The sequence below is a fragment of the Microbacterium sp. C23T genome (assembly GCF_053345975.1).
Genome location: NZ_JBKFBD010000017.1, coordinates 55345 through 102900, shown reverse-complemented (window position 1 = coordinate 102900; position 47556 = coordinate 55345). Strand labels below are relative to the sequence as shown.

The 47556-nt window shown below is 70.1% G+C and carries 48 protein-coding genes, 1 tRNA gene and 1 riboswitch (1 of these 50 only partly in view); of the genes, 12 read left to right on the top strand and 37 right to left on the bottom strand.

Translation table 11 applies throughout. The annotated features are described in order from the left end of the window. On the bottom strand, positions 1–696 hold a 696-nt coding region (locus ACLBXX_RS11575; protein WP_447658125.1), incomplete at its 3' end, for a hypothetical protein. A gap of 185 nt (positions 697–881) precedes the next feature. On the opposite strand from ACLBXX_RS11575, the gene ACLBXX_RS11570 reads away from it, so the two are divergent. Next, positions 882–1334, top strand: a complete 453-nt coding sequence (locus ACLBXX_RS11570; RefSeq protein ID WP_387146504.1) for a DUF4282 domain-containing protein — start codon at positions 882–884, stop codon at positions 1332–1334. 80 nt (positions 1335–1414) lie between these two features. Then, on the top strand, positions 1415–2143 hold the full coding sequence (locus ACLBXX_RS11565; RefSeq protein ID WP_447658124.1) for a GNAT family N-acetyltransferase: 729 nt from the start codon (positions 1415–1417) through the stop codon (positions 2141–2143). A 4-nt stretch (positions 2144–2147) separates the two neighbouring features. On the opposite strand, the gene ACLBXX_RS11560 is transcribed toward ACLBXX_RS11565, so the two are convergent. The 13 genes from ACLBXX_RS11560 to prmC all read right to left on the bottom strand — a co-directional run bounded on the left by ACLBXX_RS11560 (position 2148) and on the right by prmC (position 13388). Then, a complete protein-coding gene (locus ACLBXX_RS11560; protein ID WP_447658123.1) occupies positions 2148–2897 on the bottom strand; it encodes a YaaA family protein in 750 nt (249 codons plus the stop codon). A 91-nt stretch (positions 2898–2988) separates the two neighbouring features. Next, positions 2989–3249 carry a F0F1 ATP synthase subunit epsilon gene (locus tag ACLBXX_RS11555; RefSeq protein ID WP_045297537.1) on the bottom strand — a complete coding sequence of 87 codons (261 nt, stop codon included), beginning with the start codon at positions 3247–3249 and terminating at the stop codon, positions 2989–2991. Between the two features lie 2 nt (positions 3250–3251). Further along, positions 3252–4700 carry a F0F1 ATP synthase subunit beta gene (atpD, locus tag ACLBXX_RS11550; RefSeq protein ID WP_376010439.1) on the bottom strand — a complete coding sequence of 483 codons (1449 nt, stop codon included), beginning with the start codon at positions 4698–4700 and terminating at the stop codon, positions 3252–3254. Positions 4701–4739: 39 nt separating this feature from the next. Continuing rightward, entirely contained in the window at positions 4740–5636 is an 897-nt protein-coding gene (locus ACLBXX_RS11545) for a F0F1 ATP synthase subunit gamma (protein WP_375872882.1), read from the bottom strand. A gap of 21 nt (positions 5637–5657) precedes the next feature. Then, positions 5658–7295, bottom strand: coding sequence for a F0F1 ATP synthase subunit alpha (gene atpA / locus ACLBXX_RS11540; protein WP_387146493.1), 1638 nt, complete (start codon positions 7293–7295; stop codon positions 5658–5660). A 60-nt stretch (positions 7296–7355) separates the two neighbouring features. Beyond that, the gene (locus ACLBXX_RS11535) at positions 7356–8147 is read right to left on the bottom strand and encodes a F0F1 ATP synthase subunit delta (protein ID WP_447658122.1); all 792 of its coding nucleotides are present in this window, start codon (positions 8145–8147) and stop codon (positions 7356–7358) included. After that, positions 8147–8704: a F0F1 ATP synthase subunit B gene (locus ACLBXX_RS11530; protein WP_375872884.1), complete on the bottom strand. Its 558-nt coding sequence runs from the start codon at positions 8702–8704 to the stop codon at positions 8147–8149. Before ACLBXX_RS11530 ends, ACLBXX_RS11535 begins: the two co-directional genes overlap by 1 nt. Before the next feature lie 29 nt (positions 8705–8733). Continuing rightward, complete coding sequence (atpE, locus tag ACLBXX_RS11525; RefSeq protein WP_159845304.1) at positions 8734–8970, bottom strand: ATP synthase F0 subunit C; 237 nt, start codon at positions 8968–8970, stop codon at positions 8734–8736. 62 nt (positions 8971–9032) lie between these two features. Then, positions 9033–9824, bottom strand: a complete 792-nt coding sequence (gene atpB, locus ACLBXX_RS11520; protein WP_235560275.1) for a F0F1 ATP synthase subunit A — start codon at positions 9822–9824, stop codon at positions 9033–9035. 167 nt (positions 9825–9991) lie between these two features. Then, on the bottom strand, positions 9992–10495 hold the full coding sequence (locus tag ACLBXX_RS11515) for a hypothetical protein (protein ID WP_387146486.1): 504 nt from the start codon (positions 10493–10495) through the stop codon (positions 9992–9994). Continuing rightward, entirely contained in the window at positions 10492–11700 is a 1209-nt protein-coding gene (locus tag ACLBXX_RS11510) for an MraY family glycosyltransferase (RefSeq protein WP_447658121.1), read from the bottom strand. Before ACLBXX_RS11510 ends, ACLBXX_RS11515 begins: the two co-directional genes overlap by 4 nt. Next, the gene (locus tag ACLBXX_RS11505) at positions 11697–12452 is read right to left on the bottom strand and encodes an L-threonylcarbamoyladenylate synthase (protein ID WP_447658120.1); all 756 of its coding nucleotides are present in this window, start codon (positions 12450–12452) and stop codon (positions 11697–11699) included. Before ACLBXX_RS11505 ends, ACLBXX_RS11510 begins: the two co-directional genes overlap by 4 nt. Before the next feature lie 57 nt (positions 12453–12509). Next, on the bottom strand, positions 12510–13388 hold the full coding sequence (gene prmC, locus ACLBXX_RS11500; RefSeq protein WP_447658119.1) for a peptide chain release factor N(5)-glutamine methyltransferase: 879 nt from the start codon (positions 13386–13388) through the stop codon (positions 12510–12512). A gap of 140 nt (positions 13389–13528) precedes the next feature. Here prmC and cysK (ACLBXX_RS11495) point away from each other — a divergent pair, with 140 nt between their 5' ends. The 3 genes from cysK (ACLBXX_RS11495) to epsC all read left to right on the top strand — a co-directional run bounded on the left by cysK (ACLBXX_RS11495) (position 13529) and on the right by epsC (position 16093). After that, positions 13529–14467 (top strand): cysteine synthase A, encoded by a 939-nt coding sequence (gene cysK, locus ACLBXX_RS11495; protein WP_310289633.1) that lies wholly within the window; start codon positions 13529–13531, stop codon positions 14465–14467. Between the two features lie 91 nt (positions 14468–14558). Beyond that, positions 14559–15512, top strand: a complete 954-nt coding sequence (cysK, locus tag ACLBXX_RS11490) for a cysteine synthase A (RefSeq protein WP_447658118.1) — start codon at positions 14559–14561, stop codon at positions 15510–15512. Beyond that, a complete protein-coding gene (epsC, locus tag ACLBXX_RS11485; protein WP_387146468.1) occupies positions 15509–16093 on the top strand; it encodes a serine O-acetyltransferase EpsC in 585 nt (194 codons plus the stop codon). Before cysK (ACLBXX_RS11490) ends, epsC begins: the two co-directional genes overlap by 4 nt. A 122-nt stretch (positions 16094–16215) precedes the next feature. Here the strand turns inward: epsC and ACLBXX_RS11480 are convergent, their stop codons facing one another. The 11 genes from ACLBXX_RS11480 to ACLBXX_RS11430 form a co-directional block, all read right to left on the bottom strand. Next, positions 16216–19005, bottom strand: a complete 2790-nt coding sequence (locus tag ACLBXX_RS11480; protein WP_447658117.1) for an ATP-binding protein — start codon at positions 19003–19005, stop codon at positions 16216–16218. Between the two features lie 72 nt (positions 19006–19077). Continuing rightward, on the bottom strand, positions 19078–19476 hold the full coding sequence (locus ACLBXX_RS11475; protein ID WP_310289626.1) for a phage holin family protein: 399 nt from the start codon (positions 19474–19476) through the stop codon (positions 19078–19080). A gap of 128 nt (positions 19477–19604) precedes the next feature. Then, entirely contained in the window at positions 19605–20684 is a 1080-nt protein-coding gene (gene prfA, locus ACLBXX_RS11470) for a peptide chain release factor 1 (protein WP_447658116.1), read from the bottom strand. Between the two features lie 6 nt (positions 20685–20690). Beyond that, the gene (gene rho / locus ACLBXX_RS11465) at positions 20691–22901 is read right to left on the bottom strand and encodes a transcription termination factor Rho (protein WP_447658115.1); all 2211 of its coding nucleotides are present in this window, start codon (positions 22899–22901) and stop codon (positions 20691–20693) included. Positions 22902–23104: 203 nt separating this feature from the next. Continuing rightward, on the bottom strand, positions 23105–24052 hold the full coding sequence (gene thrB, locus ACLBXX_RS11460; protein ID WP_310289620.1) for a homoserine kinase: 948 nt from the start codon (positions 24050–24052) through the stop codon (positions 23105–23107). Next, entirely contained in the window at positions 24049–25137 is a 1089-nt protein-coding gene (gene thrC / locus ACLBXX_RS11455; RefSeq protein ID WP_447658114.1) for a threonine synthase, read from the bottom strand. Before thrC ends, thrB begins: the two co-directional genes overlap by 4 nt. A 24-nt stretch (positions 25138–25161) precedes the next feature. After that, positions 25162–26475, bottom strand: a complete 1314-nt coding sequence (locus ACLBXX_RS11450) for a homoserine dehydrogenase (RefSeq protein WP_375872893.1) — start codon at positions 26473–26475, stop codon at positions 25162–25164. Continuing rightward, positions 26472–27920, bottom strand: a complete 1449-nt coding sequence (gene lysA, locus ACLBXX_RS11445) for a diaminopimelate decarboxylase (protein ID WP_447658113.1) — start codon at positions 27918–27920, stop codon at positions 26472–26474. Before lysA ends, ACLBXX_RS11450 begins: the two co-directional genes overlap by 4 nt. A gap of 149 nt (positions 27921–28069) precedes the next feature. Next, positions 28070–28888 (bottom strand): LmeA family phospholipid-binding protein, encoded by an 819-nt coding sequence (locus tag ACLBXX_RS11440; RefSeq protein WP_447658112.1) that lies wholly within the window; start codon positions 28886–28888, stop codon positions 28070–28072. A 2-nt stretch (positions 28889–28890) separates the two neighbouring features. Next, the gene (locus tag ACLBXX_RS11435; RefSeq protein ID WP_447658111.1) at positions 28891–30558 is read right to left on the bottom strand and encodes an arginine--tRNA ligase; all 1668 of its coding nucleotides are present in this window, start codon (positions 30556–30558) and stop codon (positions 28891–28893) included. A 45-nt stretch (positions 30559–30603) separates the two neighbouring features. After that, a complete protein-coding gene (locus ACLBXX_RS11430) occupies positions 30604–31458 on the bottom strand; it encodes a transglutaminase-like domain-containing protein (RefSeq protein WP_387146448.1) in 855 nt (284 codons plus the stop codon). Between the two features lie 161 nt (positions 31459–31619). Between ACLBXX_RS11430 and ACLBXX_RS11425 the strand changes: the two genes are divergently transcribed. The 3 genes from ACLBXX_RS11425 (at position 31620) to ACLBXX_RS11415 (ending at position 33227) form a co-directional block, all read left to right on the top strand. Continuing rightward, on the top strand, positions 31620–32444 hold the full coding sequence (locus ACLBXX_RS11425; RefSeq protein ID WP_447658110.1) for an SGNH/GDSL hydrolase family protein: 825 nt from the start codon (positions 31620–31622) through the stop codon (positions 32442–32444). A gap of 44 nt (positions 32445–32488) precedes the next feature. Then, positions 32489–32564 (top strand) — tRNA-Arg (locus ACLBXX_RS11420). Positions 32565–32645: 81 nt separating this feature from the next. Beyond that, positions 32646–33227 carry a VanZ family protein gene (locus tag ACLBXX_RS11415; protein WP_447658109.1) on the top strand — a complete coding sequence of 194 codons (582 nt, stop codon included), beginning with the start codon at positions 32646–32648 and terminating at the stop codon, positions 33225–33227. Positions 33228–33283: 56 nt separating this feature from the next. On the opposite strand, the gene ACLBXX_RS11410 is transcribed toward ACLBXX_RS11415, so the two are convergent. Both ACLBXX_RS11410 and ACLBXX_RS11405 read right to left on the bottom strand, forming a co-directional pair. Beyond that, positions 33284–34201, bottom strand: coding sequence for an NADP-dependent oxidoreductase (locus tag ACLBXX_RS11410; RefSeq protein WP_447658108.1), 918 nt, complete (start codon positions 34199–34201; stop codon positions 33284–33286). A 115-nt stretch (positions 34202–34316) separates the two neighbouring features. After that, positions 34317–34622, bottom strand: a complete 306-nt coding sequence (locus ACLBXX_RS11405) for an NIPSNAP family protein (protein WP_447658107.1) — start codon at positions 34620–34622, stop codon at positions 34317–34319. A 223-nt stretch (positions 34623–34845) separates the two neighbouring features. Between ACLBXX_RS11405 and ACLBXX_RS11400 the strand changes: the two genes are divergently transcribed. The 4 genes from ACLBXX_RS11400 to ACLBXX_RS11385 all read left to right on the top strand — a co-directional run bounded on the left by ACLBXX_RS11400 (position 34846) and on the right by ACLBXX_RS11385 (position 36539). Continuing rightward, positions 34846–34971: a hypothetical protein gene (locus tag ACLBXX_RS11400; RefSeq protein WP_447658106.1), complete on the top strand. Its 126-nt coding sequence runs from the start codon at positions 34846–34848 to the stop codon at positions 34969–34971. Then, positions 34968–35657, top strand: coding sequence for a DUF6766 family protein (locus ACLBXX_RS11395; protein WP_447658105.1), 690 nt, complete (start codon positions 34968–34970; stop codon positions 35655–35657). Before ACLBXX_RS11400 ends, ACLBXX_RS11395 begins: the two co-directional genes overlap by 4 nt. 159 nt (positions 35658–35816) lie before the next feature. Then, entirely contained in the window at positions 35817–36155 is a 339-nt protein-coding gene (locus ACLBXX_RS11390) for a DUF7882 family protein (protein ID WP_447658104.1), read from the top strand. A 123-nt stretch (positions 36156–36278) separates the two neighbouring features. Beyond that, positions 36279–36539, top strand: coding sequence for a hypothetical protein (locus ACLBXX_RS11385; RefSeq protein ID WP_447658103.1), 261 nt, complete (start codon positions 36279–36281; stop codon positions 36537–36539). Positions 36540–36561: 22 nt separating this feature from the next. Here the strand turns inward: ACLBXX_RS11385 and ACLBXX_RS11380 are convergent, their stop codons facing one another. The 10 genes from ACLBXX_RS11380 to trmB all read right to left on the bottom strand — a co-directional run. Continuing rightward, positions 36562–37551: a cation transporter gene (locus ACLBXX_RS11380; RefSeq protein WP_447658102.1), complete on the bottom strand. Its 990-nt coding sequence runs from the start codon at positions 37549–37551 to the stop codon at positions 36562–36564. Continuing rightward, complete coding sequence (locus ACLBXX_RS11375; RefSeq protein ID WP_447658101.1) at positions 37548–38018, bottom strand: hypothetical protein; 471 nt, start codon at positions 38016–38018, stop codon at positions 37548–37550. Before ACLBXX_RS11375 ends, ACLBXX_RS11380 begins: the two co-directional genes overlap by 4 nt. Before the next feature lie 136 nt (positions 38019–38154). After that, positions 38155–40026: an alkyl/aryl-sulfatase gene (locus ACLBXX_RS11370; protein ID WP_447658100.1), complete on the bottom strand. Its 1872-nt coding sequence runs from the start codon at positions 40024–40026 to the stop codon at positions 38155–38157. Positions 40027–40065: 39 nt separating this feature from the next. Beyond that, positions 40066–41718, bottom strand: a complete 1653-nt coding sequence (locus ACLBXX_RS11365; RefSeq protein ID WP_447658099.1) for a SulP family inorganic anion transporter — start codon at positions 41716–41718, stop codon at positions 40066–40068. 58 nt (positions 41719–41776) lie between these two features. Then, on the bottom strand, positions 41777–42610 hold the full coding sequence (locus tag ACLBXX_RS11360) for a mechanosensitive ion channel domain-containing protein (protein WP_447658098.1): 834 nt from the start codon (positions 42608–42610) through the stop codon (positions 41777–41779). Between the two features lie 318 nt (positions 42611–42928). Next, positions 42929–44365 carry a M20/M25/M40 family metallo-hydrolase gene (locus tag ACLBXX_RS11355; protein WP_447658097.1) on the bottom strand — a complete coding sequence of 479 codons (1437 nt, stop codon included), beginning with the start codon at positions 44363–44365 and terminating at the stop codon, positions 42929–42931. Between the two features lie 288 nt (positions 44366–44653). Then, positions 44654–44974 carry a DMT family transporter gene (locus ACLBXX_RS11350; protein ID WP_056370360.1) on the bottom strand — a complete coding sequence of 107 codons (321 nt, stop codon included), beginning with the start codon at positions 44972–44974 and terminating at the stop codon, positions 44654–44656. A gap of 9 nt (positions 44975–44983) precedes the next feature. After that, a riboswitch (guanidine-III (ykkC-III) riboswitch) is annotated at positions 44984–45048 on the bottom strand. Positions 45049–45105: 57 nt separating this feature from the next. Next, positions 45106–45987: a CPBP family glutamic-type intramembrane protease gene (locus ACLBXX_RS11345; protein ID WP_447658096.1), complete on the bottom strand. Its 882-nt coding sequence runs from the start codon at positions 45985–45987 to the stop codon at positions 45106–45108. A 35-nt stretch (positions 45988–46022) separates the two neighbouring features. After that, positions 46023–47396, bottom strand: coding sequence for an MFS transporter (locus tag ACLBXX_RS11340; RefSeq protein WP_447658095.1), 1374 nt, complete (start codon positions 47394–47396; stop codon positions 46023–46025). Further along, a protein-coding gene (gene trmB / locus ACLBXX_RS11335) for a tRNA (guanosine(46)-N7)-methyltransferase TrmB (protein ID WP_447658129.1) crosses the window boundary here: on the bottom strand, positions 47393–47556 show its end. Its footprint extends 502 nt past the window's final position; only the last 164 of its 666 coding nucleotides appear in the window; the start codon falls outside the window, past its right edge — the gene reads right to left on this strand; it ends in the stop codon at positions 47393–47395. Before trmB ends, ACLBXX_RS11340 begins: the two co-directional genes overlap by 4 nt.

Here is a 47556-nt window from a genome sequence, read left to right as displayed (position 1 = left end):
GACCGGCGGCTGGGCGGCCGGGGGCTGGGCGGCAGGCGGCGGCACCGGAGCGGCGGGCGCGGCCGAGGGCGCGGGCGGCGGCGTGTAGCCGGCGGGAGGCGCGGGCGGCGGGGTGTACCCCGCCGGCGGCTGGTAGCCCGTGGGGGCGCCGTACCCGGGAGCGGTCGCCGGGTTGGCGGGATAGCCGCCGGCCGGCGCCTGCGCGGGGATGCCCGACCACACGGTGTTGTCGGCGAGGAAGTTGCCCGCCCACGGTGCGGCGGGGATCGCCGTGTTCCAGCGCGAGCGGTCGAACGCGTTGATGCCGAGCCACACGATCGCGAGGAAGAAGTAGAGGATGAGCCAGACGGCCTCCTTCTGCAGCTTCAGGCCCACGCGCCAGGCAGCGAGGAGCGTGTAGATGAAGGTGGCGAGACCGATGAGGGTGCCGAGCACCGGAACCCACCCGAGCACGGCGGTGCCGCCCCAGAGGATCAACAGCCACCAGGGGTTGAGGTCGCCGAGCTTGACGAATATCAAGGTGTTGTAGACCGGCACCCACGCACGCCAACGGCCCTGCACGCCGGCCTTGTCGAAGACCTTCATGAGGAACCACGAGCCGATGACGTAGCCGGCGATCGCGAGCAGGAAGAAGAAAGGAGCGAGCACGAGCCAGGCGATGAGCGCCCCGGCCCCGCTGCCGTCGTTGTAATCCATGTGGAGCGACCTCCGAGAGAGTCGGTTCGGGGCGCGTCCCAGCGCGCCCACGGAGCGCCTGCTCCGCTCGACACATGCTAGCGAGGCTCTCAGCTGCCTGTCAGCATTGGCGGCCCATATCAAGGGGATGGCCCGGTGAGGCGGCGGTGGATACCCTGAGCAGAACTCCCGACCGAAGGGCTGCCATGACCGACCAGACTCCGTCCGCTTCGACTCCCCCGCCGCTGCCCCCGCAGTCCGCAGCCGACGCCGCGCGCGCGGCCGATCCTGACGACACCGGCGTTCCGACGGTCCGCGGCGAGGTCAACGAGGTCGGTCGAGGGTTCTTCTCGGCGCTGTTCGACCTGTCGTTCCGCACCTTCATCACGCGGCGACTGGCGAGCGTGTTCTACTTCGTCGGCCTGATCGCGATCGCCATCGGCTTCATCGTGTACTTCGTCGGCGGCATCATGAACGCGATCTCGCTGATGTGGCTCAACGTCGGCGCGGGGATCACCGGGCTCGTCGCGACCATCATCGTGGTGCCGGTGGTGACGTTCCTCGCGATCATCCTGCTCAGGTTCATCATCGAGGCGGTCGTCGCCCTCATCGCGATCGCCGAGAACACCGAACGCACGGCCGAGCACACCAAGCACTGACCGGGCGGCGTCCTCGCACGTATTGCGTGCGGTGACGCCGGGCATTTGCGGCGACGGGGACGCAGGCGCAGAGTGGGCGGGTGCCCGATGCCTCCCTCGCCCCCATCCTCGATGCCCCGCACGCCGACGCCACTGTGCTCGACAACGCCCCGTGGCACTCGCTCACCGGTCCGCACGCCTCGTTCGCGATCGGCGACGACCTCGTGCGCCGCTACCCGGAAGACGTCGCGCCGTTCGTCGCGGTGCGCTCGTGGGACGAGCCGGAGGTGTGGCGGGCCCTCGTCGACCTCGTCGGCCCCGGTGCCGAGATCGGGCTGTCGGGCTACGAGGGGGACGTGCCGGAGGGCTGGGAGTTCGTCGGCCAGGGCGAGGGGGTGCAGCTCGTCGAGACCGACGCACTGCGCCCGCAGCCGTACGCCGAGGCGGTCCTGCTGGGCGCCGCCGACGTTCCCGAGATGCTCGCGATCGTCGAGCGCAACCAGCCCGGTCCGTTCCGGCCGCGCACCTACGAACTCGGACGGTACATCGGCATCCGCCGCGACGGCCGCCTGGTCGCGATGGCGGGCGAGCGCCTGCACCCCGAGGGCTGGACCGAGATCAGCGCCGTCGCCGTCGACGCCGACCACCGTCGTCAGGGGCTCGCGTCGCGCCTCGTGCTCGACGTCGCGTTCCACATCCAGGAACGCGGCGATCGCGCACTTCTGCACGCGGCGGCGTCGAACGTCGGGGCCATCGCGGCGTACGAGCGGCTCGGCTTCGCGCTGCGCCGCCGCAATCGCTTCTCGGCGGTGCGCACGCCGACCGCGTAGCAGCTCAGGCGAAGAGCTCGAGTTCGCCGGCTCCGGTCTCGCGTACGCGGAGGCCCGCGGCATCCGCCCATGTCAGGAACCCCGCGGCAGACCCGATCCGTGGACGGTCCTCGGCGAGCCGGCGGACGAGCGCGCCCTTCGCGTGCTTGTTGAAGTGGTTCAGGGCGCGCACGGCGCCGTCGGCCCCCTCGCTCACGACGCGCACGTACCGGGAGGCGACGCCGGCCGGCACCGGGCCGAGGCCGACGTAGGCCTCGGAGCGGAGGTCGAGCACGAACCGCGGGGCGAGGGCAGCGAGGGCGGCGGTCACGTCGGCGCCCCAGTGGCGCCGCAGCGGCGGCACACCGGGAAGCGACGTGGCCGCGCCGAGACGATACGCCGGGATCGGATCCAGCGCGCCCACCGGCCCGAACGGCGCCGAGTGCACGAGGACATGGGCTCCCAGCCAGCGCCGTCCGGCGGCGGAGACGGATGCGGCATCCAGCGCGTCGAAGAGGACACCGGTGTAGCGATCGATCGCAGCCATGGTCGGGGCTTCGCGCAGCGCGGCGTTGACCGCGACCTCGCCGCGCTGCTGGGGGCCGAGCTTGAGGACGCGTGCGGCGTGCTCCTCATCGGCGGAGAGTGCGACCAGGGCCGCCACGACGGCGTCGCGCTGCGGTGCCAGCTCCGGCAGTGCCAGTCCTGCGGCATCCAGAGGTGCGCGCTTGCCACCGGTGCGCTTCGTCTCGGACGGGGGGAGCAGGATCAGCATGGCTCTCGGTGGCGGGGCTCGGGGCGACGTCGCCGGATGAAACGACTCGGCCGATCCCCGAGGGGACCGGCCGAGTGCGAATGATGGGTGATCAGGAGATCAGTGCGGCGTTTCCGGCCACGATCGTGAGGTCGTCGCCTTCCATCGACAGGAACCCGTCCTGCGCGTTGGCGATGATCTTCGTGCCGGAGGTCTCGGTGATGCGCACCTGACCCTCGGCGAGGATCGCGAGCACCGGCTCGTGACCGGTCATGAAGCCGATCTCGCCCTCGACGGTCTTGGCGACGACGAGCGACGCCTCCCCCGACCAGACCTCCGCGTCCGCGGAGACGAGGCTCACTTTGAGCGGCATGATCAGCCGTTCTCCTTCTGGATACGCGCCCACTGCTCTTCGACGTCGGAGATGCCGCCGACGTTGAAGAAGGCCTGCTCGGCCACGTGGTCGAACTCGCCCTTGACGATCGCGTCGAACGACTCGATGGTCTCCTTGATCGGGACCGTCGAACCCTCGACACCGGTGAACTTCTTCGCCATGTAGGTGTTCTGCGAGAGGAACTGCTGGATGCGGCGCGCGCGGGCGACGACGATCTTGTCCTCTTCCGAGAGCTCGTCGACACCGAGGATCGCGATTATCTCCTGCAGTTCCTTGTTCTTCTGCAGGATCTGCTTCACGGCGGTGGCCACGCGGTAGTGGTCCTCACCGATGTAGCGCGGGTCGAGGATGCGGCTCGTCGACGTCAGCGGGTCGATGGCCGGGTACAGACCCTTCGACGCGATCTCACGCGAGAGCTCGGTGGTGGCGTCGAGGTGCGCGAACGTGGTCGCCGGGGCCGGGTCGGTGTAGTCGTCGGCGGGGACGTAGATCGCCTGGAGCGACGTGATCGAGTGACCGCGCGTCGAGGTGATGCGCTCCTGGAGGATGCCCATCTCGTCGGCGAGGTTCGGCTGGTAGCCCACCGCGGAAGGCATGCGGCCGAGCAGCGTCGAGACCTCGGAACCGGCCTGCGTGAAGCGGAAGATGTTGTCGATGAAGAGCAGAACGTCCTGCTTCTGCACGTCGCGGAAGTACTCCGCCATCGTGAGGGCCGAGAGGGCCACGCGCAGACGCGTCCCCGGCGGCTCGTCCATCTGGCCGAAGACGAGGGCGGTCTTGTCGAAGACGCCCGCCTCCTCCATCTCGCCGATGAGGTCGTTGCCCTCACGGGTGCGCTCGCCGACACCGGCGAACACCGACACACCACCGTGGTCCTGCGCGACGCGCTGGATCATCTCCTGGATGAGGACCGTCTTGCCGACGCCGGCGCCGCCGAAGAGGCCGATCTTTCCACCCTGCACGTACGGGGTGAGAAGGTCGATCGACTTGATGCCGGTCTCGAACATCTCGGTCTTCGACTCGAGCTGGTCGAACGAGGGCGCCTGGCGGTGGATGCCCCAGCGCTCGGTGACCTCGACGGTCTCGCCCGGAGCGGCGTTCAGGACGTCACCCGTGACGTTGAACACCTTGCCCTTGGTGACGTCGCCGACGGGGACCGTGATGGGCCCGCCGGTGTCGCGCACCTCCTGGCCGCGGACCATGCCGTCGGTCGGCTTCAGCGAGATGGCGCGGACGAGGTCGTCACCGAGGTGCTGAGCGACCTCGAGCGTGATCTCGGCCGACTCGCCGTCGATGGTGATCGTCGTCTTGAGCGCGTTGTAGATGTCGGGGATCGAGTCGTGCGGGAACTCGATGTCGACGACGGGGCCGGTGACGCGGGCGACGCGCCCGACGACCGCCGTCTCGGTCTTGTCAGCGGTGAGGCTCATGGCTTCTTCTCTTTCGTGTGGTCTGTCTGCGCAGGAGCGTTACTTGCCCGAGGACAGAGCGTCGGCGCCGCCGACGATCTCGGCGATCTGCTGCGTGATCTCAGCCTGGCGCGCGTTGTTGCGCAGGCGCGTGTAGTCGGTGATGAGCTTGTCGGCGTTGTCGCTGGCGGACTTCATCGCCTTCTGCGTGGCGGCGTGCTTCGCGGCCGACGACTGCAGGAGGGCGTTGAAGACGCGGCTCTGGATGTACACCGGCAGAAGCGCGTCGAGCACGGTCTCGGCGTCCGGCTCGAACTCGTACAGCGGGTACACCGCTGCCGAGGACGACTCCTCGGCCTCGACGACCTCGAGCGGGAGCAGGCGCACCGTCTCGGGCGTCTGCGTCATCATGCTGACGAAGCGGTTGTAGACGAGGTGGATCTCGTCGACGCCGTTCTCCTCGCCGCCGCGGTCGTACGCGTCGAGCAGAGTCGCCGCGATCTCCTCGGCGGTCGTGAAGTGCGGCGTGTCGGTGTCACCCGTCCACTCGGCGGCCGCCTCCATGCGACGGAACTGGAAGTACCCGACGGCCTTGCGCCCGACGAGGTAGAACACCGGCTCCCGGCCCTCCTCGCGCAGCAGCTGCGCGAGCTCGAGCCCCTCACGGAGGATCTGCGAGTTGAACGCGCCCGCGAGACCGCGGTCGGACGAGAAGATCACGACCGCCGAGCGGCGGATCGTCTCTCGTTCGACGGTCAGCGGGTGGTCGACGTTGGAGTGCGTCGCCACGGCGGAGACGGCACTGCTGACGGCCCGCGCGAAGGGCGACGACGCGCGCACACGCGCCATCGCCTTCTGGATGCGCGAAGCCGCGATGAGTTCCATCGCCTTCGTGATCTTCTTGGTCGTCTGAGCAGAAGAGATCTTCTGCTTGTAGACCCGGAGTTGTGCGCCCATGTCTGCTAGCCCAGGCCCGCCTTAGCGGCGGCCCTTGACGATCTTCTCCTGGTTCACGTCGTCGGCCTGAGCCGCCGCGACCTCTTCGTGGCCGGGCTTCGTGATCGACTGGCCCTTGCCGGCCTGGAACTCGAGGATGAACTCGTCGGTCTTCTTCGTCAGCTCCGCCACGGTGTCGTCGTCGAGGACGTTCGTGTCGCGCAGCGTGTCGAGGATCGTGGTGTTGCGACGCAGGTAGTCCAGAAGCTCGCGCTCGAACGAGAGCACGTCCTCGACCTCGATCGTGTCGAGCTTGCCGTTGGTGCCGGCCCAGACCGAGACGACCTGCTCCTCGACCGGGTACGGCGAGTACTGCGGCTGCTTGAGCAGTTCGGTCAGACGGGCGCCACGGGCGAGCTGGCGACGCGATGCGGCGTCCAGGTCCGAGGCGAACATGGCGAACGCCTCGAGCGAGCGGTACTGGGCGAGCTCGAGCTTGAGCGTGCCGGAGACCTTCTTGATCGACTTGACCTGTGCGTCACCGCCGACTCGCGAGACCGAGATGCCGACGTCGACAGCGGGGCGCTGGTTGGCGTTGAACAGGTCGGACTGCAGGAAGATCTGGCCGTCGGTGATCGAGATCACGTTGGTCGGGATGTACGCCGAGACGTCGTTGGCCTTGGTCTCGATGATCGGGAGACCCGTCATCGAGCCGGCGCCGAGCTCGTCGGACAGCTTCGCGCAGCGTTCGAGCAGACGCGAGTGCAGGTAGAAGACGTCACCCGGGTAGGCCTCACGGCCCGGCGGGCGGCGGAGGAGCAGCGACACGGCGCGGTAGGCCTCGGCCTGCTTCGACAGGTCGTCGAAGATGACCAGGACGTGCTTGCCCTCGTACATCCAGTGCTGGCCGATGGCCGAGCCGGTGTACGGCGCGAGGTACTTGAAGCCGGCGGGGTCGGAGGCGGGAGCCGCGACGATCGTCGTGTACTCCAGCGCGCCGGCGTCCTCGAGAGCGCCCTTCACGGCCGCGATCGTGGAGCCCTTCTGGCCGATCGCGACGTAGATGCAGCGCACCTGCTTGTTGACATCGCCCGACTCCCAGTTGGAGCGCTGGTTGATGATCGTGTCGATGGCGATCGCGGTCTTGCCGGTCTGGCGGTCGCCGATGATGAGCTGGCGCTGGCCGCGGCCGACCGGGATCATCGCGTCGATGGCCTTGATGCCGGTCTGCAGCGGCTCGTGCACCGACTTGCGCTGCATGACGCCCGGCGCCTGCAGCTCGAGGGCACGGCGGCCGACGGTGGCGATCTCGCCGAGGCCGTCGATCGGGTTGCCGAGCGGGTCGACCACGCGGCCGAGGTAGCCGTCGCCGACGGGCACCGAGAGCACCTCACCGGTGCGGGTGACCTGCTGGCCGGCTTCGATGCCGGCGAAGTCGCCGAGGACGACCACACCGATCTCGTGCTCGTCCAGGTTCAGCGCGAGGCCCTGCGTGCCGTCCGCGAACGTGACGAGCTCGTTCGCCATGACACCGGGAAGGCCCTCGACGTGGGCGATGCCGTCAGCGGCGTCGACGACCGTGCCGACCTCGGTGGCCGCAGCCCCGGTGGGCTCGTAGGCGGCGACGAAGTCCTTCAGCGCGTCACGGATGACATCAGGGCTGATAGAGAGATCTGCCATTGTTTTCCTTCGTTCAAGGGGCCGCGGCCCCGAAGTCTCCGCTTGCGCGGGAAGTCTGTGTCAGCCGGCGAGCCGCTGACGGAGGTCGGCCAGACGCGACGACACGCTCGCGTCGATCACGTCGTCCGCGATCTGCACGCGCACGCCGCCGACGACGGTCGGGTCGACGATGGTGTTCAGCGACACCGGCGTGCCGTAGCGCTTGGTCAGCGCGGCCGTGAGGCGCTCGCTCTGCGCTGCGCTGAGCGGTGCGGCCGCGACGACCGTCGCGACCGCGCGGTTGCGCTGGTCGGCCACGAGACGCGTCGCGCGCGACAGCAGCTGACGCACGCGCCGTTCGCGCGGCTGGCGGATGAGGGAGGACGCGATCAGCATCGCCCCTGCGCTCGCGCGGCCCGCGAGCAGCTTCTCGACGAGCGCGCCCTTCGCAGCGGAGTCACCCAGGCGGCTTCCCAGCGCGAGCTCGAGCTCGGGGTTGTCGGCCACCGTCCGCGAGAACGCGAACAGCTCGGCTTCGACGTCGGCCTTCGCGTCCGCGACAGCGGCCGCGCGCACGGCGAGCTCCTCGATGCCGTCGATGAGATCGCCGGCCGAGGACCACCGCTGGGCGACGGCGGTCGTCAGCAGCGACGCCGTCGTAGGCTTGACGGCCTTGCCGAACACGTCGGCGACGACCTTGCGGCGGGCCTCGGTCGACGCGGCGGAGTCGGCGAGCGCGCCGCTCAGCTGCGACGAGTCGCCCACGGCGCGCGCGACGGCGAAGAGTTCGCCGGCCACGTCGAGGTCGACGCCCGACGCGGCGCGGAGCGCCGCCGTCGTCGCCGCCAGGGCCTGAGTGGTCGCGCTGCCCATTACGCCTTGGCCCCTTCGGACTCTTCGAGCTCGGCGAGGAAGCGGTCGACGACGGCCTGAGCCTTCTTGTCGTCGGACAGCGTCTCACCGATCACGCCGCCGGCGAGGTCGAGGGCGAGCGTGCCCACCTCGCTGCGCAGCGACACGAGTGCCGTCTGGCGCTCCGCCTCGATCTGGGCGTGCGCGGTCGTGGTCAGGCGCGAAGCCTCCGCCGAAGCGGTCTCCTTGGCCTCGGCGACGATCTTCTTGCCGTCCTCGCGGGCGGCGTCGCGGATCTCACCGGCCTCCTTGCGAGCATCGGCGAGCTGCGCCGTGTACTCCTCGAGGGCGGCCTCGGCCTTGCGCTGGGCCTCGTCGGCCTTGGCGATGTTGCCTTCGATCGCAGCGGAGCGCTCGTCGAGCAGCTTCTTCATCCGCGGAAGGGCGACCTTCCAGAAGATGATGAGGATGACGATGAAGCACACCGACGACCAGATGATGTCGTACCACGCGGGGAGGAGGGGGTTGTGCGCCTCCGCACCCTCTTCCGCGGCGTACGTGACAAGAGCGTGCAGCATCCTGTCTCCTTACGACTGGGTGTGGGCGATCAGAAGCCGAAGATGAAGCCGGTCGCGATGCCGATGAAGGCGAGCGCCTCGGTGAAGGCGATACCGATCCACATGAGGACCTGCAGGCGGCCGGCCAGCTCGGGCTGACGGGCGACGCCCTCGATCGTCTTGCCGACGACGATGCCCACGCCGATGGCCGGGCCGATGGCGGCGAGACCGTATCCGACGGTCGCGATGGAGCCGGAGACCTCTGCGAGAACCGTAGTTGCGTCCACGGGGGTGTTTCCTTTCGGTTGTGGGCGGCCCTGCGTCGTTTCAGGGCAGGGCCGTCCCGCTTTCAGTGCTCTTCGGCGACCGCGAGCTGGATGTAGACCGCGGTGAGAAGGGCGAAGACGTAGGCCTGGAGGACTGCCACCAGGATTTCGAACAGGGTGAAGACGAAGCCGAACGCGAGGCTGCCGGCGCCGAGGATCGACCACCAGCCGCCCATGTCGAAGATGAAGAACTGCGTGGCCGCGAAGAACAGCACCAGCAGCAGGTGGCCGACCATCATGTTCATCAGGAGTCGGAGGGTCAGCGTGACCGGCCGGATGATGAACGTCGAGATGAGCTCGATCGGCGTGACGATGATGTAGATCGGCCACGGCACGCCCGACGGGAAGAGCGAGTTCTTGAAGAAGTTCTTCGGGCTCTTCTTGATGCCGGCGTAGATGAACGTGACGTAGCTCACGACGGCGAGCGTCAGCGGCACCGCGATGATGCTCGTGCCGGCGATGTTCAGGAACGGGATGATGCCCGTGATGTTCATGAACAGGATCATGAAGAACAGCGTCGTGAGGATCGGCAGGAAGCGCTGGGCGTCCTTCTTGCCGAGCAGGTCTTCGCCGATGTTGACGCGGACGAAGTCCAGTCCCATCTCGACGAGGCTCTGGAAGCGTCCCGGCACGACACGCATACGGCGCGTGCCGAGCCAGAAGATCACGACGACGGCGATCGTGGCGAGGAACTGGATGAGGTGGATCCGGGTGATCGGAACACCGGCCAGATTGAAGAGAACCTCGGGGAAGAACTCATCGATCGAGGGCCCGTGGAAGACGGGCGGTTCATCCGTGGCAAAGGGGGCGATCAGGGTCGCAGCATGAATAGACAGCGCTGGCTCCAGCTTCGGGGCACCGGTCAAGAACCGTTGCGACGATGGTCGGTGAGCGTCACTCCGCAAGTACTCGCTGAGCGAGTGGGCGGGCGCTCGTTCAGCCTATCAAACTTGTGAGCTCGCTGAATCCGCGCAGGGGTGGTTCACGACGCGCCGGGCTCCCCGTCGCGCTTGTCCCCCTCGTCGGGGTCGGTCGGAAGCGTCACATCGCTCACGTGCGGCACCCTCATGCGCACCATCACGACGACGTCCACCGCCAGCGAGGCGAGCACGCTCACGACCGCCGCGACGAAGAACACCTGGGGCTCGATCCAGGGCTGACCGCGCAGGACGAGGAGGATCACGATGAACACGACGAACTTGAGGATCCACCCGCCCATCACGATGCCGAAGAAGATCGGCACGTAGAGCGGGTCGCCGAACCACCGGTTCGCGATGAGGATGCTCGCCCCGGTGATGCCGAGGAACACCGCGGCGACCAGGACGCCGGCCAGGGCGCTCCAGAGGCCCGTGGTGCCGGCGACGAGGAAGCCGACGATCGCGCCGATGACGGCGAGGATCGCGGTGACCGAGCCAGACCACACCAGGACGGTGCGCAGGATCGGCGTGCTGGAGATCGGGGTTCGGGGGTTCGGGCTGGTGCTCATCGGGCGTCCTCCTGTGCGGGCGCGGGATCGGGCTGCGGTTCGGGTTCGGGTTCGGAGGGGACCGGCGCCGCGGCGACCGGGCGGCGGTGCGAGGGAAGGAGGGTGACGACGAGGCATGCGGCGATGCCGACGACGCCGTAGAACACGCCGAAGAGGTAGTCCCCCGGCCACTGCAGGGTCGTGCCGATGTACATGAGCAGCACCGACAGGCTCACGAGGGCCGTCCACGCGTAGAAGATGAGCACGGCGTCGCGGTCGGTGTGGCCCATGTCGAGCATGCGGTGGTGCAGGTGCTTGCGGTCGGGCGAGAACGGCGACTTTCCCCTGCTCATGCGCCGCACGACGGCGAGGCCGAAGTCGAGCAGCGGGAGCAGCACGACGACGACCGGAAGCAGGATCGGGATGAACGCACCGAGAAGCTGCGAACGGCCGAACGCGTCGTTGTCGGCGATCATCGCCGGGTCGAAGTTGCCGGTGATCGAGATCGCCGAGCACGCCATCAGGAGGCCGAGCATCAGCGCGCCGGCGTCGCCCATGAACAGGCGCGCGGGGCTCCAGTTGAGAGGGAGGAACCCGATGCACGCGCCGATGAGCACGGCGGCGATCAGCGAGGACAGCGTGAAGTAGGTGCTCGAGCCGATGTCGCGGAACACCATGTAGGAGTACGCGAAGAAGACCGCGTTCGCGATCAGGCACACCCCGGCCACGAGGCCGTCGAGCCCGTCGATGAAGTTCACCGCGTTCATGACGACGACGATCGAGAAGACGGTGAGGGTGAAGCTCGCCCAGCTCGAGAAGATCGTCATGCCGCCCAGCGGCAGCGTGTAGATCTGGAGCTGCCCGAACCACGCGATCACGCCCGCCGCGAGGAACTGCGCGCCCAGCTTGATCATCCAGTCGAGATCCCAGAGGTCGTCGAGCACGCCGACGACCACGATGAGCGCGGTCGCGCCGAGGAGGGCATACATCTGCTGGGGCTGAGCCCAGACGATGGAGAAATACGGATGCTGCGACGACACCGCGAACGCCGCCAGCACGCCGATGAACATGGCGATGCCGCCGAGGCGCGGCGTGGGCGTCTTGTGGACGTCGCGTTCGCGGATGCCCGGATACAGCTTGTACTTGAGGCTGAGTCGCCACACCGCCCACGACAGGACGAAGGTGACGGCCGCCGTGAGGAGGATCGTGAAGACGTACTGCTTCACGAGCGGTCGGGTTCCGGCGCCTCGGGCGTCGCAGCCTCGTCGGCCGGAGTATCTGTGACCGGGGCGTCGGCTTCGGGCTCGGAGCCCGGGTCGGGCTCGAGGAGGTCGCCGAGCACGTCGCGCAGCTGTTCGCGGCTGACCGCGCCCTCGCGCAGCACGCGCACCAGGGGCTCGTCGCCGACGACGAGGCTCGTCGCGTCGATGATCGTCGAGGGGATGCCGGTCTTGGACGGCCCGTCGCCGAGATAGACGGCGACGCTGTCCTTCAGCATCCCTTCCGCGTCCTCGGCGCTGATGCCCGCCGCCATGCCGGTGAGGTTGGCGCTCGAGACCGCGAGCGGACCGGTCTCTTCGAGGAGCTCGAGGGCGATGCGGTGCGCCGGCATGCGCACGGCGACGGTGCCGCGGGTCTCGCCGAGGTCCCACGACAGCGACGGCTGCGACGGCAGCACGATGGTGAGGCCACCCGGCCAGTACGCCTCCACGAGGCGTTCGATCGGCTCGGGAACCTCGGCCACGAGCGCGCGCAGCGTCGTGAGTCCTGCGACGAGAACGGGCGGCGGCGACTGGCGTCCGCGCCCCTTGGCCGCGAGCAGGCGCGCGACGGCGGCGTGGTCGAAGGCGTCGGCAGCGACGCCGTAGACGGTGTCGGTGGGGATGACGACGAGCTCGCCGCGGCCGATGGCCTGGCGCGCCTGGCGCATGCCGGTGAGCAGCTGCGCCTCGTCACGGCAGTCGTAGATGGGGGACATATCGCCCGTCAGTCTAGTTGTGAAGCCCCGGACGAACGCTCCGAGCCGGCGGCGCGCTCAGGGGCGCAGCGCGGTGGTCGCGCGGTCGCGCATCGTGAGGTCGGGGTGGGTCGCGGCAGCACGCCAGCCGTCGGCCTCGAGGATCCCGCGGATCGCCTCGCCCTGCCACTCGCCGTGCTCGATCACGATCAGTCCGCCGGGGTGCGCGAGGCGCAGGCCCACGCCGCTCAGCACGCGGACGACGTCGAGGCCGTCCTCTCCCCCGTACAGCGCCGCGGGCGGGTCGAAGAAGCGGACTTCCGGATCGCGCGGGATCGCAGCATCCGGAACATACGGAGGATTGGATGCCACCACCGAGACCGTGCCGTCGAGCTCCGGGAAGGCGTGGGCGAGGTCGATGAAGGCGAGCGTCGCGTTGTCGGCGCCGACGTGCGCGAAGTTCTCCTTCGTCCACACGAAGGCGTCGACGGAGTTCTCGGCGGCGTAGATCCGCGCGTGCGGCACCTCGGTCGCCATGGCGAGGGCGATCGCGCCGCTGCCGGTGCCGAGATCCACCGCGATGGGAGAGGCGGATGCTGCGGCCCGCAGCGCGTCGATCGCCAGCTGCGCGACCACCTCGGTCTCCGGTCGCGGCACGAACACGCCGGGGCCGACCCGCAGCTCCAGGTGGCGGAAGGGCGCCGTCCCGATGATGTGCTGCAGCGGTTCGCGGGTGGCGCGGCGGGTGACCAGCTCGTCGAGGCGGGCAGCGTCGGAGGCGGTCAGGCGATCGCCGCGGATCGCGGCCGCCTGCACTCCCCCGCGCCCGGAGCCGAGCACGAAGGCGGCGAGCAGCTCGGTGTCGACGGACGGGTCGGTCACGCCGACCTCGGCCAGACGCGCGGCGGCGCGGCGGAGGGCATCGGAGAGCAGGGGGGAATCGTCGGGAGAAGCCATGACCGCATCCACTTTAGGCCCGGCTCGGCGACGGTCAGGGTACCGGGGCGCGGCCAGGCCTTCGTCACAGAAGGACTCACAGCGAAAGGGTCACCCTAGGCTGGGGCACGATCCGCCGTGAACCCCGTGAAAGGCCCGACATGCCCGGCATCCACTCCGACATCACCGCTGCTTTCGGCAACACCCCGCTCGTCCGCCTCAACCGCGTGACCAACGGCTCCGGCGCCGAGGTGCTCGCCAAGCTCGAGTTCTACAACCCGGGCTCCAGCGTCAAGGACCGTCTGGGCATCGCGATCGTCGATGCCGCTGAGGCCGCCGGTGCGCTGAAGCCGGGCGGCACCATCGTCGAGGGCACCAGTGGCAACACCGGCATCGCGCTCGCCCTGGTCGGCGCCGCGCGCGGCTACAAGGTCATCCTGACCATGCCCTCGTCCATGTCCGTCGAGCGCCGCCAGCTGCTCAAGCGCTTCGGCGCGGAGCTCGTGCTCACCGACCCCGCGGGCGGCATGAAGCTCGCCGTCGCCGAGGCCGAGCGCATCGTCGCCGAGACGCCGGGCGCCGTCCTCGCGAAGCAGTTCGAGAATGAGGCGAACCGCCAGATCCACCGCAAGACCACCGCCGAGGAGATCTGGCGCGACACCGACGGCGAAGTCGACATCTTCGTCGCCGGCGTCGGCACGGGCGGCACCATCACCGGTGTCGGCCAGGTGCTCAAGGAGCGCAAGCCCGAGGTGCAGGTCGTCGCCGTCGAGCCGACCGCGTCGCCCCTGCTGTCGACCGGCACCCCCGGTCCGGCGAAGATCCAGGGCATCGGCCCGAACTTCGTGCCGCCGATCCTCGACACGGACGTGTTCGACGAGGTCGTCACGGTCGAGTTCGAGGACGCCATCTCGACCTCGCGCGACCTGGCCGCCCAGGAAGGCATCCTCGTCGGCATCTCGAGCGGCGCCGCCGTGTGGGCCGCCCTCCAGATCGCAGCCCGCCCTGAGAACGCCGGCAAGAAGATCGTCGTGGTCACCCCCGACACCGGCGAGCGCTACCTCTCGACCGCGCTCTTCGAGGATCTGCGCGAAGATTGAGTCGTCACGACGGCGCGCCGGCACCCCGACCCGTTCGGGCGCCGGCGCGCCGTCGCCGTCTTCGCGCACCGCTGATCCGAGGGAGTTCCACGTGCCCGGCATCCATTCCGACATCACCACCGCCTTCGGCGAGACGCCGCTCGTGCGGCTCAACGCGCTCACCCAGGGCCTCGGCGCGGAGGTGCTCGCGAAGCTCGAGTTCTACAACCCGGGCTCCTCGGTCAAGGACCGCCTGGGCTACGCGCTCGTCGAGGCCGCCGAGGCGGCGGGAGAGCTGCTCCCGGGCGGCACGATCGTCGAGTCCACGAGCGGCAACACCGGCATCTCGCTCGCGCTGATCGGCGCCGCGCGCGGGTACCGCGTCATCCTGACGATGCCCGCCTCGATGTCGAAGGAGCGCCGCACCCTCTTGAAGGCCTTCGGCGCCGAACTCGTGCTCACAGACCCCTACAAGGGCATGACCGAGGCGGTCGAGACGGCCCAGCGCATCGTCGCCGAGACCCCCGGCGCCATCCTCGCTCGCCAGTTCGAGCACGAGGCGAACGCCGCGATCCACCGCAAGACCACCGCCGAGGAGATCTGGCGTGACACCGAGGGCCGCGTGGACTGGTTCGTCGCGGGTTCGGGTACGGGCGGCACGATCACCGGCGTCGGCCAGGTGCTCAAGGAGCGCAACCCCGACGTCAAGATCGTCCTCGTCGAGCCGAAGGACTCCCCCGTCCTGACCGAGGGCCGCGCCGGCGGCCACCGCATCCAGGGCATCGGACCGAACTTCGTCCCCGAGGTGCTCGACCGCTCGGTCGTCGACGAGATCTTCGACGTCGAGTTCGATGACGCCATCACGGTGGCGCGCGAGCTCGCCACGCGCGAGGGCATCCTCGCCGGGATGTCGGCCGGTGCCGCCGTGTGGGCGGCGCTGCAGATCGCCGCACGCCCCGAAGCCGCCGGGCAGCGCATCGTCGTGATCGTGCCCGACTCGGGCGAACGTTACCTGTCGACCGCTCTGTACGAGCACCTGCGCGAGCCGGAGGCCCAGACCAAATGACCGACGAACGCATCGGATTCTTCGCCCGGGCCCGTGAGGACATCGCCGCGGCGAAGCTGCGCGACCCCGCGGCGCGCGGCGGCCTCGAGATCGCCGTGCTGTACCCGGGACTGCACGCGATCTGGGCGCACCGCGTGTGGCACGCCCTGTGGACGCGGGACTTCCGATTCGTCGCGCGCGCCGGGTCGCAGATCACCCGGTGGCTCACGGGCATCGAGATCCACCCCGGTGCGACGATCGGCCGTCGCTTCTTCATCGACCACGGCATGGGCGTCGTGGTCGGCGAGACCGCCGAGGTCGGCGACGACGTCATGCTCTACCACGGCGTCACCCTCGGCGGCCGCCAGCGCGAGGGCGGCAAGCGCCACCCCACGATCGAGGACGGCGTCGCCGTCGGCGCCGGCGCCAAGATCCTCGGCCCGATCACGATCGGCGCCGGATCCGTCATCGGTGCGAACGCGGTCGTCACCAAGGACGCGCCTGCCGACAGCGTGCTGGTCGGCGTGCCTGCGAAGCCGCGCGCCCGCCGCGTCGGCGACGACACCCGCGCCCTGCTGACGACGCCCGAGTACTACATCTGACGCGGCTCGGATGACGGTCCCCACGCCCCCTCCACACGTCGCTGGCGCGACGCGCGGAGCCTGTGGGCGCGTGGGCCCAGCTGCGCCCCGCGGCATCGCTCGGCGCCGCGGGTCGTCCCTGCCTACGCGGCGCTGCGGCGGTAGATCGCTGCCGCGGCGGTGCGCGACGGCGCCTCGAGCTTGCGCAGGATCGCCGACACGTGCACGGAGACCGTCTTGACGCTGATATAGAGCCGTTCCGCGATCTGCCCGTTGCTGAGCCCTTCGGCGACCAGCTCGAGCACCTGCTCCTCGCGGGCGGTCAGCAGTGAGCGCGACGCGTCGCCCGTGAGTCCGGCATCCGTCAGCAGGGCGTTCGCACGCGCGGCGAGGCCGTCGGCACCGAGTTCCTCGGCGTACGACACCGCCGTCGCGAGCGCCTCGCGAGCGCCGGCGCGGTCGCCCTCCGCGAGCAGCGCCTCGCCGTGCCGCACGCGCGCGTACGCGCGGATGTACGCGGGTCCCATCGCGTCGATCGCAGCGGTCCACGGTCCTTCGCCGAGCTCGGCGGCGAAGACGGCCGCCCACAGCGGGGTCACCGGCCAGACGTCGAACCCGGCGAGCACGGCTCGATAGGGCTCGATGTCGGCATCCTCGCCGCGTTCGCGGAGCATCGCGACCGCCCTGGCCGCGATCGCGGTCAGCGGCAGCGCGAGCACGCCGCCGGCGGGCGTCTCCCACGCCAGCCGCGCGTGCGCGAGCGCTTCGTGCGCGTCTCCGCGGGCGAGCGCCAGCTCGCCGAGGTCGTACGCCATGCCGAAGCGGGTCTGGAACTCGTACGCGCCGAACATGTCGAGCTCCAGACGCGCGGCGTCCAGGGCCGCCTCGGCGCCGTCGATGCGCCCGCGCCAGATGGCCAGGCACACCAGCCGCTCACGCAGGAAGGCGGAGTAGAGGCCCGGTTCGACCATCGGGAGCAGGCCGCCGAGCTCCTCGGCCTCCCGCAGCCGGCCGGCGTAGATGTGCGCCTCGATCATGTTGGCCTCGATCATCACGAGCGGGCCGAGGTCGGCCACGTGGGTGCGGCCGTACTCCTGCCCCTCCCGCGCCAGGGCGACGGCGTCCTCGTAGCGGCCGATCAGCATGAGGGTGTTCGAGTAGTTGATGTAGAACCGCATCATCGCGCGGACGAACCCGTCCGCGTGCGCGCGCGCCTCCTCGAACAGGCTCACGCCGTCCGGATCGCCGACGCTGGCGCGACACGTCGCGGCGATGAGCAGCGCCTGCGCGAGGATCTCGCGCGCGGCGGGGTCTCCTGCAGCGGCCGCAGCCTCAGCGGTCGCTCGTGTCTGCGCGGCGACCTCCGCGCCGAGTTCCTGGCGCCCGTTGAGCATGTGCACGCGCGCGGAGCTGAGCAGGAGGCCGGCGCGCTGCACGTCGTGCCGCGGGTCGTCGCCCAGGATCGCCAGCGCCTGCTCGATGCTCTCGACCCCGTCCGACACCCCGGCCTGGAACTCGATCGTCGCGAGGTCGCCGAGCATCGCGGCGCGCCCGACGACGTCGTCCTCGGGCCAGAGAGCCACCGCCTCGCGCGCGAACGCGAGGGCGCGATCGTTCCGATTCGCCGACACGAGGGCGGCGGAGGTGCGGCGCAGCACCTCGGCCCGCGGCATCCCGCAGATCCCCTCGGGGTCGGCGACCGAGTCCCAGAGCTCGAGCACCCGCTCCCCCGCCTCGGCCGCCGTCGACCACGCCGACGCGACGCTCGCGGCGCGCTGCGCCGCCACTCCGGCGGCCAGCGCGCGGTCGGGCACGCGCGCCGCGCGCCAGTGGTGGGCGATGTCCGCGAGGACACGGGCCGTGGGAGCCGAGTTCTCGAGTGCCACGGCGTAGGCGGTGTGCAGGCGCGTCCGCTCGGTCGGGAGGAGCTCCGCGTAGACCGCCTCCTGCATGAGCGCGTGACGGAACGCGTACGCGTCGTCGCGGATCACGACGACCTGCGCGTCGACGGCGCTGCGCACGGCGTCCTCGAGGGCGGCCTCGTCACCGTCGAACACGTCGCGCAGGACGGGGTGCGCCACCTCGACCCCGCCGGTCGCCAGCACGCGCGTGAAACGGCGGGCCTCGGCATCCAATCGCTCGTAGCGCAGCAGGAGGACGTCGCGCAGTGAGACCGGCAGTCGCGTGCCCGAGAAGCTCGCGAGCTCCTCGACGTAGAACGGGATGCCGTCGCTGCGGGCGGCGATGTCGTTCAGCACGCCCGCCGCGAGCGTGTCGCCGTGCACCGCGGTGGCGAGCGCGCCGACTTCGGCGGGGCTGAGGCGCGCGAGAGGCCGGTGTGTGAGCAGGCGCGCGCGGTCGAGCTCGGCGAGCACCGGGCGCAGCGGATGAGCCCGCCCGACGTCGTCGGTGCGGTACGACAGCAGCACGAACAGCGGCAGCGCGGCCGCGCGGCGGACCAGCCGCGCCGCGATGTCGCACGTCGTGCTGTCGGCCCAGTGGAGGTCCTCGATGATGACGACCAGCCGGTGCGTGCGCGCCAGCTGCGAGAACAGCTCGACGACGACATCGGCGAGCCGCTCGGCGTCGCCGGCGCTGTCGGCGAGCACCGGCACCAGCACGCCCAGCGCATCCGCGCCGGGACCGGCTGCCGTGCGCACCGCCTCCACGCCCAGGGCGTCGACGAGGTCGCGCAAGAGGTCGGTGATCGCCGTCAGCGGTGCCGGGCCCGAACCCGAGTCGACTGAGGCTCCCCGGACGACGACCACATCGGTGAGGCTCTCACTGAAATCCCGGAGCAGACGGGTCTTGCCCATCCCTGCGTCACCCGACACGACCACGGCGCGACCTTCCGCGCCCACGGCGTCGACCTCGTCGCGCAGCGCGTCGAGGTCCGCCTGGCGGCCGACGAGGGGCACCCGGCCGATCTGCATACCGCCCATCATCCCACCAGCCTCGCGGCTGAGGCGGGCCGGCGGATCGGGAGGAATCCCTATCTTGGGGCGTCAGCCGCGGCGGTCCTGCACCTTGTTCTTGATGAACAGCGGCGGCAGCAGCCACGTCGCGAGCGCGGTCACGAGCCACACGATGAGCGTTCCGATGATCCAGGCGACCGGGCCGTCGATGCCGATGCCCGCCGCGGGGATGAGCACCGCGATGAGCAGCGCCACGAACGTCGAGAGCAGTCCGATGCCCCCGATCAGCGCGTTGGCGTGCCGCCGCGTGATCTTGAGCAGCCACGGCGCGAGGATGCTCTGCAGCACGGCGAAGATCACGACGGCGAGGAGGATCCCCCACCAGTCGTTCCAGTGCAGATAGAACCCGTCCAGGATCAGGTCGGCCACGATGAGGCCGAGCGCCGCCGACACCAGGAAGATGAGGGCGCGGATGAGCAGCGTGAGCACGCTCGAAGCCTAGCGGCGCAGCATCCGGATTCCGCCGAGCGCCACGGACGCCGAGACCGGGGATTCGCGCCGAGACCGAGGGCTGCGCCCCACGTCTCGACGCGAATGCCCGGCCTCAGCCGAGGCGATCAGTCGTCGGAGCCGAGCGCCGCGAGACGGGCTTCCTCGTCGGCGGTGATCGCCGAATCGATGAGGGGCTCGAGCGCGCCGTCCATCACCTGGTCGAGGTTGTAGGCCTTGTAGCCGGTGCGGTGGTCGGCGATGCGGTTCTCGGGGAAGTTGTACGTGCGGATGCGCTCGGAACGGTCCATGCCGCGGATCTGCGACTTTCGGGCGTCGGATGCCGCGGCATCCAGCTCCTCCTGCTGCTTGGCGAGGAGACGTGCCCGCAGCACGCGCATGCCGGCCTCGCGGTTCTGCAGCTGCGATTTCTCGTTCTGCATCGACACCACGATCCCCGTCGGGACGTGGGTGATGCGCACCGCGGAGTCGGTCGTGTTGACCGACTGGCCGCCCGGACCCGACGACCGGAAGACGTCGATCTTCAGGTCGTTCGGGTCGATGTGGATCTCTTCGGGCTCGTCGACCTCCGGGAACACCAAAACCCCGGTTGTCGAGGTGTGGATCCGCCCCTGCGACTCGGTCGCCGGCACGCGCTGCACGCGGTGCACGCCGCCCTCGTACTTCAGGTGCGCCCACACGCCCTGTGCCGGGTCGGAGGAGGAGCCCTTGATCGCGACCTGGACGTCCTTGTAGCCGCCGAGGTCGGACTCGTTGCGCTCGAGGAGCTCGGTCTTCCAGCCCTTGGAGGCCGCGTACTGGATGTACATCCGCAGCAGATCGGCCGCGAACAGCGCGCTCTCGGCGCCGCCCTCACCCTGCTTGATCTCCATGATCACGTCGCGCGCGTCGTCGGGGTCGCGCGGGATCAGCAGGCGACGCAGGCGCTCCTGCGCCTCGGCCAGCCCGGTCTCGAGGGCCGGCACCTCGGCCGCGAACGCGTCGTCCTCACGGGCGAGTTCGCGGGCGGCATCCAGATCATCGGATGCCGCCACCCAGTCCTCGTGGGCCTTCACGATGCGCGAAAGCTCGGCGTAGCGCCGGTTGACCCGCTTGGCGCGCGCCGCATCGGCGTGCACCGCGGGGTCCGAGAGCTCCTCCTGGACCGCGCGGTGCTCGTCGATCAGTCCCTTGACGGACTCGAACATCGAGGATCAGCGGATGCTGTTGTCGTGATCGTGGCTGCGTCCGCCGCCGTGCCCGTTGGCGGGCGCCGGGATCGACTTCTGCATCTGCACCAGGAACTCGACGTTCGACTGCGTCTCCTTGAGCTTGCCGAGCACGACCTCGAGGGCCTGCTGGGGCTCGAGGCCGGCCAGCGCGCGGCGGAGCTTCCAGGTGATCTTGACCTCGTCGGGCGACAGCAGCATCTCTTCACGGCGCGTGGACGACGCGTTGACGTCGACGGCCGGGAAGATGCGCTTGTCGGCGAGCTGGCGGTTCAGGCGCAGCTCGCTGTTGCCGGTGCCCTTGAACTCCTCGAAGATCACGTCGTCCATCTTGGAGCCGGTCTCGACGAGGGCCGTCGCGAGGATCGTGAGCGATCCGCCGTTCTCGATGTTGCGCGCGGCGCCGAAGAAGCGCTTGGGCGGGTACAGCGCCGACGCGTCGACACCACCGGTGAGCACGCGGCCCGAGGTCGGCGCCGAGATGTTGTAGGCGCGGCCGAGGCGCGTGATCGAGTCGAGCAGCACGACGACGTCGCGACCGAGCTCCACGAGGCGCTTGGCGCGCTCGATGGCGAGCTCGGCGACGGTGGTGTGATCCTCGGCGGGGCGGTCGAAGGTCGAGGCGATGACCTCGCCCTTCACCGTGCGCTGCATGTCGGTGACCTCTTCGGGACGCTCGTCGACGAGCACGACCATGAGGTGGACCTCGGGGTTGTTGATCGCGATCGCGTTGGCGATCTGCTGCAGCACGATCGTCTTGCCCGCCTTCGGGGGCGCGACGATGAGGCCGCGCTGGCCCTTGCCGATGGGCGCGACGAGATCGATGATGCGCTGCGTCAGCTTCTCGGGCGCGGTCTCGAGGCGCAGGCGCTCCTGCGGGTAGAGCGGCGTCAGCTTGCCGAACTCGACACGGGCGGCGGCGTCGTCGACCGACAGGCCGTTGATCGCGTCGACCTTGACCAGCGCGTTGTACTTCTGACGGCTGGACTGCTCGCCCTCGCGCGGCTGCTTGATGGAGCCGACGACCGCATCGCCCTTGCGCAGGTTGTACTTCTTCACCTGGCCGAGCGAGACGTAGACGTCGCTCGGGCCGGGAAGGTAGCCGGAGGTGCGGACGAACGCGTAGTTGTCGAGCACATCGAGGATGCCCGCGATCGGGATGAGGACGTCGTCCTCGCCGATCTCGGTCTCGAACTCGTCGCCGCCCGCGGCGGCCTGCGTGCCGCGGCGCTTGTTGCGCTGGCGGCCGCGGCCGTTGCCCTGGGCCTGCTGCTCGTCGTCCTGCGTGTCGGCCTTCGCCGGCTCCGCGACGGGCTGGGCGTTCTGGTTCTGGCCGCCCTGCGCGTTCTGGCCCTGCGCAGGCTGGCCGCCCTGGGCGTTCTGGTTCTGCGCGTTGCGGTTGCGGCTGCGGCTGCGGCTCCGGCTCCGGCTGCGCGACGGCGTCTCGGCGCCCTCGCCCTCAGCGGCCTGCTCGCCACCCTCAGCGGACTCGACGGGCGCCTCGGCACCCTCGGCGGGCGCGTCTGCATCGGCGGCGGGCGCCTCAGCGGGGGCGGATGCCTCCTCCGCGGCCTGCTCGCCGGCCTCAGCCGGTGCGGCCTCGGCGGGTGCCTCGGCCGGCGTTTCGGCCGGTGCTTCCGCGGCGGGCTCGGCGGGCGGGACGTCGGTGCTCTTCGCACGGCGAGGAGCGCGCTTGCGCGGGGCCTTGGCGGGCGCAGCAGGCGCCTCGGCCGGTGCCTCGGCAGCCGCTTCGGCGGCCACGACCTCGGCGACGACCTCTTCGGCCACGACCTCGGCGACGACGGCCTCGGCGACCGCTTCCTCGGCGACCGCGTCCGCGACAGAGGCCTCGGCGACAGCCTCCTCGGCGACGGCGTCGGCGATGATCGCCTCGGCGACGGCCTCCTCGGCCGCTTCCTCAGCGACCTCAGCCGCGGCGGCGTCACCGGACTCCTCGGCGACGATCGCCTCGGCGACAGCCTCCTCGGCGACCTCTTCGGCGGCAAGCGCCTCGACGACGGCCTCGTCGGCGACGGCGTCCGCCGCCTCAGCGACCTCGACGGCCTCTTCGGCGACGACCTCGGCCGCGACAGCCTCGATGACGGCTTCCTCAGCCACGGCCTCGGCCTGGGCCTCGGGCGCTTCCGCGCGCTCGTCGGCCGGAACGTCGGCGTGGATCTCGGAGATGGACTCCACGAGTTCTCCCTTGTGAAAAACGGAACGATTGTGCACGATCGCACGGCGCTGCCAGGTGGCGTCTGCCTGTCTCGATCAGTTGTCACGCCTGTCGAAACACCCGCCGACGGGGTGAGGGACCGCGAGGGTGCTCAGCGGACGTCGGCAGGTCAGAATGCCGTGCGGTGGTTTCGCAGATTTGCGACGGAGGCCAGATTCACGTCTTACGTGGAACCCTCCGCGTACTCCCTCACTGTACCACCCTTGAAGTCGACGGCGAGCATGAGCGCCTCCCACGGGGTGTCGGTCGCGGCGCCTGCGAGCGCCGCCGCCTCGAGGCGTCGTCCCGGGCCGTCGGCGAGCACGAGCACGCTCGGTCCCGCCCCCGACACGACCGCCGCGAAGCCTGCCGCGCGCAGCGCCCGCACAAGACCGTCGGTCTCGGGCATGGCGCTCGCGCGGTAGTTCTGGTGCAGCTTGTCCTCCGTCGCCGCCTGCAGCAGCTCGGGGCTCTGCGTGAGCGCCGCGATCAGGAGCGCGGAGCGCGAGACGTTGAACACGGCGTCCTCCCGCGGCACATGCATCGGCTGAAGGCTGCGCGCGAGCTCGGTCGACATCGTGAAGGTCGGCACGAAGACGAGCGGCGATACGCCGCGGTGCACGAGCAGCTTCTTGTGCTGCGGGCCGTCCTCGTCCACCCACGCGATGGTGAGGCCGCCGAACAGCGCCGGCGCGACGTTGTCGGGGTGGCCCTCGAGCTCGGTCGCGAGACGGAGCAGGGCATCGGGTCCGAGCTCGACGTCGCCCTCGAGCAGCCCCTTGGCGGCCAAGAGGCCCGAGACGACCGCCGCGCCGGACGAGCCGAGGCCGCGTCCGTGCGGGATCACGTTCTTGGCGACCAGGCGGAGCCCCGGCATCCGTCGCCCGACCGATTCGTACGCGTACGCGATCGCCCGCACCACGAGGTGCGAGGCGTCGCGCGGCACGTCGTCCGCACCGGCGCCCTCGACCTCGATCTCGAGCTCGCCCTCCGGCAGCGCCGTGACGTCGAGCTCGTCGTACACGCTCAGCGCGAGACCGAGGGTGTCGAACCCGGGTCCGAGGTTGGCGCTCGTCGCCGGAACCCGCACCACCACGCGGCGGCCGGGAGCCGGAGCGACGGCTGCGTTCACGCGGTCGCCGCCGCGGGAGCGAGCTCCAGGACGGATGCCACCTCCGACGTCGTGGCGTCGACCACGGTGGGCTCGACCTCCGAGCCGTCGGCGTTGCGCAGCGCCCAGTGCGGGTCCTTGAGGCCGTGGCCGGTGACCGTGAGCACGACGCGCGCGCCCTGGGGCACGATGCCGGCCTCGACGCGGTCGAGGAGACCGGCGACGCTGATGGCCGACGCAGGTTCGACGAAGATGCCGACCTCGCCCGCGAGGAGCTTCTGCGCCGCGAGGATGCGGTCGTCGTCGATGGCGCCGAAGTACCCGTCGGTCGCCGCGCGGGCCTCGAGGGCGAGGTCCCACGACGCCGGGTTGCCGATGCGGATGGCGCTGGCCACCGTCTCCGGGTTCTTCACGACCTCGCCGCTGACGAGCGGTGCCGAGCCGGCGGCCTGGAAGCCGAACATGCGAGGCACGCGGGTCGAGACTCCGGCCTCGGCCTCTTCACGGTAGCCCCGCGTGTACGCGGTGTAGTTGCCCGCGTTGCCGACCGGGATGAAGTGGAAGTCGGGGGCATCGCCCAGCTGCTCGACGACCTCGTACGCGGCGGTCTTCTGACCGTCGATGCGGTCGGGGTTGACCGAGTTGACGAGGTGCACCGGGTAGTTGTCGGCGAGCTCGCGAGCGATCTCGAGGCAGTCGTCGAAGTTGCCGCGGATCTGGATGAGACGGCCGTTGTGCGCCACGGCCTGGCTGAGCTTGCCCATGGCGATCTTGCCCTCGGGCACGAGCACCGCGGCGGTGATGCCGGCGTGGGCGGCGTACGCGGCCGCCGAGGCGGACGTGTTGCCGGTGGAGGCGCAGATGACGGCCTTCGCGCCATGCTCGATCGCGCGCGAGACGGCGACGGTCATGCCGCGGTCCTTGAACGAGCCCGTGGGGTTCATGCCCTCGAACTTCACCCACACGTCGGTGCCGGTGCGGCGCGACAGCGCGGGGGCGGGCAGGAGCGGCGTGCCGCCCTCCCCGAGGGTGACCACGGTCGAGGCATCCGTGACGCCCAGACGATCTGCGTACTCGCGGAGGACTCCGCGCCAAACGTGTGCCATGTCAGTTCTCCTTCAGAAAAGTCTTCAATTGCCTTCGACGCGCAGCACCGAGACGACGCGCTCGACGACGCCGCTCGCGGCGAGGCGGTCGACCGTCTCGCTCAGGTCCTGTTCCAGAGCCTTGTGCGTGCCGATCACCAGTCGCGCCACGCCGCTCTCGCCCTCGGCCGACTCGACGACGGTCTGCTCGACTGTTGCGATCGACACGCGTCCCTCGCTCAGGATGCCCGCGACCGTGGCCAGCACGCCCGGCTGGTCATCGACCTCGAGCGTGATCTGGTAGCGCGTGGTGACGCGTCCGACGGGGACGATCGGCAGGTTCGCGAGCGTCGACTCGCCGACGCCGACGCCGCCGGCGATGTGGCGGCGCGCCGCCGACACGACATCGCCGAGCACCGCCGATGCGGTCTGCACGCCACCGGCGCCCGCACCGTAGAACATGAGGTTTCCGGCGGCCTCGGCCTGCACGAACACGGCGTTGTTGGCGCCGTGCACGCTCGCGAGCGGGTGCGCGCGGTCGATGAGCGCCGGGTAGACGCGCACCGAGATGGATTCACCGGATGCCTCGGTCAGGCGCTCGCAGACGGCGAGCAGCTTGATGACGTACCCGGCGTGGCGCGCGGCATCCATCATCGACTTGTCGATCGCCGTGATGCCCTCGCGGTGCACCGCATCGAGCGGCACCGTGGTGTGGAACGCGAGGCTGGCGAGGATCGCCGCCTTCTGCGCGGCGTCGTAGCCCTCGACGTCGGCCGTCGGGTCTGCCTCGGCGTAGCCGAGGCGCTGCGCGTCGGCGAGCACGTCGGCGAACTCGGCGCCCTCGGTGTCCATCCGGTCGAGGATGTAGTTGGTGGTGCCGTTGACGATGCCCATGATGCGCTGGACGCGGTCGCCGGCGAGTGAGTCGCGCAGCGGACGGATGATCGGGATCGCGCCCGCGGCGGCCGCCTCGTAGTAGACCTCCGCACCCACCTGGTCGGCGGCGTCGAAGATCTCGGGGCCGTGCGTCGCGAGGAGCGCCTTGTTGGCCGTCACGATGTCGGCGCCCGAGTTGATCGCGTGGAGCAGGTACTCGCGCGCCGGCTCGATGCCGCCCATGAGCTCGATGACGATGTCGGAGCCGACGATGAGCGAGTCCGCGTCGGTGGTGAAGAGCTCGCGCGGCAGGTCGGTCTCGCGCTTGGCGTCGACGTCGCGCACCGCGATGCCCACCAGCTCCAGTCGTGCACCCGCGCGGTCGGCGAGCTCGTCGGCGTGCTGACGCAGCAGCGCGGCGACCTGCGAGCCGACGGCTCCGGCTCCCAGCAGTGCGACGCGGAGTCGGCGGTAGTCGGTCATGCGATCCCTTCCGTCGGTGCGCCGGCGAGCTCGCGCCCGTCGCGCACGGTGCTGAGGCCGGCGTCGCGGGCGAGGAGATCGTCGATCGTCTCGCCGCGCACGATGACGCGAGCCTCTCCCCCACGCAGCGCCACGACGGGCGGGCGGGGGACGTAGTTGTAGTTGCTCGAGAGCGAGAAGCAGTACGCGCCGGTCGCCGGCACGGCGAGCAGGTCGCCGGGCGAGACGTCGCCGGGCAGATACTCCGCGTCGACGACGATGTCGCCCGACTCGCAGTGCTTGCCCACGACGCGCGAGAGCGCCGGCTCGACGTCGCTGGTGCGCGACGCGATGCGGGCCGAGAACTGCGCGCCGTAGAGGGCCGGCCGGGCGTTGTCGCTCATGCCGCCGTCGACGCTCACGTACAGGCGGGTGTCGCCGCCCTCGAGCGCGACGGGCTTGGTCGTGCCCACTTCGTACAGGGTCACGCCCGCGCGGCCGACGATGGCACGGCCCGGCTCGAACGCCAGGTTCGGCATGGGGATGCCGCGCACCTCGCACTGCCGGGCGACCGACTCGGCGATGCCCAGCGCGAGCTGCTCGATCGGAGTGGGGTCGTCGACCGACGTGTAGGCGATGCCGAACCCGCCACCGAGGTTCAGGACCGGCAGCTCGCCGCCTTCGCGGAGCTCGGCGTGCAGTTCGACCAGGCGGGCGGCGGACTCCTCGAACCCGGCGGTGCCGAAGATCTGCGAGCCGATGTGGCAGTGCAGGCCCACGAACTCGAGCCCGGCGAGCTCGCGGATGCGGGCGACGGCGGCCGGGGCATCCGTCAGCGTGAAGCCGAACTTCTGGTCTTCGTGAGCCGTCGCGAGGAAGTCGTGCGTCTCGGCGTGTACGCCGCTGTTGACCCGCAGCAGCACCGCCTGCGTCGCTCCGCGGCGCTCGACGATCGCCGCGAGACGCTCGATCTCGATGAGGCTGTCGATGACGATCGAGCCGATGCCGACCTCGACGGCCCGCTCGAGCTCGGCCACCGACTTGTTGTTGCCGTGGAAGCCCAGTCGCGCGGGATCGGCGCCCGCCGCGAGGGCGACGGCGAGTTCTCCGCCGCTGCACACGTCGACCGCGAGCCCCTCTTCGGTGACCCAGCGCACGACCTCTGTGCTGAGGAACGCCTTGCCGGCGTAGTAGACGCGGGCCTGAACACCGTGCAGCGCCGCAGCCGCGCGGAAGGCGTCGAGCGTGCGGCGGGCGGTCGCGCGCACCTCGTCCTCGTCCACGACATACAGAGGCGTGCCGAACCGCTCACGCAGGGCGGTGGCAGGGATGCCGCCGAGCTCCAGCACGCCGTCGGCACCACGCGCCGCAGCCGCCGGCCAGACGGCCGGGGCGAGCCCGTTCGCGTCGTCGGGGCGCTCGAGCCACGCGGGAGCGACGGAACGGTGGTGCGGGTCGGCGGACACGGTGGACCAATCGGTGGGAGCTTCGACGCTGGCCGTCCGGGAGTCCGGGTGCGGCTCTGCCAGGCCGGAGGGGGTCACGCGCCTGGCGGTGGTAGCAGTCTAGGGCACACGGCTCCGAGGCCCCGCGCCGTGTGACGCCCTGCGGCTGTTCAGGCGCAGGTGCCGTTCTCCTGCAGCGCCGGATCGGTGGCGATGGCCCCGTCGACGTCGAAGTCGGCGACGAGCACGTCGCCGATCACCTCCACGGAGGTGAGGGTCACCCCGGATGGCAGGTACTGCGCGATGCATACGTTCCACTCGCGCAGGACGATGTCGGCGAGACCCCCGAACTGGCTCCGCAGGGCGTCGGCGGTCACCTCCGATTCGCCGAGGCGGAACGCCGCGGGCGACAGGACGATGGCGCCGTCCGCCGCGGCCGGCGCCAGCGCGACGCCGACCGGGATGGACACACCGAACAGCTGCAGATCGATCGACATCGTCACGTTCGGCGCGGCGAGCCCCACGGTGTCGGCGGGGAAGCCCTCGACCGTCGCGAGCAGTGTGCGCAGCTGCGACTCGTCGAGCGAGACGGTCGCCGTCGCGCCGCTCATCTCTCCGGTGCCGCGCACGGCGACATCGTGCGCCGTCACGGTCACATCACCGGTGACACCGCCGAGCGTGACATCGTCCGAGGCGATCGTGAGGTCGTCGATGGAGCCGGAGATGAGCTGCGGGATGACGGCGCCGGCGACGTCGACGTCCACCGGGTGGTCGGCGGGCAGCGACAGCTGGGTGCGCACCTGGTCGCGGACGACGCCGGTCACGATCTGCCGGGCGATCGCCTCGGCGGCGAACCACGCGGCCACGGCGAGCGCGGCGACGATCGCGAACGCCACGATCCACGGCCAGACGCGACGCGGCTGCGCCGGTGCCGTGGACAGCGTCCCGTCGGGGATCGGTTCGGTCGCCTGCGTGTCGCCTCTGGCCATTGCTACATCCGTTCCGGTGCGGTGACACCCAGAAGATCGAGCCCGTTGCGCAGCACCTGGCCGGTGGCGTCGTTGAGCCACAGACGGGTGCGGTGCACCGACTCGACGGGCTCGTCGCCCAGCGGGATCACGCGGCAGTTGTCGTACCAGCGGTGGTAGAGCCCCGCGAGCTCCTCGAGGTACCGAGCGACGCGGTGCGGCTCGCGCACCTCGGCGGCGAACGCGACGATGCGCGGGAACTCCTGCAGCGCGCCGAGAAGTGCCGACTCGGTCTCGTGGGTCAGCAGCTCGGGGGCGAACTCGGAGCGGTCGACGCCCGAGCCGTGCGCGTTCCGCGCGACGTTGTGCGTGCGCGCGTGGGCGTACTGCACGTAGAAGACGGGGTTGTCGTTGGTGCGCTTGCGCAGGATCTCGGGGTCGAGCGTCAGCGGCGAGTCCGCGGGGTAGCGCGCGAGCGAATAGCGCAGGGCGTCGGTGCCGATCCAGTCCCGCAGGTCGTCGAGCTCGATGATGTTGCCCGCGCGCTTCGAGAGCCGTGCGCCGTTGACCGACACGAGCTGCCCGATGAGCACCTCTATGTCCTTCTCGGGGTCGTCGCCGGCCGCACCGGCGAGCGCCTTGAGGCGGTGCACGTAGCCGTGGTGGTCGGCACCGAGCAGGTAGATCTTGTGCGCGAAGCCGCGATCGCCCTTGTTGAGGTAGTACGCCGCGTCGGCCGCGAAGTAGGTGTACTCGCCGTTCGAGCGACGGATGACGCGATCCTTGTCGTCGCCGAAGTCCGTGGTGCGCACCCACACGGCACCCTCGTCGTCGAACACGTGGCCTTGCTCGCGCAGGCGGTCGACGGCCTCGTCCACGAGGCTCGGCTCGCCGTCCGACCCCTTCGCGTGGAGCGTGCGCTCGCTGAAGAAGACGTCGAAGTGCACGTTGAACTTCTCGAGCGACGACTGCAGGTCGCCGAGCTGGAGCTCGTAGGCGCGGTCGCGAGCGATCCGCAGCTGCTCGTCCTCCGGCAGCGTCGGCAGCTCGGGCACCGCCGAGAGCACCCGCTGCGCCAGGTCGTCGATGTACGAACCCGGGTAGCCGTCCTCGGGGGTCGGCTCGCCCTTGGAGGCGGCGAGCACGGAGCGGCCGAACCGGTCCATCTGCGCGCCGGCGTCGTTGACGTAGAACTCGCGGACGAGCGTCGCACCGCTCGCGAGGAGCAGGCGCGCCATCGAGTCGCCGAGGGCGGCCCAGCGGGTGTGGCCGATGTGCATCGGCCCCGTCGGGTTGGCGCTGACGAACTCGAGGTTGATCGTGTTGCCCCGCTGCGACTCGTTCGTCCCGAACGCCGCGCCCGCATCGACGATGGTCTTCGCGAGCGCGCCGGCGGCGGCGGCATCCAATCGGATGTTGATGAAGCCGGGTCCGGCGATCTCGACGTCCGCGATGCCGTCCACCTGCGCGAGACCGGCCGCGATGTCGGCGGCGAACTCGCGGGGGTTGGCGCCGACCGCCTTCGCGAGCTTGAGCGCCGCATTCGAGGCCCAGTCGCCGTGGTCGCGGTTCTTCGGCCGCTCGAGCGGCAGATCGGCGACCGTGAGCCCTTCCGCCGCACCGGGTCGTCGCGCCTCCGCGAGCGGGGCGACGACGGCGAGCAGGGCGGCGGAGAGGGCTTCGGGATTCATAGCCCGTCAAGTCTACGGGCGCGGCCCGCTCCGCCCCTGCGCGGGTCAGGAGATCTGCACCAGCGCGCCGAAGTCGTCGGCGGCGGGATCGGATGCCTCGGGCAGCACTTCGGGCAGGGTGTCCAGTCCGTCGAGGGTCGCGGCCTCTGGGACCACCCACGCGTCGACGCGCAGGCGCTTGAGACCGACGTAGCCGCCGTGGTAGCTGAGGAACGCGCAGTCGGCGGCGTCGCGACCCGTCGCGATGCGCACCAGCGAGTTGCGGTTCGAGAGGCGCGTCGCGTCGATGACGTACCAGGCGCCGTCGAGGTAGGCCTCGGCCACGGCGTGGAAGTCCATCGGGCGAAGCCCCGGCGCGAAGCACGCGGCATAACGCGCCGGCATGTCCATCGCGCGCAGGAGAGCGATGACGACGTGCGCGTAGTCGCGGCAGACGCCCTGGCCCGTCATGAGGGTCGTGACCGCACTGTCCGTGCCCTGGCTGAGACCGGGCGTATACGTGGTGCTCGTCGAGACGAACTCCGACACCGCCGCGATGAGGTCGTGGCCCGAGAGCCCCTTGAACTGGCGACGGGCCTGCTGGAACACCTCGTCGGACTGCGCGTACCGGCTCGGGCGCAGATAGGTGATGGCTTCGAGATCGCTCGTGCGGTTGCTCGCGGCCTGCCCGTCGACGGTCGCCTCGTAGCGGATCTCGAGGTGCCCGGGCTCGCCCGTGAGGCGGTGCAGCCTGCTTCCGGACTGGTCGACGATCTCGGTCGGGGTGTACACGCGATCGCCCTGGGTGAACGTCAGATGCTCACTCGAGATCGGCACCGCCTGGGCGGCTGCGATCTGGAAGATGAGGTCGACGGATGCCCCCAATTCGAGGTCCATCTCAGCGGTCACGACGCGTTGCACCGAAGTATCCTCGCATGCCGCGAGGGCTTGATCGTGCGGGGTTGACAACCTCTTGCTGCGAGTGTTCTGGAAGCGGTTCCAACCCTCAGGATCAGGCCCCTCTTTTCCCCAGTTCACGGCCCGTGGGAAGACCTCGTCGATGCATGACTTACCCTCTCTCTATGCACGCGCCCGGCGGTACCCGAGCCCGGAAGCTGTGGCTGCCCCTGGTGGGCGCCACGCTGGCCGTCGCTGCGGTGTGCGCGGTGGCCGTTCTGCGTCCGTGGGGTGCGCCCGAACCGCTGGCACCGGCGGCAGTCGCCCAGGGCGAGCCGGCGGTCGCAGCATCCGTCCCTCCCGCTCCCCTGGTGCTGGAAGAGGACGCACGTGTTCTCGTCTTCGGGGACTCGTGGGTCTACGGCTCGGCCGCGACCGTGCCGACGCTCGGCTTCGCGTACCTCCTCGCCGACGAGCTCGGCGTCGAGACCGTCGTGGACGGCGTCCGCGGCAGCGGCTACCTCAAGCCCGGCCTCGACGGCCCCGCCTACGGCGAGCGCATCGCCGCCCTGGATCCGGCGCTCGATCCCGACGTGATCATCGTCGAGGGGTCGATCAACGACCGCAAGCTCTATCCGGCCCGATACCGGGATGCCGTCACCGCCGCGTGGGACGCCCTCGAGGCTCTCTACCCCGACGCCGAGATCGTGATCCTCGGTCCGTCGCCGCAGGTGCTGCCCGTGCAGGACGCAACCCGGAAGATCGACGCCGACCTGGCCGAGCTCGCGGGCGCACGCGGCTGGTGGTACATCTCCCCCATCACGGAGGACTGGATCACCGACGCGAACTACTTCGACGTCATCGACACCGGACCCATCGGGCGCGACCACCCCTCGACCGGCGGCCACGCCTACCTCGCCGACCGTGTCGCGACGGCCATCGAGCGCATGGAGCAGCAGCCTGCGATCGTCGCCGACGCACCGCTCGACGACACTCCCCCGGCGCCCTGACGTGGCGGGGCGACGGGCGCCTGGATGGTAGTCTCGATCGGCACGCCTCCGTAGCTCAGGGGATAGAGCGTTGGTTTCCGGTACCAAAGGTCGCAGGTTCGATTCCTGTCGGGGGCACCACCACCACCACAACAAGTAGTGAGAAGGACCGTGGGTCATCACGACTCGCGGTCCTTCTGCTTTCTCGCGAGAGGATGCGCTGTGACCACTTCACCCCAGGGGCGCCCGTCGGGCCGCGCGCGCGTCACGGTGATCGTCGCGTTCGCGGTGTACCTGGCGCTCCTGACCTGGGTGGTGCTGTGGAAGCTCGAGGTGCCGTGGATCGGTGAGGCCGCGGGGCTCGCCCGGCCGATCAAGCTCGTTCCGTTCGCGCCCAGCGGCGATGCCGGAGCGAGCACGCCGGTCGAACTGCTGATCAACCTCGTGCTCTTCGTGCCGTTCGGGCTGTTCATCGGGGCGCTCGCCCCGACCTGGTCGTGGTGGAAGGCGGGCGTCGCCGCGCTGGGCGCGAGCCTCCTGCTCGAGACGGTTCAGCACCTCATCTCGACGGGCAGCTTCGATACCACCGACCTCGTCGTCAACACGGCAGGCGCCCTCGTCGGGTGGGCGGTCTTCGTCGCCGTGCGCCGAAGCGCCGGCGAGCGCACGGCCGCCGTCATGACTCGCATCTGTGTGATCGTCTGTGCGCTCGCGCTCACGGCCGTGGTCGCGTTCGTCGTGTCGCCGCTCCACTACGGACCCCAGCGTGACGTCGTCGTGGAACGCCCGAACCCGGAGCACTGAATCCGGCTCGTCGGCGTGCGGGCTGACGCAGTCCGCACGGCCCGCCCCTGCAGGCTTCAGGGGCGCAGGCGGATGACCGTCTTGCCGTGTCGGCGGGTGGCGGGGTGGAGTGCGGTGACCGCGTCGTCGAGGGAGGCGATCGTGCCGATGTGCGGGCGCAGGCGACCGTCGCGCACCCGTCGGGCGATCTCGGTCAGCTGCCCGGGGATGGATTCCACGACGAAGTCGATGGCGCGCCCGTCGACCGGACGAGCCTCCACGGGGCCTACGACGGACACCAGCGCCCCGCCGGGGCGGATGAGGCGGGCGGACTTCTCCTGGACGTCTCCGCCGATGACGTCGAAGACGACGTCGACCCCACCGATGTCGGCGAGGTCCTCGGTGTCCAGATCGAGGAACTCGTGGGCGCCGAGGTCGAGCGCCGCCTGTCGGTCCTTTCCGCGCCCGGTACCGATGACGTAGGCGCCGAACTCGCGCGCGAGCTGTGTGACGAATGCTCCGACGGCACCCGCGGCGCCGTGGGCGAGGATCGTCTGGCCGGGCTGGAGTCGTCCGTGCGGGAAGAGGCCCTGCCACGCCGTCAGCCCGGAGATCGGGAGGCCGGCGCCGACGGTGAAGGCGACGTCTCCCGGTAGCGGAGCGAGGTTGCGCGATTCCACAGCCGCGTGCTCGGCCAGGGTGCCGTCGCGATGCCAGTCCGTGATGCCGAACACCCGCTGTCCGACGGAGAGGCCCGTCGTGCCGTAGCCGAGCGCCGTGACCACCCCGGCGAACTCGTGACCGATGATCGGCTGGACCCGGTCGTTGCCCGATCGATCAATCCACGTCGAGGACCACTCCCACTCCGCCGGCACGAATCCGGACGCGTGCACCTCGACGACCACGTCGTTGATCGCCGGCGACGGCTCCGGCACGTCCATGAGCGTGATGCCGGCCGCCTCCGCGGACCGATCCGTCGCGACGATCGCCTTCATTCGCAACCTCCCTGTTCGCGGGCCAGGTGCGCCCGGGCTGATCCCTTGCACCTTCCGTGATCCTCTGCCACCCTGCACGGCTACGGGTTCGCGCGCAACGAGAAGGCGCCGACGATCAAGAGAAGACGGGAGACAGGAAGCGGCGCTCGTATCGACGGATGCACCCGGTTGCTCGCGCGAGCTCGAACGCCTGCTGGCACTCCGGGTCCGATCTCGAGGCGTTCCGGTAGACCTCGTATTCGGCGAGCGACGGGAAGGTGAACAGCGCGAACGCCTCGTCGCTGTCGCCCTCGCTGGGCATGAAGTACCCATGGTGGGTGCCGCCGAGCTTGTTGACGAGTCGGATCCACGTGCGGCCGTACTCGGTGAACTCGTCGAGCTTGTCGGGGTCGATCTCGTAGCGAAGATGAACAGTGATCATCGAAGGTCCTTTGCGCTCAGCCGTACCCACGAGTCTCACGGACGAGAAGCACCCGGGACGACGATCGAGGGTCCCGCGCGCAAAGCCGGCGGAGAAAGCTCGAGAAGTTGGCAGAGTCGCGCGGGTCGTCCGCGCACCGCTGTCAAGCCCGTTCCTCTGCGTCCCGCACCGACGCAGGCTGTGACGGCATCGCGTGATACTGGCCGCACGAGAGGAGCCGGACGTGGTTGATTCCGCACCCGATGAGACGGACGACACCCGCGGCGAGGCGATCGTGTTCTGGTCATGGATCGTGTTCCTCACCGCAGGCCTCGCGTACATGATCGCCATCCCGCTGGTGGGACGATGAGCGTGCGCCGAATCCGCCCGCTCCGAGACAACGGCTTGAGCCTCGCGTTCGGCGCACTGTTCCTGGTGGCGCTCGCCGGCCAGTCCATCGCGGGCTTCCTGGAGAGCAACGAACGTCTGCAGGAGCACGGGCTCGCACCGCTCGGGTTCGGCGCCTACCTGACGAGTTCGGACTTCGTCGTCGACGTCGCCGAGAACTGGCAGTCGGAGTTCCTGCAGTTCACCCTGTTCATCGCCGCGACCATCTGGCTGGTGCAGCGCGGCTCGCCGGAGTCCAAGAAGCCGGGCGACGAGGGGCCGGGCAGCGACGAGGAGCAGCTCGTCGCCGACCACGCACGACCCGACTCCCCCGCGTGGGCGCGGGTGCGCGGCATCCGTCTCACGATCTTCTCGAACTCGCTGCTGCTGGTGATGGGAGCGGTCTTCGTGCTGTCGTGGTTCGCGCAGTCACTCGCCGGCACGGTCGTGATGAACACGGAGAACCAGGAGCACGGCGCGCCGGCGATCACGTGGCTGGAGTACCTCGGCACACCCGACTTCTGGAACCGGACACTCCAGAACTGGCAGTCCGAGTTCCTCGCCGTGGGGGCGATGATCGCGCTGTCGATCTTCCTGCGGCAGCGCGGGTCGAGCGAGTCCAAACGGGTCGGCGCGCCGCATCGCGAGTCGTCCGTGGGAAGCGACTGACCGGTTTCATCGCGGCGCGGCCTGGCACCCGCGTCGGATCCTGTCAAGGGCTAGGACACCGGACGGCGGCGGAGGATCATCGCAGGTGGAGTTGATCGACGTCCCCCTCTTGCGCCCCCAGCGCTACGTTTCGCCGGCACCTCCGCTCGGAGGCCCGCCATGGGCAAGCTGATCTACGAAGGGACCGTGAAGGTCGACTTCGATGACCGGACGCTTGCGCACCTGCAGCTCGTGATCGGCACGAAGCTGCGGCGGGGTGAGCCCTTCCACTTCACGTGGCGCGATGACGCGAGCATCGGTGACGGCCGCACCACGATCTGGGTGCACCCGCGGTGCGCACTCGTCTACAAGTTCTACGGCAGTCGCAAACCGCAGCTGAACCCTGCCTGGATCGACGCACTCGCCTACACCGCGAACTCGCCGACCGGGCTGTACCTGGTGCCTGAACCGGCGATGCCGGCCTCGCATGATCACGAGGAGCACGAAGTCGCCGAATAGGAGCGCGGTCGCGTCTGCCGGCGGCGCGACTCCGGCCGTAGACCCGTCGCGCGCGCGTGTCAAGCCGATAGGTGAGACCCCTTCGACGGCGCTGGGATGGGGCTGACGACGACGGGAGCGGCGATGAAGAGGATCGACATCTACTACGGCGGTGATCACTACAGTGTGGGCGGGCGTCGTCTCGACGACCTGCGCGAGGAGGTCGAGGCGGGACTGGCGGGCGGCGTGCACTGGCTCGAGGTCAACGACGGCGAAGGCATGATGCGCACGGCGCACCTGCTCGTGACGCCGGGCGTGCCTCTGGCGATCGTGCCCATCCCCGACGAGTCCCCTCCCGCCGCGGCCGACGAGATCTGGTCGGAGGGCGGACCGCCCGTCGCCTGACGAGGGAATCGGATGCTGCGCCTCAGGCACCCCTCGAGGAAGACTGCTGCCTCGCCGGCTCGGCCTCGTCGGGAAGTGTCGCGGTGGGGATGACGACGACGTCCTGCACCTTCCAGTCAAGCTGCATGACGGCCTTGCGGGTCTCCTCGATCTGTTCGAGCCGCACGTCGTCGGTGCGGGGCACGACGAAGACCTCCACGTGGAACACCTGCCCCATGTCGCGCATGCGCACGGCCGTCTCGCGCACCCAGGCGAACTCCTCGACGCGATCGGCTATGCGGGAGATGAGAGGGTGCGGGCGGGCGTCATCCTCGGTGCGCGCGCGCTGGTCGATGAGGTCGCGGATGGCGGCGCGGCTGTTGCGCCAGCCGTCCCACACGATCCCGGCCGAGATGAACAGCGCGGCGGCGCCGTCGAGCCACCACAGGCCGACGCCGACGCCGAGCACACCGACGATCGACGCCGCCGTCGACGTCCAGTCGGCCTTGGCCATGTCGGCGTCGGCATACAGCACCTTGTTGTGCAGCTTCGGCGCCAGCTTCGCCTTCGCATGTCCGTAGAAGAACGGGCCGATGACGGTGACGGTCATGACGGCGACCATGAACCAGCCCAGCCAGATCGTCTGACCGAAGACGACGACCGTGCCGATCGAGGGGTGATCCGCTCGCACCAGATTGCTGGTCGCCTCGTAGGCGAGGTTGCCGCCGACCGCCAGCAGCGCCACCCCCGCGACGAGATGGCCGACTCCCATGACGCGGTGCAGCCCGAACGGGAAGGCCCGAGTCGGCGCCCGCCTGATGAAGATCAGTGCGACCAGGAACGAGATCTGCGGGATCACCGACAGCATGTCCTCGATCCACGCGGTCTTCATGGCCTGCGAGCCGCCCACGACGAGCGCGATGAGCCCGATGGTGACGATGCTGTAGCCGATGGTGAACCACTCCCAGCGGATCGCGCTGCGGAGCGCCTGCTGCTGCGCCGGGGGAAGGTCGGTGCGCCCCATCGTCTTCATCGCGCCACCTCCCGGTCGAGGTAGCCTTCGATAGCCGCCTGCCACGCGTTCTCGCCGAGCGGCACCAGGAGCACCACGGGGGCCTTCGCCCCGGGGATCGAGTCGTAGCCGCGGGTGACCGCCACCCGAATCGACCATGGGGTCGCATCAGTCATCCCCCCGATCGCGAGATCGAGGTCGCCTGCCTCGAGCCCGTCGACGAGGTCCTCCTCGCTGCCGACCGTCCAGGTGACCTTCGCGTCGATGGACTGTGCGAAGCCCTCCACGAGCTCGGCGAGAGAACCGCCGACATCCCGGCCGTCGACGGTCACGAGGTCGCCCGACGCGGAGGCACCGGCTCGCAGTTCGCCCCCGCGCACGCGGTCGAGCGTGCCCTGCGGATCGCTCGGCACTGTGAGGCCGCATCCCGCGACGCACAGTGTCAGCACCAGCAGGGGCACGCTCCACACGCGTCGCCACCGGCCCATGCCCCGAGTCTCATCCACGCCGCCCGGCGCCGGGGAGCGCCTTGACCCTCTACACGTCGCCTGCTAGCGCGCAGGCCGGTGAAACGCCGATCGCCGGCCCCGCGATGGACGGCGCCGGCGATCGGTGGGAGTGCGGCTACGGCAGGACGATCTCGAAGTCGGGGTCGCCCTGGTCGAGCACGGCCAGGATCTGCTTCAGCACGCCGACGTCACCGCGCACCTCGATGCCGTCCGAGTCCGTGTCGCCCCCGGCGAGCTGGATCAGACGCGGCTTCGACAGCGTCAGCTGAAGCGGCGTCGACGGGTCGGCATCGCGCTCGACGTACACCAGCACCCCGTTGCGCAGCGTCAGGTGGAAGCTGCGGTCGAGGTCGGACAGCACCACGTCGAGCGAGAGATCCAGATCCCACGCCTTCGGCCCGTTCACGCGGATGGCGACGGCATCGAAGAGCTGCTCCGCCGTCAGCTGGGCGATGATCAGCGGCGCGGCCGTCTGCGTCGGCGTGCCGAAGCTGCCCTCGCGCAGCTCGGTGGCACCCGACAGGTAGAAGTTTCGCCACGTGCCGTTCTCCGCCCCGTAGGCGAGTTGCTCGAGCGTGTCGGCGTACAGGACGCGCGCCGCGTCGTGACCGGCGTCGGCGAAGACCGCGTGATCGAGCAGCGTCGCCGCCCAGCGGTAGTCGCCCGCGTCGAACGCCTCCTGGGCCAGCTCGACCACACGGTCGACGCCGCCGATCGCGGCGACGTATCGCTCGGCCTGCGCCTGCGGCGGGTGCGGCCACAGACGGGCGGGGTTGCCGTCGAACCAGCCCATGTAGCGCTGGTAGATGGCCTTCACGTTGTGACTGACCGACCCGTAGTACCCGCGGGTGCTCCACGACGCCTCGAGCGCGGGCGGGAGCTCGATCATCTCGGCGATCTCGGCGCCGGTGTAGCCCTGGTTGAGCAGACGCAGCGTCTGGTCGTGCAGGTAACCGTAGAGATCGCGCTGGATCGTGAGGAACTTCCGGACCTCGTCATTGCCCCACGTGGGCCAGTGGTGCGAGGCGAACACCACCTCGGTGTCGTCGCCGTAGCGTTCGAGGGCCTCGGTCAGGTACTGCGACCACACGTGCGGGTCGCGCACGAGTGCACCCCGCAGCGTCAGCAGGTTGTGGAGCGTGTGCGTGGCGTTCTCGGCCATGCACAGTGCGCGGTAACGGGGCAGGTAGAAGTGCATCTCAGACGGCGCCTCGGTGCCCGGAGCCATCTGGAATTCGAACTCGACACCATCGATCGTGTGCGTCTCGCCGGTCGTCGTGACTTCGAGGGTCGGCGCGAGGATGGTCGCATCGCCGATCGATGTCGTCTGCCCCAGACCCGCCCCGACCTGCCCCTGCGGTCCCCGTGCCAGCGCCGCACCATACATGTAGCCGGCCCGGCGTCCCATCGCCGTCCCCGCGTAGACGTTCTCGGCGACAGCGTGCTCCAGGAAGCCCTCCGGGGCGATGATCTGGACCCTGCCCGCGTCCACGTCCTCCTGGCTGACGATCCCGAGAACACCTCCGAAGTGGTCGATGTGGCTGTGCGAGTGGATGACCGCGTGGATCGGACGATCGCCACGATGCCTGCGGTACAGCGCCATCCCGGCGGCGGCCGTCTCGGTCGAGATCAGCGGGTCGACGACGATCACGCCGGTGTCGCCCTCGATCACCGACATCACCGAGAGGTCGAGCCCGCGCAGCTGGTACACGCCCGGCACGACCTCGTAGAGGCCGTGCTTCGCCACCAGCTTCGACTGCCGCCACAGGCTCGGGTGCACCGAATCGGGCGCATCGCCCTCGACGAAGTCGAAGCTCGAGGCATCCCACACCACCTCGCCCTTGTCGTTGCGGATCTTCGGATCGTCGAGCGTCCCGATGAATCCACGATCCGCGGCGGCGAAGTCATCCACGTCGTCGAACGGCAGCGCGGCGAGCGCCGCCGCCTGAGCCTCGCGGATGGATGCTTCCGGTTCCCGCTGTTGCATGGTTCTGTTCCCTTCGTCCGGCCCCGGCGGCCGAGATCGTCAGTTCTGCGAGGGGGAGGCTTCCAGCGCCGCCACGGCCTCGCGATTGGTCGAGAAGACGGTCTGGCCCGACAGCAGCCCGAGCTCGTCGAGGCGCGCCTTCGTGGGGACCCGGACCCGGCTGAACGCCAGGCTCACGCCCTGCTCGTGGAGCCACTCCTCGAGCGACGCGAACGCCTCGGCGCCGGTCACGTCGATGTCCGTCACCGCCTCCATGTCGATGACGACGTGCTTGACCGGCTCGTCCGCCTCGGTCACGGCACGCTTCACGGCGGCCGAGAACACGCTGCCGTTCGCGAAGAACAGCGGCGCCGCCATCCGCACCACGACGACGCCGGGCGCGGTCGTCGCACCGGCTGCCGCGTCTTCGAGGAGCGACTGCTTCGCGTCGTCGTCGGCGGCGAGGACGTCGATCGCGGGGTTCGCCGCGCGCTTGGCGAGATTGATGAGCGCGAGCACGAACGCCACGACGATGCCGGGGATCGCGCCCACGAAGAGCGTCACCAGGAAGCACACCGCGCCGATCGCGAACTCGAAGCGATCCTGGCGCCACAACTGTCGGAACTCGCGGATGCCGAGCAGGGGCAGGATCGCGACGCCGACGACGGCGCCGATCGCGGGTGACGGGATGTCGGCGAGCAGCGCGGTGCCGAAGAGCAGCAGCAGCAGCGTGCCGACGGCGAGCACGAGCGACGGAAGCTGGGTGCGCGAACCCGCCTGGTCCATCGCGGCGGTGCGCGACGTGGACGAGCCCATCGAGAAGCTCCCCTGTGCGCCGGCGGCGATGTTGCCCAGGCCGAAGGCGAAGAGGTCGCGGTTGGCGTGGAACGGGTAGCCGTGCTTCTCGCCGTACGAGCGCGAGACGAGGAGGCCCTCGGCCGTGGTGACGAGCGTCAGCGCGATCGCCGACGGGATGAGCGCCATCCACATCTGCCAGTCGATGACGGGCCACGTGAGCGTGGGCGGCCCCGCGGGAACCTCCCCCAGGACGTCGACGCCCTGCTTGTCGAGCCCCGTCAGCACGACGAGCAGCGTCGAGAGGATGAGTACGACGAGCGCCCACGGCACGGCCTTCAGGAACCTCGCGCCGAGGAGCAGGACCGCCACCGACAGCGCAGAGATCGCGAGCGACCACGCGTTGATCGTCTCGAGGTTCGACACCAGTCCGAAGACTTTGTCGACGAACTCGCCGCCCGAGTCGATCTTCACGCCCAGCATCTTGGCGACCTGGCTGACGAGGATGTCGAGCGCCAGACCGCCGACGAACCCGATGAGGATCGGCTTGGAGAGGAAGTTCGCGAGGAAGCCGAGCTTGAACACCGCCATCAGCACGAACATCACACCGCAGATGATCGCCTGGGCAAGCGCCAGGGTGGCGTAGTCGGCGCTGCCGGCGGTCGCGAGCCCGCCGATCGACGAAGCAACGAGGGCGGCTGCCGCGGCATCGGGCGACGCCACGAGCTGACGCGACGACACCACGAGCGCGTAGACGATCGTCGGCACGATGAGGGCGTACAGGCCCGCGGTCGCGGGCAGCCCGGCGATCTGCGCGTACCCGATGTTGAGCGGGATCGCGATCGCGAGGAGCGTGACGCCCGCGGTGAGCTCGGTCACGAGGTTCCGCCTGGTCAGGCCGGCGAGGGGACGCTGCATTCCTGCTCCTGGATACGTGGCGACACAGTCGTGTCCACCTTGGCACGATCGGGCGGTGTCAGACGGGATCGCCCGGCACGAGGGGCGGCACGACCGCCTCGCTCGTCACCGTCGCCGACCATCCGCGGCGCGCGAGTCCCGCCGTCAGCGCGGTGACCACCCCCGACGTGACCGAAAGTCCTCGCGCGGGATCATGCCAGAACTGCACACGCCCGGTGATCCGGGTCTCGGACACGGCGGTGACCAGCACACCGACGGAGGGATCGGCGTGCACGCCCTCGGCGGCGCCGGCGGACTCGGCGAGCGCCTGGACGACCGCCTCGACCCCTGCGCCGGCCCGCTCGACGCGCACCTGCACTTCGCTGCGCCGACCGCCGTGGCGCGAGTTGTTGACGAGGGTCTCGGCGAGGAGCTTGGAGTTCGGCACGTGCGCCGTGCGCCCGTCGGGTGTGGTGAAGACCACGGCGCGGGAGTTGAGCTCGACGACGGTGCCGGTGAGGGGCTTGCCGTCGGGTCCTTCGACGGTGATCTCCTCGCCGAGCATGACGGGCTTGCGAGTGGCGATCAGCACGCTCGCGGCGAAGTTGTCGGCGACGCCGCGCAGCACCAGGGCGGCGACGACGACCAGCACGATCACGACCGCGAGCACCGGCTGCACGTTCGCCCCGAGGAACGCCAGCGCGATCCCGAAGCCGACCAGCAGCAGCGTGTACTGGGCGAATCGCGCGGCGAACCGCGTCGCGGCCGGCGTCGCCGTGGGCACGTGGCCCATGAGGTCGGTGACCGCCCGCTTCGCGATGCGCGAGGCGATCCACCCGGCGAGCAGGGCGAGGATCGCCCACAGCACCTGCCACCACGTGATCGGCGTGCTCAGGAACTGGCTGAAATCCACGTCGTCAGGATACGAGCGGGGTGCCCGCGTCGCGCGAGCCTCGCCGGGGCCCCGGCTTCGAACGAGAGGCCCCGACGACGCCGGGCGCAAAACGATGATCCCCTCGGTGCCGAAGCGCCGGGGGGATCGTCAATGCGAAGGGGTTTCTGTGTTCCGGGTCCTTTCGGGCCTTACGTCTCTGTTTTCTCTTCGCAAGATCGAATGTCCTCCTCGGGACCCCCGTCGTCAAGAGTTCACGAAGAAGTCATCTCGACATGAGGTTGAAGGTGAGGGATGCTGCGCCTCGGACGCACTCGCCGGGGCGCAGCATCCCGTCGATCACTGCGTGGCGTCGTCCGTGAACGCGTCCATGCTCTTGCCCGCGCCGTGCGACTTGCCCGGCGCGCGGACGCCGTTGACCGTCGACGTGTCGAAGGCGAACGTCATGACCGCCGCGGCGACCGCGTCGGAGTTCACGTCGAGCGCGTGCGCGTTGAGGTTGTCGATGTCATCGCAGGGAGCGTGGTAGCACGGGTCGAACGCGACGCCGGCCGTGCCGCCGAAGATCGCCGCCTGCTGGGCGGTCTTGACCCCCTCGGCACCGGTGAACAGACCGCCCGCGGGGATGCCCACGGCGATGAAGGGCCCGTAGTCGCTGCGGCCCGAGAACTCGGTGTCCTGGAACGGCTCTCCGACGCTCGTGTAGTACTGCTCGAAGACGTCCTCGATCTGGGCGGACCCCTCCGGGATGAAGCCGGGTGCGGCCGTCCCACTGGAGTTGTCGCCGTCGTAGACGCCCATGAAGTAGTTCGGCGAGCCGATCATGTCGAAGTTGAGGTAGAGCGCGATGTCGCCCGCCTGCTCCTCCGACAGTTCCCCGACGTAGTGCTCCGAACCGAGCAGCCCGCTCTCCTCGGCGCCCCACCAGGCGAACCGCACCGTGTTGTTGGGCTTGGTCTTCTGCATCTGGATGGCGGTCTCCAGCAGCGCGGCACTGCCCGAGCCGTTGTCGTTGATGCCCGGACCGTCCTGGACGCTGTCCAGGTGGGCGCCCGCCATGACGGTGTTGGCGTCGTTGCCGGCCTTGGTCTCGGCGAGCACGTTCCACGCCGTGCGCGTGTCGGCCTCGTAGTCGACCGTCACGGTGACGGTCGAGTTCGGAACCGACAACAGGTTCGCACCCGTGGCGGAGGTCGCGAACACCGCAGGGATGGTCAGCCCGGTGGCGTCGCCGATCATGCCGACGAGGCCGGTGCGGCCCGCCTGCCCCTCGTTCATGACGATCACGCCGGCGGCACCCGCCGCCTGCGCGTTGAGGACCTTGACCGCGAATCCGCACGTCCCGCGCTGGACGAGGGCGATGCCGCCCGCCGGGAAGCCGGCGAAGTCCGTCGACTCGCATCCGCTGGTGTTGCTGTTCGGCGGGAGCGCTTCGGACGGGTAGACGACACCGACGGGCACGAGCGGCCCGGTCGCGGTGCCCTTGGGACTGCCGCTGTCGAAGTTGTTGCGGAGGAAATCCGACTCGTCGACGAACGAGGTGGGGTTCGGCGAGACGCGGATGAGCTCGCTGTTCTCCTCGAAGTAGTCGAACTCGAACGGCTGCACCTCGGGCGTGTACCCGGCGGCGGTGAGCTGGCTCACGACGTAGTCGACGGACGCCTTGTACCCCGGGCGTCCGGCGGCGCGGTCGCCGTACTGGTCGGCGATCGCCTGGAACGCCTCGAGATGGTTCATGACGCCGTCGAGCGTCACGGCTTTCGTGATCTTCTTCACCGAATTGTTGTTCGGTGCCGCGTACGCGGGACTTGCGAGAGCGACGGTGGCGACGAGGGCTGTCGCGGTAGCGACAACCCAGGCGCGCCTGGTTCTCATGGGCATGGTCGTGCCTCTCCGCCGGCGACCCCTCTGTCACCGGCTTCCTGCGGGGATGCTCACACACTCCGCATCGGCACGGCCAGTCCCACGGCGGGCACTCTCATCGAGCTCTCATAATCCGGCCTGACCAGGACGGATGCTGCGACCCGGCGCGGTCGCCGGGTCGCGGCATCCATCGCCCGAAGGTCACTCGTGGCCGACGAGCTTCAGGCCGACGACGCAGCCGACCAGGCCGAGGATGAGGAGCATCTTGACGAATGAGAACGCCTCGTCGCCGGTGATCATCGCGTAGGCGACGGTCAGCGACGCGCCGATGCCGACCCAGACCGCGTACGCGGTGCCGGTCGAGATGTCGCGCATCGCCCAGGCGAGTCCGCCCATGCTGGCGACGAGCGCGACCCCGAAGATCACCGACGGCCAGAGCTTCGTGAAGCCCTCGGTCTTGCCGAGGGCAGTGGCCCACACGGCCTCGAGGATGCCGGAAACGATGAGGATGACCCACGCCATGACTGTGCTCCTGGCCAGTCTTGTCGCGTACCGGGTACTGATCCATCGTCCGGGGATCCGGTCGGGGATCCGCTGACCACCTTAGCCACTCCCCCTGGGCAGGGCCTGGGCAGGGATCCGGGCCGCCCGACTCAGACGAAGAAGAGCCAGTCGAGCATGCCGGGGTTGTGCGCGTGCACGAGCACGAGGAAGACGACCGCGTCGAACAGCAGGTGCACCGTGACGACATAGGCGAGCGATCGCGTCTTCATGAAGATGAAGCCCTGCAAGAGCGCGAAGGGGATCGTGAGCAGCGGACCCCACGCCTGATACCCGAGCTCCCAGAGGAACGAGACGAACACCACGGACTGCAGGATGTTCGCCTGCCAGAACGGGAAGTGCCGCCGCAGCAGCGCGAAGCACGTGCAGATGAAGAACAGTTCGTCCCAGATGCCCACCGCGCCGACGCCGACGAACAGGCGCGCGATGAGCTCCGGGGTGTCGACGACCGGCCAGTTGAGGTAGACGCCCGAGGTGATGAAGTAGAACGGCAGGATCAGCCAGCCGAGCAGCAGCACGGCGATGAGCCACGTCCACTGGAACCGCGTCCACCGGCCGCCGCCGCGCCACGGGAACCGGATGGCGCGGTCCCGGTACACCCATCGCGAGATCACGTAGGGCGCGGCGACCGCGCCGCCGAGGGCGATCGCGAACCGGAGGATCGCGAGGTTGTCGAGCTCCGCCTTGAGCGGGATCGCGCTCACGATGAGCAGGCCGACGGCGATGAGCGAGAGATCGCGCAGCAGCGACGGCGGGCGGAGACCGGACTCCGGCGCAGGCGGCCGGGCGGCAGCATCCGTTCGCTCCGTCACGACCGCGATCGCAAGGCCTGCGGCCAGCAGCACCCATCCGAGCCACGGCACGCGCACAACGAAGAACGCAGGGGCGGCGAGGCAGACGAGGAGGGCGGGCGCGAGCCCCCAGGACCAGGTGCGGACGGCCGGCGCGGGCGGGGCGTCGGGATGTGCGGGCATGCTCGGCGGCTCCGGTGGGTCGGGGTCGGGACGGGTCAGTGGTCGAGGGGGTGCTCGATCTCATCCTTCGACATGCGCGCGACGACGTACGCCAGCGCGCCGAGGATCAGCGGGATCACACCGGCCGCGATGAAGATCGCCTCGATCGGCACCACCTCGGCGAGGGGGCCGGCGAGCGCCATCGACAGCGGCATGAGCGCGAGCGACACGAAGAAGTCGAGGCTCGAGATGCGCCCGAGCATGTGGCGCGGCACGCGGCGCTGCAGCAGCGTGCCCCAGATGACGTTGCCGTAGCTGAAGCCGAAGCCCACGAGGAACAGGCACAGTGCCATGAGCCAGTACTGGTGGGTGATGCCGACGATCGCGAACGGCAGCGTGCTGACGCCCCACACGCCCATCATCACCGTGAGGTACCGGCGCGGCAGCTTCATCGACGACACCACGATCGAGCCGAGCACGCCGCCGATCCCGTAGATCGCGAGGAGGAAGCCGAACAGCCGCGGGTCCTCCCCGACCCGATCGCGGGTGACGAAGGGCAACAGCACCTCTTCGGGACCGACGAACACGAGCACCCATCCGGTGGCGAACAGGAGAGTCCACAGCAGCCACGGCGTGCGGATCGTGAAGCCCACCGCCTCGCGCAGGTCGTGGAGCACGCCGCGCACTCCCTCGGGCGCCTCGTGCTGCTCGCCCGGCGCCGCGGGCGGCTCGGGCCGCACGAACAGCAGCAGCACGAACGCCAGCGCGTGGGCGGCGACGACGCCCCACGCCGCGTGCGCAGGTGCGAGCACCGCCGCGACGATGACACCGGCCGCCGCCGGGCCCGCCGCCTGCTGCAGCGCGGGGCGGATGGCGCCCTCGAGACCGTTCGCGGCGAGAAGCTGCGCGGGCGGCAGGATGCGGGGCAGGATCGCGCTGTACGCCGGAAAGAAGAAGCCCGCCCCCGCGCCCATCACGAAGGCCACGAGCGCGAGATGCGGGATCGTCACGACGCCGAACGAGCCCGCGACCGCGACCGAGGTGATGGCGAGCAGGTTCACCAGCTCGACGATGCGCAGCAGGAGCCGGCGCGGCACGCGGTCGGCCGCGATGCCGCCGGGGATCGCGCACGCCAGCAGGCCGATGGCGTTCGCCGCCGCGACCGCCGAGAGCTCGACCGGCCCCCCGCCCGCGCCGATGACCGTGTAGACCATGACGACGGCCCACATGCCCGCGCCGAAGATCGACAGCACCACGGCGCCGAACAGCATCCGGAAGTCACGATGCCCGAGAGGTCTGAGGAAGCGCCACGGGTCGCGCTGCCGCGCGGGGGCGGCCGAGCCGGGCGCGGACGGGAGCTCTCGCGCGGGGTCGGGCGCCGGTCCCGGCACCGGGACCGGGCCGGTGAGGGGTCCGGTGGGTCCGCTCATGACCTCGCGACGCGGCGGTACGACAGATCCCGGATGTCGCGTCCCACGCGCGCGCCCTTGCGCTCGAACGCCGTGAGCACGCGGCCGTCGAAGCGCGGTGCCCACTCCCCCTCGAAGGTCGCCTCGAAGTCGGGCGCGACCGACATGACCTCCCGCATCT

Excerpts from the sequence above, each read along its gene's own strand:
- ACLBXX_RS11545 (WP_375872882.1), bottom strand. The coding sequence starts at position 5,636 with ATGGGCGCACAACTCCGGGTCTACAAGCAGAAGATCTCTTCTGCTCAG.
- ACLBXX_RS11560 (WP_447658123.1), bottom strand. The coding sequence starts at position 2,897 with ATGCTGATCCTGCTCCCCCCGTCCGAGACGAAGCGCACCGGTGGCAAG.
- ACLBXX_RS11390 (WP_447658104.1), top strand. The coding sequence starts at position 35,817 with ATGGGCAAGCTGATCTACGAAGGGACCGTGAAGGTCGACTTCGATGAC.
- ACLBXX_RS11440 (WP_447658112.1), bottom strand. The coding sequence starts at position 28,888 with ATGGCCAGAGGCGACACGCAGGCGACCGAACCGATCCCCGACGGGACG.
- ACLBXX_RS11395 (WP_447658105.1), top strand. The coding sequence starts at position 34,968 with ATGAGCGTGCGCCGAATCCGCCCGCTCCGAGACAACGGCTTGAGCCTC.
- ACLBXX_RS11435 (WP_447658111.1), bottom strand. The coding sequence starts at position 30,558 with ATGAATCCCGAAGCCCTCTCCGCCGCCCTGCTCGCCGTCGTCGCCCCG.
- ACLBXX_RS11385 (WP_447658103.1), top strand. The coding sequence starts at position 36,279 with ATGAAGAGGATCGACATCTACTACGGCGGTGATCACTACAGTGTGGGC.
- ACLBXX_RS11505 (WP_447658120.1), bottom strand. The coding sequence starts at position 12,452 with ATGTCCCCCATCTACGACTGCCGTGACGAGGCGCAGCTGCTCACCGGC.
- ACLBXX_RS11370 (WP_447658100.1), bottom strand. The coding sequence starts at position 40,026 with ATGCAACAGCGGGAACCGGAAGCATCCATCCGCGAGGCTCAGGCGGCG.
- cysK (WP_310289633.1), top strand. The coding sequence starts at position 13,529 with ATGCCCGGCATCCACTCCGACATCACCGCTGCTTTCGGCAACACCCCG.
- epsC (WP_387146468.1), top strand. The coding sequence starts at position 15,509 with ATGACCGACGAACGCATCGGATTCTTCGCCCGGGCCCGTGAGGACATC.
- ACLBXX_RS11570 (WP_387146504.1), top strand. The coding sequence starts at position 882 with ATGACCGACCAGACTCCGTCCGCTTCGACTCCCCCGCCGCTGCCCCCG.
- prmC (WP_447658119.1), bottom strand. The coding sequence starts at position 13,388 with ATGGCTTCTCCCGACGATTCCCCCCTGCTCTCCGATGCCCTCCGCCGC.
- atpD (WP_376010439.1), bottom strand. The coding sequence starts at position 4,700 with ATGAGCCTCACCGCTGACAAGACCGAGACGGCGGTCGTCGGGCGCGTC.
- thrC (WP_447658114.1), bottom strand. The coding sequence starts at position 25,137 with ATGGCACACGTTTGGCGCGGAGTCCTCCGCGAGTACGCAGATCGTCTG.
- ACLBXX_RS11535 (WP_447658122.1), bottom strand. The coding sequence starts at position 8,147 with ATGGGCAGCGCGACCACTCAGGCCCTGGCGGCGACGACGGCGGCGCTC.
- ACLBXX_RS11450 (WP_375872893.1), bottom strand. The coding sequence starts at position 26,475 with ATGACCGACTACCGCCGACTCCGCGTCGCACTGCTGGGAGCCGGAGCC.
- ACLBXX_RS11405 (WP_447658107.1), bottom strand. The coding sequence starts at position 34,622 with ATGATCACTGTTCATCTTCGCTACGAGATCGACCCCGACAAGCTCGAC.
- ACLBXX_RS11425 (WP_447658110.1), top strand. The coding sequence starts at position 31,620 with ATGCACGCGCCCGGCGGTACCCGAGCCCGGAAGCTGTGGCTGCCCCTG.
- ACLBXX_RS11530 (WP_375872884.1), bottom strand. The coding sequence starts at position 8,704 with ATGCTGCACGCTCTTGTCACGTACGCCGCGGAAGAGGGTGCGGAGGCG.
- ACLBXX_RS11515 (WP_387146486.1), bottom strand. The coding sequence starts at position 10,495 with ATGAGCACCAGCCCGAACCCCCGAACCCCGATCTCCAGCACGCCGATC.
- ACLBXX_RS11555 (WP_045297537.1), bottom strand. The coding sequence starts at position 3,249 with ATGCCGCTCAAAGTGAGCCTCGTCTCCGCGGACGCGGAGGTCTGGTCG.
- ACLBXX_RS11480 (WP_447658117.1), bottom strand. The coding sequence starts at position 19,005 with ATGCAGATCGGCCGGGTGCCCCTCGTCGGCCGCCAGGCGGACCTCGAC.
- ACLBXX_RS11340 (WP_447658095.1), bottom strand. The coding sequence starts at position 47,396 with ATGAGCGGACCCACCGGACCCCTCACCGGCCCGGTCCCGGTGCCGGGA.
- ACLBXX_RS11375 (WP_447658101.1), bottom strand. The coding sequence starts at position 38,018 with ATGGGCCGGTGGCGACGCGTGTGGAGCGTGCCCCTGCTGGTGCTGACA.
- prfA (WP_447658116.1), bottom strand. The coding sequence starts at position 20,684 with ATGTTCGAGTCCGTCAAGGGACTGATCGACGAGCACCGCGCGGTCCAG.
- ACLBXX_RS11345 (WP_447658096.1), bottom strand. The coding sequence starts at position 45,987 with ATGCCCGCACATCCCGACGCCCCGCCCGCGCCGGCCGTCCGCACCTGG.
- ACLBXX_RS11410 (WP_447658108.1), bottom strand. The coding sequence starts at position 34,201 with ATGAAGGCGATCGTCGCGACGGATCGGTCCGCGGAGGCGGCCGGCATC.
- ACLBXX_RS11365 (WP_447658099.1), bottom strand. The coding sequence starts at position 41,718 with ATGCAGCGTCCCCTCGCCGGCCTGACCAGGCGGAACCTCGTGACCGAG.
- ACLBXX_RS11380 (WP_447658102.1), bottom strand. The coding sequence starts at position 37,551 with ATGAAGACGATGGGGCGCACCGACCTTCCCCCGGCGCAGCAGCAGGCG.
- atpA (WP_387146493.1), bottom strand. The coding sequence starts at position 7,295 with ATGGCAGATCTCTCTATCAGCCCTGATGTCATCCGTGACGCGCTGAAG.
- ACLBXX_RS11350 (WP_056370360.1), bottom strand. The coding sequence starts at position 44,974 with ATGGCGTGGGTCATCCTCATCGTTTCCGGCATCCTCGAGGCCGTGTGG.